Raw genomic sequence first — 57,671 nt, 5'->3', positions numbered from 1 at the left:
GTCAAACAGTGACGATGCAGCGGAAGCGCGCAACCGCAGCGATGAAATCGTTGAAATCGGAGAGCGGCCCCGAGCCTTACCGCAACGTCTGACCAATGCCGAACGGCAAGCCCATGCGGTCTTGATTGACCGAATCGGGGCAAAGGCGCTCTGGCACAAGCTTGCCGGCGGCAATTGAAGCAAAATTATACGACAGCACAGAAAAAGCCGCCCGAAAGCGGCTTTCCTGACAGGCAATGCTACTGAAGCTCGGTATCAGTTTACCTGGCCAGCGGGGCTAACCTGCGCCTTGGTGTTCTCTTCAGCCATGCGCTGCTGGAACATCTGGGCAAAGTCGATCGGGTCGACCAGCAGCGGCGGGAAGCCGCCATTGCGCGTTGCATCGGCGATGATCTGACGAGCGAACGGGAACAAGATCCGCGGGCATTCGATGAACAGCAGCGGCAGCATATGTTCCTGCGGGAAATTCGCCACGCGAAAAACGCCACCATAAGTCAATTCGACATTGAACACGACGGTCTCGCCGGTCTTGGCTTCGGCATTCATCGTAAGAACAACGTCGAATTCGGTTTCGCTCAAAGGATTGGCGTTGACGTTGACATTAATGTTGATTTGCGGCGCTTTTTCCCGAGGTCCGAGCGATTTTGGTGCACCAGGGTTTTCGAAGGAAAGATCTTTGATGTACTGAGCCAAAACATTCAATGAAGGCGCTTCGCCGTTGCCTTTGGCTTCGGTTGCTGCCGCATCACCCTTGGTGGTATCTTTTGCCATCTGGTCTTCCCTGTTTTTCATCCGCCGATGCGGCTATCCGGTAAAAAAAGTTCGGTCATGGGCTAGCATTTTGACACTGGGCTTACAACCCGTCTCCGCCGGTGCTGCCGCCTTGGCCCGGCCGGTTTAACCGGTCGCGATCATCTGACCAGGGCGATGATGGATTGGGATTGCGCTCATATTCATCGGTGTCGAGATCGACCACTCCGTCATCGGCAGCGCCGCGGCTGGACGGGTGACCGAAGCCCGCCGTTCCGGCCCCGAAACCGCCCGACATGGCCTGAACCACAACCCGGTCCTTGACACTTCGCCAGACAAGGTCCCGGACGGCCGGTACAAACAACAGGAACCCGAACGAGTCGGTGACAAAACCGGGGGTCAGCAACAACACGCCGGCGACCAGAATCATCACCCCATGCACAAGTTCGCGGCCCGGAACGCGATTGCTCCGCAATTCCCCGTTGATCCGGTTGAAAAGCCCGATCCCCTGCCGGCGGAGTAGAAAACTGCCGATGATGGCTGTAAGCAGAACCATGCCAAGCGTTGCCCAAACGCCGATTTGACCGCCGACAACCACGAAGGCAGCGATCTCTGCCAGTGGTATGACCAGCAGAATGAGAGGAACGAGGGAAAAACGCATGTCATATTATCCGCGGTCAAAGCGGCCCGATTTATACAGGCTGCAAGAAATAGAATCACACGACCCTTTGATTGATCGGTCAGAGGGCATTATATGCATCCTACTTGATGATGAAATGGAAAGAAGGCGGGAATGGGTTCCTTTGATTTTGTGACGTTCTTCTTTTTTGTGGCTGCGGTGATCATATTCATCCAACTCCGCTCTGTGCTTGGCAAGCGGACCGGGCATGAACACCCGCCTCAGGATCGGTTGGCCCGGCGTGATCAGGCGCCTGACGCTGGGGGCTTGGACGATCCGAAGGTCGTCACGCTACCGCGTCGCGGTCGTGAGCCTGCTGCCAGCGACACTTTCGCGGCCGCTGACGCCTATGCGGAACCGGGCAGCGAACTCAACAATGGGCTGCGCGAGGTGATGCAGGCTGATTCCACATTCGATCCGGCCGGATTTGTCCAGGGCGGCAGTATGGCCTATGAGATGATCGTGTCCGCCTATGCCGAAGGCGACCGCAAAACCTTGAAGGGGCTTCTCTCGCGCGAAGTTTATGACGGCTTCGTTGCCGCGATCGACGAGCGCGAGGCCCGCGGCGAGACGGTGCGGTCCAATTTTGTCGGCATCGAGAAAGCCAGCATCATCCAGGCTGACATGAAGGGCACCGAGGCGAACATCACGCTGCGGATCATCAGCCAGTTGATATCAGCGACCTTGGACAAGGACGGAGAAGTCATCGAAGGCGATCTCATCGAGGCGACCGATGTCAATGATGTCTGGACATTCGCCCGCGACACGCGATCACGCGATCCCAACTGGCGTTTGATTGCGACGGAAGCCGATCAGTAATGGATCTGTCGCTTCGGCGGGAAGACTTCGCGGCCCTCCCTGGTTGGGAGCAGGATGATCCTGCAGCCGCGTTAGCCGCTTTCCGCCGATCGGCGGTTCATGCGATGCAGTGCAAACCCTATCGCACCGGTTCACTCGGCCTCAGTCATGCCGATTTTGAACCCGCCTATGCCGCGGCTCTGAAATTTCCCGAATCCGGCTATCCATCTCGTCTCGAAGCACGCCGCTTCTTCCAAACCTGGTTCCGTCCGGTGGAAGTTTGTCCGGACCAGGGAGCAGGGCTTGTAACCGGCTATTATGAGCCGGAGGTAGAGGCTCGAGAAAAATCAGAATCCGGCTACCGGTTTGCATTTCTGCGCAAGCCCGCGAACCTGATCAAGGTGCCAGATCCTGACAACCCGCCGGATGGCATTCCGCCGGGATATGCCTTCATGCTTGACGATGCCGGCGTCATGAAAACCTGTCCCGACCGTCAGGCCATTGAAAACGGTGCATTCGATGGCCGCGATATGGAGATCGCCTGGGCGCGCAGCCGTGTTGATGTGTTTTTTGCCCATGTGCAGGGCTGTGCCAGGTTGCGCTTCGAGGACGGCCGGACGCGACGGCTCACCTATTCGGCAAAGAGCGGCCATCCCTTTACCGGGATTGGCCGGCTGCTTGTTGAACGCGGCGAGTTGACGGCGGCTTCGGTCTCGATGGCTTCGATCAGAGCCTGGCTGGCGGTGGATGCAGACCGGGCCGACCGGCTGATGCGCGAGAACAGATCCTATATCTTCTTCGCAGAGGCCGACGTCGACAATGAATATCTCGGCCCGGTTGCAGCCGCTAAGGTGCCGCTCGAGCCGGGCCGGTCCCTTGCGGTCGATCGGCATATTCATAGTTTTGCTACACCGATCTTTGTTTCGGCGCCCGCACTTTCGGATTTCGCGGCCCCGAGACCTTTCGCCCGGCTGATGATCGCTCAGGATACCGGGACAGCCATTGTTGGGCCGGCCCGCGGTGATCTGTTTGCCGGTTGCGGTGCCGAAGCTGGCAACAAGGCCGGATCCATCGTGGCGACGGCGCGGTTCATCGTGTTGGCGCCGGCGGGATCGGATCTTGCGCGGCGGGCTGGTCATGAGCGGTGATAAAAACAAACTCAGCCACGAAGACCGGATCATCTGGGCCCGGGTCGCGCGAACAGTGGATGCCTTGCCGGGAAAACAGATCCCCGAGGATGACTGGTTTGCGGTGGAAAATACGGTTTCTCCCCAGCCTCCATTGCCGCTCAAGCCGGCACAGACGCCCAAAGCGGCCTCCGATCCGAATCCGCTTCCCAAGCCAAAACTCCAATCGATCGAGAAACCTGTAACCCGCAAATTGTCGAAAGGCCGGCTGCCGATTGATGGCCGCATCGATCTGCACGGGATGACATTGAGTGAAGCCCACAATCTGCTTTTCGGTTTTCTGGCCCGCGCCCATGAGCGGGGTCTCAGGCATGTTCTGGTCATTACCGGAAAAGGGGCATCGCGCGGCAGCGATGGCGCTCTCAAGCGACAGGTTCCGATATGGCTGACCAAGCCGGAATTCCGGTTCCTCATTTCCGGCCACGAAAATGCCGCCCGTGGCCATGGCGGTGAGGGCGCGCTCTATATCCGCCTGCGTCGGGAAAAAGGAAAAATGTCATGACGCCCTTTGGCGAGGCGGTGCGCCGGCTGCGCGCCGAACGCGGCGTTACCCAACGCGAGATGGCCACGGCCATTGGTGTTTCGCCCGCCTATCTATCTGCCCTTGAACACGGAAATCGCTCCGAGCCGAGCTGGGAATTCGTTCAGCGCGTCATTGGTTATTTCAACATCATTTGGGATGAAGCAGAGGAATTGCAGATGCTGGCGGGCCTGTCCCGCCCGAAAGTAACCATCGATACCTCCGGCCTTTCACCGAAAGCAACCGAAACAGCCAACAAACTGGCGGCCGCCATCGGCAGTCTGAGTGACGACACGCTTGAGAAAATCGGCACTCTTATCGAGACAGGGGACGCGCCAGATCACCCTGAGTCCGAAAGCTAGCAACGCGCCGCCCGTTTGGAATCCGGGCGACGATGCGATGCCATCATGTCAAGCCGATACAGCGCATCACGCCAATCCGTCTGATTGCGATGCACCTTAATCCGAACAACGTGCCTCACCTGCCGCCACTCGCTTGGCTGGCAATCAACGCTTGATGATGTCACGCAATTCGTCTTCATGCTCGTTGACCAGCCAGCCATAGTAATTCTCGACTGGAAGCTTTGGCTTCTGCCCGCGCTTTTTGCGAGTTTGGTTTTCCGCTGCCAGCACTTCTGCCCGGCCCAGGGAATTGCCGACATTGTAGAGCGTCGCGGTGAGGCCGGGGTTTTTCGAGATATCGTATCCGGCAATGTCCCGGTAATCGTCGATGGCTTGGGCAATCACGGCGGCCATGTAAGCCAGAGTGGAATCCGGCTCCATGATAGCCTTGTAAACTTCCGAAGCATTGCCGGCGTTGAGCTTGCGTAGTCTTGATACCTTGTTGACACGATCGGTGTGGGTCAGCGCCGTCAGCGGGTTGAGCTGGCCCAGGCCAAAGGTTTGCCCGGCAAAAAACGGCTGGAAGAATACCGCGCCAAACCGGTTATCAGGGTAGGATGTGCCGGACACCTTTTTGTCGCGGAACGTGGTTTCCCAGATGTTCTCGCGACAGGTCCAGAGTCTGACCGAGCCTGAATCCTCGTCACAGGCAGCAAATTCGGGCCGTTTGACGAAATCGACAACGCTTTCGCCACCATGTTCAAACCGAAACCGTTCACCGGCATAGGACACTGCCTTTATGTAATAGGTTTGCAGATGGTCATAGGCGTCGACATTGTAGGTATGTTCGCCCACCAGAGCGCCGACAATATGAATCGGATCGATCTTGTATTGGTCCGAAACCGAGCGGATTTTCCCGCGCAGCTTTGAGTCCTCGACGATCAGATCGCGAATCTTTTGGTATTTTTGGACAAAGGTCGACTTGGTTGCCTGGGTGCGGCGCTTCGAGGTCCCGGGGATGTCAGGCTGCTGTGCATTGCGGTTGCCCGAAGGCACAAGGTCGGCCGAGTAGGCTTGTGGCAGCGGCGCGAGGCTCAGCATCAGCGCGACCGAGATCGCTATCACGGAACCGGGCTTGCAACTGGGCACAATCATTCTGCTCTCCAATGCGTCAAAGATGTTTGGCCTGAGGCCCGGCAAGGCCCTCAGCTAGGTCACCAAGCACACGTCATCATCGCGCGGATTAGAGAATGAATCGCGACAGGTCTGTATTCTGAGCGAGGTCGCCAACGTGCTCCCGGACATAGTCTGAATCAATGGTGATTGTCGACCCCGGCTGATCTGGCGCGGTGTAAGAAATCTCATCCAGAACGCGCTCCATGACCGTCTGCAAACGCCGCGCGCCGATGTTTTCGATGCTTGAATTGAGGTGCACGGCGACCTCCGCCAGCGCGTCGATGGCGTCATCGGTAAACACCAAAGTGACATCTTCGGTGGCCAGCAAGGCTACATATTGCTTGATCAAACTGGCTTCCGTCTCGGTCAGGATCCGGCGGAAGTCGTCTTTGCCGAGCGCTCTGAGTTCGACCCGGATCGGCAGACGGCCCTGCAATTCGGGCAGCAGGTCGGAGGGTTTGGACACATGGAATGCGCCTGAAGCGATAAACAAGATGTGATCGGTTTTGACCGGACCGTATTTTGTCGCCACCGTTGTGCCTTCGACCAGCGGCAGCAAATCTCGCTGCACGCCCTCGCGCGAAACCCCGGCGCCCATGCCGCCCTCGCGCGAAGCGATCTTGTCGATCTCGTCGATGAAAACGATGCCGTCATCCTGTGCCGAAAGCAGGGCCTCCTGATGAATCTGTTCCATGTCGAGCAGCTTGTCGGATTCATCATTGATCAGCGCATCGTAAGACTCGAGAACCGTTGTCTTGATCTTGCGTGTGCGCCCGCCCATTGCCTTGCCGAACAACTCTCCAAGATTGAGAACGCCGACATTGCCGCCCTGCATGCCCGGAAGTTCAAACTGCGGCATTCCTGACGAGTTGTCCGCAACTTCAATTTCGATTTCCTTGTCATCGAGTTGCCCGTCGCGCAGTTTCTTGCGAAACGAATCGCGGGTTGCGGGCGACGCGGTGTTGCCGACCAGGGCATCCAGGACCCGTTCCTCGGCATTGAGCTTTGCCTTGGCCTCGACTTCGCCACGCTTGCGGTCGCGGACCAGGGCGATGCCGACTTCCACCAGATCACGGATGATCTGTTCGACGTCGCGGCCGACATAGCCGACTTCGGTGAATTTGGTTGCTTCCACCTTGACGAAGGGCGCACCAGCCAGCCGCGCCAGCCGCCGCGAGATCTCGGTCTTGCCCACACCGGTCGGCCCGATCATCAGGATGTTCTTGGGCATCACTTCCTCACGCAGCAGACCCTCCAGCTTCTGCCGGCGCCAGCGGTTTCTCAGGGCAATCGCAACGGCGCGTTTGGCCTCCTTCTGGCCGATGATGAACCGGTCCAGCTCGGTCACGGTTTCGCGGGGGGAGAAATTGCTCATGTCGGAATCAAGCCTTTATCGGGGGAAGTCTGTCGAGGAATGATGTGGGAAGAAGCGGTCCGATTATCAAGCGCCGGATCCTTTGCCAGCCGGCGCCGAACAGGATGACCATGGCTCCGATGGTGATCAGGATCAGGGCGAAGGGCGGGATGCCGGTTGTATTGGCGGCGCCACTGACGAGGTAGTAGATGCCGACCGAACCGAAATAGGCCAGCGTCGGCGCCAGCAGCGAACGCCGGTCGATGGCGAGCGCCACCAGCACGAAGACCACCATCATCACGCCGAGCAGAACGCCGGCAGTCACGCCCGGCTCGATCTGGCCCGAAAACACCTCCTGACCTGTGGCCAGGATGAACAGCGGATGAACCAGCAAAGGTGCCGAGATCACATGCAGCCAGAACGCGCAATCCGACCAGACCGTCTGGCGGTCTCTGTCGCGCAGGTCGAGAAACACCGCAACGATGAAAATGATCATTCCGCACAAGAGCGGAATCGCCAGCGCGCTGGACAAAACATCGGCGAGCTGGTTGGGCCCCGGCGCGGCGATATCGCCACTGATCATCCGGTCATGATAGATCAGCACCGCGCCAAGAAAGGCCAGGCCGGTACCGGCCACAGCCACGATTGCGGCCAGAACAGGCACCTTGAAGCGAATGAAATAGACACAAGCAGCGGCGATCAGACCCAGACCCAGGATCAGCCCGATCGGAAGGGCATCACCCCGCAACGCCAGCAGGGAAAAGGCGTTGATGGCGCCGGGAAGCGCGAACCGGGTGCCAATGAAGTCAAGCAGCAAGCCAGCCATGGAGGCGCTGAACACCAGCGCCAGCAATGTGCTCGACAGCCGCATCCGCTTCTGCCGTGTGACAATCTCGGCAACGCCCCAGCTGGCTGCGGCCAGAGACGCCGCCAGCAGCATGCTGTCTGCAGGTAGCACCGCCCGCAGCGCAAACAGCACTCCGGAGAACAGCAGGACAATGCCGACGGTGACGAAAATGTCATTGCCACCGCCGACCAGCCGCATCTGGTCATCGACCGAAAGCGAGGCGATTGGTTCCGGAGGCAACCGGGGTTTGGCTGGGTCGCGAGCCAGCCTCAGCAAGGCATCGCGTTGTCCGGCGTCGAGGATGCCGGCGGAGACCGCGCGATCAAGTGTTGCTTCATCAATCATACCGCCGTCTCGCTTCTGGTTTGGGTGCTGGATGGCGCCAGTTTCATGATCAAGACAGCAGCATTCTCATGATCCGATGATTCACGTGAAACAATCAGCGGCGCGAACCCGGCTTTCTCGTAGGCGCGAATGGCGCGCGTGTTGGTGATATCGGGATCGATGAGGATGTTCTCGTGACCCTGGGCGCGAAGCCGGCCGGCAAACGCCTTCAGCACGGCTGAACCAACCCCCTTCGACAGATCCGACGCGTCGCCGATGCCCATGTCAACGCCAATGCTGTTGGGGGGAACCTGCTTCAGCCAGGGTGCCTTGCTTAGCCACGGCTCTTTGAGCTGGTCACGCACGCACCAACTCTGAATGTAACCGGTCGCACTGCCGTCGACCAGAAATACAAACGGGCGGGTGGCGTCCCGGCCTTCCACCATGGCGCGGATATAGCCCAGTTCAGTCTCCGGCTCGCCCCACCACGCACGCCAATGCGGTGCGTTCAGCCATGTTTCCAGCAAGGGAAAATCATCCGCCGTGACCGGCCGGAATTCGATCCTGGCCGGCTTACTTGAGCTCAAGGGTTTCGATCACGATATTGCTGTTGGTGTAGACGCAAATGTCGCTGGCAATTTCCATCGCCCGCCGGGCTATCTCTTCGGCGGTCCTTTCACTGTCCATCAAGGCACGGGCTGCGGCATAGGCGAAGTTGCCGCCTGAGCCGATAGCCATGGTGCCGTATTCGGGTTCCAGCACATCGCCATTGCCGGTAATCGCCAGGGTCACGGTTTGGTCGGCGACCAGCATCATCGCCTCAAGCCGTCTGAGGTAGCGGTCGGTGCGCCAGTCCTTGGCAAGCTCGACCGCGGCGCGGGTCAGCTGATCGGGGTATTGCTCGAGCTTGGCTTCAAGCCGTTCCAGCAATGTAAAGGCATCAGCCGTAGCCCCGGCAAATCCGGCAATCACATCGTTGTCCTTGCCGATGCGCCGGACCTTGCGGGCATTGCCCTTCATCACCGTCTGGCCAAGGCTGACCTGGCCATCACCAGCCATGACCACCTGCGCACCCTTGCGCACCGTGATGATTGTTGTGGCGTGCATTTCGCCAAAGGGATTATGCTCGGCCATGGGACATCCTTTATTGCAGGCGGCGCGTCGAGCCGCAGTCTGATAAATCCAATGTAAGTGTCCCGAAAGCGATTGCAAATCCGACCTGAGTTCCCCAACCGGAGTGCGGGAATGCTTGCGCTGCCAAAGCCGTTCTGGATATTTCGATTGCGGCCTGATATTGAGCGCGCAAAAGCATTGTCCGGAGACGTCAGATGGCCACCAACAAAAATGCGCGCACCGCAACTCTCTCCCGTAAAACCAACGAGACCGATATTTCCGTCTCCGTGAAAGTTGACGGCACCGGCACCGGGTCGATTTCGACCGGAGTTGGTTTTTTTGATCACATGCTTGAGCAATTGTCGCGTCATTCTCTGATCGACATGGACATCAAGACCAAGGGCGATCTGCACATCGACGATCACCACACGGTCGAGGACACCGGTATTGCGATTGGCCAGGCGCTGGCCAAGGCGCTGGGCGAGCGCAAGGGGATCAACCGCTATGCTTCGCTCGATCTCGCCATGGACGAAACCCTGACGCGGGCCGCGATCGACATTTCCGGCCGGCCGTTTCTGGTCTGGGATGTGTCCTTTTCGGCCGCCAAGATCGGTGCCTTCGACACGGAGCTGGTGCGCGAATTCTTCCAGGCGCTGGCTCAGCATGCCGGTATCACGCTGCATGTCAGCACTCTCTATGGCGCCAACAATCACCATATTGCCGAGACCTGCTTCAAGGCGGTGGCCCGCGTGTTGCGCACAGCCTGCGAAGTCGACCCTCGGCAGAAGGACCGGATTCCCTCGACCAAGGGTTCGCTGGCCTGATCCCGTCCGGGGTTGGACCGATCGGAGAAAACCGTCATGACCACCTATCTCGTCCTGGCCAGTCCCGGTGCACGGATTCCCGATCAGCATTCGGTCATGATTGCCGATCGCTTCGCGCCTCTGGCTTTTGTCGCGCCTGTCCTCTGGCTTCTGTTCAGCCGGCTGTGGCTGGAGGCCATCGGTGCGCTGCTCTTGTTGTCTGCCGCCGTGATGGCGGGCAGTTCCGGACAGCCGTTTGCCGGCTTGGCGATCAGCCTCGCCGTGTCGACAATCACCGCATTGGAAGGCCGCAACTGGCGTTCAGCCGCATTGCAGCGGCGTGGCTGGCGGCTTGTGGATGTGGTTGAGGCCGACGATCCGGAGACGGCCTATGAAATTCACGCAAGCCAGGCCGTGGAACAGGCAGGTCAGACAAGCGCCCGAGCCGGTCCCCCCGTCTTGAAACCGGGTCGGCCGACCGGCCGGGAGACCGGGTCCATCGGTCTGGTGCCGGTTGAAAGGATTTGAATCCCATGCAGGTTGTCATTGTCGATTACGGGTCGGGCAATTTGCGCTCGGCGCTCAAGGCGTTTGAACGGGCTGCCCGGGAATCGGATGTTTCCGCCCATATCGTACTCAGCGCCGACGCCGATCGGGTTGCCAGCGCGGATCGTGTGGTGTTGCCGGGCGTCGGCGCCTATGCCGATTGCCGGGCCGGACTGGACGCAATTGATGGCATGAACGCGGCCTTGCGTCATGCGGTCGAGGACAAGGCGCGGCCCTTTCTCGGCATTTGCGTTGGAATGCAGCTGATGTCGACGCGCGGCCTTGAGAAATCAGTCTCCCGGGGCTTTGACTGGATTCCCGGTGATGTGGTGGAAATCGCGCCGTCGAATCCGGCGTTGAAAATTCCCCAGATCGGCTGGAACACCCTCGACGTGAAGACCGGGCATCCCTTGTTCAACGGCATTCCGACCGGACCGGATGGGCTGCATGCCTATTTCGTTCACTCCTATCAATTGTCGGCTGATGATCCTGCCGACGTGATTGCCACGACCGATTATGGAGGGCCGGTAACTGCTGCGGTGACACGCGACAACAAGGCCGGAACCCAGTTTCACCCCGAGAAGAGCCAGACGCTGGGTCTGGCGCTGATCGCCAATTTCCTCAAATGGATGCCCTGACATGATTCTGTTTCCCGCCATCGATCTCAAGGACGGCCACTGCGTCCGGCTCAAGCTGGGTGAAATGGACACGGCCACCATCTACAATGAAGACCCGGCCGCCCAGGCCCGCGCCTTCGAGCAACAGGGCTTTGACTGGCTGCATGTGGTTGATCTCAACGGCGCGTTCGAAGGCCAGTCCGTCAATGGCGCGGCGGTTGAGGCAATCCTCAAGGCCACGACCAACCCGGTGCAGCTCGGCGGCGGCATTCGCACGCTGGCCGATATCGAAGCCTGGCTCGACAAGGGCCTTGCCCGGGTGATCCTCGGCACCATTGCCGTTCGAGATCCCGATCTGGTGCGGCAGGCCTGCAAGCTGTTTCCAGGCCGTGTTGCCGTCGGCATCGACGCCAAGGGCGGCAAAGTGGCGGTCGAGGGCTGGGCGGAAGCTTCCGAGCTGGGCGTTCTCGAACTGGCGGAGCGTTTCGAGGGCGCCGGCGTTTCAGCCATCATCTATACCGATATCGACCGCGACGGCGTGCTGACAGGCATCAACTGGGAGTCGACCATAGAATTGGCCGGTGCGGTCTCGATTCCAGTCATCGCCTCGGGAGGGCTTGCCTCCATTGCCGACATCGTTCGGATGAAAATGCCCGACGCAGCGAAGCTTGAAGGCGCAATCTCCGGCCGGGCGCTCTATGATGGCCGCATCGATCCGGCCGAAGCGCTGGCTGTCCTCAATGGCACGCTTGCAATTGACGCCGCCAAATTCGAGGACGCTGACCGTTCATGACCCCCAAATCCCGTGTCATTCCCTATCTGGATGTCAAGGAATGCCCGCGCGCCCCGCAGCGGCTTTGCCGCGAGGACGTGCAAACCAGGAAAGCGGCCGGCCGATGCTGAAATCTCGAGTCATCCCCTGTCTCGATGTCAAGGACGGTCGCGTCGTCAAGGGCGTCAATTTTGTCGACCTGATCGATGCCGGAGATCCGGTGGAAGCCGCCAGGGCCTATGATGCCGCCGGCGCCGACGAGCTCTGCTTTCTCGACATCACCGCCTCGTCCGACAATCGCGAAACCATTTTCGACGTGGTCGCACAAACCGCCGAACATTGCTTCATGCCGCTCACGGTTGGCGGTGGAGTGCGCACGGTGGCCGATATCCGCAAGCTGCTGCTGTCGGGCGCCGACAAGGTGTCGATCAACTCGGCTGCGGTGAAGAATCCGGATTTCGTGGCGGAAGCCGCCGACAAGTTCGGCAACCAGTGCATTGTGGTCTCGATCGATTCGAAAAGGGTTTCCGCGCCGGGTGCGCCCGACCGCTGGGAGATCTTCACCCATGGCGGCCGTGAGCCGACCGGGCTCGACGCGGTGGAATTCGCTGTAAGGATGGTCGAACGCGGTGCCGGCGAGTTGCTTCTGACTTCAATGGACCGGGACGGCACCAAGAGCGGATACGACATCGCGCTGACCCGCACGATCGCCGATGCGGTGCGGGTGCCGGTGATCGCTTCAGGCGGTGTCGGCACGCTCGATCATCTGGTGGAAGGGATCCGCGATGGTCACGCCACCGCCGTGCTTGCCGCCTCGATTTTCCATTTCGGAACCTATACTATCCAAGAGGCCAAGCAGCATATGGCCGATGCCGGGCTCGACATGCGCCTGATCTGATCAGGCGGCACGCAACAATGCCCCCAGGAGAAATGTCTGCAATGACCAGTTTCACCCTTGCCGACCTTGAACGCAAAGTCGCCGAGCGCGCGTCGGCCGACCCGTCGCAATCGTGGACGGCCAAGCTTGTCGGCGCCGGCATGCCCAAAGCCGCCAAGAAGCTCGGCGAGGAAGCCGTTGAAACGGTCATCGCCGCGACATCGCAGAGCCGAGGCGAGTTGATAGGCGAAACCGCTGATCTTCTGTACCACCTGATGGTCGTGCTCAGGATAGCCGACATACCGCTTGAAGAGGTGATGGCCGAGCTCGAAGGCCGGACTGCGCAATCGGGACTGGCCGAGAAATCCGGGCGCGCGGTGGAGTGAGTATGGATCTGACCAACATCCAACCAGCTGTTCTTGATCACTTCACCGGCGACGAGTTCTCGCCCTACCGTTTTTTTACCGCTGACAAATGGGCCGAATTTCGCGCCGATACACCGCTGACGCTGACCGAAGACGAGGTCCGCCGGCTGCGCTCGCTCAACGATCCGGTCGATCTGGACGAAGTGCGGCGGATTTACCTGTCGCTGTCGCGGCTGCTGTCGGCGCATGTCGAATCCTCGCAATTGCTGTTTGAACAACGCAAGCGGTTTCTCAATCTGTCAGATGTGGCAAAGACCCCGTTCATCATCGGCATCGCCGGTTCTGTGGCTGTGGGCAAGTCGACAACCGCCCGCGTTCTCGCCGAGTTGCTGGCGCGTTGGCCCTCAAGTCCAAAGGTTGATCTGGTGACCACCGATGGCTTTCTCTATCCCAATGAGGTGCTCAGGCAAGAAAACCTGATGGACCGGAAAGGATTTCCCGAAAGCTATGATGTCGGTGCGGTGCTGCGGTTTCTCTCCGAGATCAAGGCCGGCCAGAACAGTGTCCGGGCGCCGCGTTATTCCCACCTGACCTACGATGTTCTGCCGGGCGAATTCATCACCATCGACCGGCCCGACATCCTGATTTTTGAAGGTATCAATGTATTGCAGGTGCGCGATTTGCCTGCAGACGGCAAGATTGTCCCCTTTGTCTCGGATTTCTTCGATTTTTCGATCTATATCGACGCCGCGGAAGCCGACATTCACAGATGGTATGTCGACAGGTTCATGAACTTGCGGCAAACCGCCTTCCGCAACCCCGAATCCTTCTTCCATCGCTTTGCCGCGATTCGAGCCGATGCGGCACGCGCCATAGCCGAAAGCCTGTGGCAAAACATCAACCTGAAAAACCTGCACCAGAACATCCTGCCGACACGTCCGCGTGCCGATCTGATCTTGCGCAAGGCGGCAAACCATCGCATCGAGCAGGTTGCGTTGCGCAAGCTGTGATCATGCCAAGGCAGATCGGATCAATCCACCGGATCGCGCAGCCGCAAGACCGAGCTGTTAACTGGAAGTTATTGTTGGCCGGATAGGCTGCCGGGCACTTGTGTTTTCGGGACCCGGTTGATGCGGAATCAATGTTTGGACGACATCCAGAAGAGGTTTTTCCTTGCGCTCGCGGCCATGTGGATCGCGGTTCTACTGGTCCAGCCCTTCACCAAAGTGACGGTCTCCTACAATGAATTTTACGCCAGTCTGCTTGCCGGCTTTCTGGTTGCGGGCTCGGGATACCTGCTGGGCCGTATGGGATTGAACCTGTTTCGAAGCATCGCCAGCGTCATCGCCGGGCAATTTCTGATCATGCTGCCGATGGTGACCGCCAACTACATGGCGATGTCGCTGAACATGCCTTTGGCGGATGATCTGCTGATCCGGATGGACCAGGCGCTCGGCTTTGACTGGCATTCCTTCATCGCGTTTGTGGATGCGCGCCCCTTGCTTGCCGGCGCATTCGGCAAGGCGTATCAATCCTTCCTGATACAGACCGCGCTGGTGCCGGTGCTGCTGTTGTTTTTGGGCTACCACCGCCGCGCCCATGCGTTCATGATCGCCTATGGCCTGCTGACCCTGCTTGCAGCCGTCGTGGCCGTCTGGTTTCCCGCCTATGGGACCTACACCGTCTATGGCTATGCCGAAGGACAACTCGCCAACATCAATGCCTATTTCGGCTTCGAGTTCATCAATCACTTCGAAGCGGTACGCAGCAGCGAAACGTTTCAGGTCTCATCGAAAGCCATGTCGGGCATTCTGACGTTCCCGTCCGTGCATGCGGGTGTCGCCTATCTACTGATCTGGGCAACCTGGTCAAATATCTGGCTGCGCTATCCATTTCTTGTGCTCAACCTGGCTATGGCGCTGTCCGCGGTCGTGAACGCGAACCACTATTTGGTCGACATTGTGGCGAGTGTCCCGTTGGCAGCGATCTGTGTTGTTGCGGTAAACTGCCTGTTCGGACGGTCATCCAGACCGCATGACGCTTCTGCAAGCCTGCAATCGGGCATCCGGATTGGAGCGGGGTTTCCGGCCGGCACCAACACGGCCTGAAAATCAGGCCGTAACCCGCCGTAAAGTCAGATTGATCCGGCCGCCATCCCTGAGCAGGGTCGAGGTGGCGGGGTAGATCCGGTCGACGCCGTGAAACGCCAGCCGGCTTTCGCCGCCAAGGATGACGATATCCCCGCTTTCCAGCCGGAACGATCGTGTCGGCTGATCGCGCTTCGTGCCGCCGATGCGGAACAGGCAGGCGTCGCCCAGCGAAATCGACACCACCGGCGCGGAAAAATCGGCCTCGTCACGGTCCTGGTGCAGGCCCATGCGGGCGCCGCTGTCGTAAAAATTGACAAGGCAGGCCTGGGGGAAGCGGGTTTCCCCGGTCAGCCTGGTCCAGAGCTGCAGCAGCCGGTCAGGAACCGGCGGCCAGGGCGCATCGGTAACCGGATGCTGCCGCTGGTAGCGGTAGCCGGACTTGTCGGCAACCCAGCCCAGATCGCCGCAATTGGTCATCCGGACACTCAACGGTTTGCCGCTTCTCGGCATTTCCGGGCGATAAAGCGGCGCTTGCCGCACCACCGCCCGGATGTCTTCAACCAGCGAAGCCTGTTCGTCGCGGTCCAGATGGCCGGGAATGTGGCGCACTCCCTTTGGCAGAACGAGCATCTTTCGCCTTGTCGAGCTGTCGCCGGTTCAGGCGGTTTCGATATCGGGAATGCGCAACACCTGACCTGGATAGATCTTGTCGGGATGCGACAGCATCGGCGTGTTGGCCTCGAAGATCACCGTATATTTGGGACCCTTGCCCTTGCCGTAAGCGGCCTCGGCCACTTTCCACAGATTGTCGCCTTTCTTGACCGTGTGGAACCGCGGTGTCTTGGCAGGTGTTGATGCCTTGACCAGTTCGGTCATGTCGGTGTTGCCGAGCGACAGGCCGGAGTCCGGAATGACCACTGTGAGCTCCGAAGCCTCGACCTTGGAGATGCCGAGCGTATTGCCGACGGCGACGATGGCCTTTTCGAAAATCGACTGATCTTCAACCACCCCCGACAGCACGATCTTGTCACCCTGAACCGTCACATCCACCTTGTCGGTGCCCAGTCCGTGCGAATCCAGTTCCTTCTTGACAGCATCGGCTTCGGGAGCGTCATCATCGCCGCCGATGCCGAGCTTCTTGCCCGCCGATTTGATGAAATCAAAAATGCCCATGTGTGATGGTCTCCTGGTTGGATGTCGCCCAACTTAAGCATGCAGCGACCCGGTCTGCCAACAAAAAGCTGGGCCCGGTTGGTCTGACGTGGTCCGCTTTCGGTCTCGATAGAACCGGCAGGCTGTCGATCAACCGAGGTCAGCCTGCCACGGTGATTCCGATTTTGCCGATGTGGGATTTGCCGAGAAACGCTGTTTGTGCTTCCGGCAATTTCCGCAGCGGATAGGTTGCGGCCATCACCGGACGGATTTCACCGGCCTCGATATATCTGATCAGATCGGTGAAGACATGGTCGGGCTGGTGGGTGCTGCCAAGCAGGGACAGGTCGCGCAGGTAGAGCGTCCGCAGGTCCAGCTCTACAATCGGCCCGGCAATGGCGCCGGAGGTGACATAGCGTCCGCCATTGCGCAGGCTGGCGATCAGGCTGTCCCAGCGCGGCCCGCCGACAAGATCAAGAACCACACCGAAGGCATGGCCGGGTAGATCGGCGTCGCGATCAAAGGTGTCGTCGGCGCCAAGTGCCTTCAGATCCGCTGCCTTTGCGGCGGTTGTCACGGCGGTCACATGCGCGCCCCGCCGTTTGGCAAGCTGGATTGCTGCCGACCCGACACCGCCCGAGGCACCGGTGACGAGCACCGATTCAGCCATAAGCCCGGCACGCTGGATCATCCCCTCGGCGGTCGAAAAGGCACACGGGAAGCTCGCCAGCTCGACGTCGCTCAGGCTGGATGTGATCTTGATGGTGTGGTGTGAAGGGGCGACAGCATATTCGGCAAAACCGCCATCATACTCGGACCCGAAGGTAACCAGTGCCAGGTCTTCACCCGCGGCGGAACCCGATTGCATCGAGCGCACCATCACCCGTTCACCGATCCGCGCGGCATCGCCGTCAGCGCCCACCGCCACAATCTGACCACAGCAATCCGCGCCCTGGATGCGCGGGAACGATAACGGCGTGCCTGACCAGCTGCCGTCGATATCCGTCGCTGATGATCGGTACCCCTGCGATGCTCCTGCGGCCGTGCCTCCGCGCACGCTCTTGGAGTACCAGCCGGTGCGCGTGTTGATATCGGTGTTGTTTACCGCCGAAGCGCCGACCTTGATCAGCACTTCGCCGGGTTTTGGAGCCGGAACAGGCAAATCTTCCCGCCACTCCAGTTTTCCAGACCACCATGGCCGGTCAGTATGATGCCGCGCATCGATGCAGGGAGTGCCATCTCGAATATCCTTGTAGAGCGTTCCTTCTACTTGCGTAGGTAGAGGGATCGTTCTACATCGTCAAGCATGAACGCCATCGAACTCAAAATCGCCGCCGGACTGGAGCGGGCATTTGCCGAAAACGGCTTTGCCGAACCCAGTGTTGAAGATCTCAGGGATGCCGCAGGAGTCAGCCTGCGGACGCTCTACAAATATGCGCCGTCACGGGACGTGATGGTTCGCACCGCGCTGGAACACCGGCACCGGCGCTACATTGCCCATGTGTTTGATGACTTGCCTGGTGATGCGGACGCAGCGGTCTCAGCGATTCTTGACCGTGTTGCAGGATGGATGCGGCGCGAGGCCACGCACGGGTGCCTGTTTCATGCCGCTGTCGCCGCGGCTCCGCATGATCCGACACTCAGGGCCTTGTTGCAAAGCCACAAGGCCGAGGTGGCGCGCCGCGCTGCGGCAGTTACCGGCCAGGCCGGGCGTGATGTCGACATGACCCTGATCATCGAGGGGCTGACACAAAGCTGGCCGCTCTATGGGGATGCTGCTGTCGTCAGCGCCCGGCGTCTTAGCCTGGCCTTGCGGCAATGTGCCTGACCGCACCGGATCGCGGCTTGGTGGGGATGCCCAGACGGGTTGCGGCTTAGCGGCCTATTCGTCGGTGACTTTGCCGCGCGCTTTCTTGATCATGCCGCGGCCGGTTTTGGCTGCCAGACGCCGCTCCACCGATCCGCGGGTTGGCCGGGTCTTGCGCCGTGGCGGCGGCGGTGGCGCCGAAGCCTGGTCAATCAGCTCCACCAGTCTTGCCCGCGCATCCGCCCGGTTGCGCTCCTGGGTACGGAACCGGCCGGCTTCGATGATGATGACACCATCCTTGGAGACCCGGCTGCCGCCCAGCTTGATGGCATTTTCCTTGACCCGGTCTGCAAGCGACGGTGAATTGCGGATATCGAACCGCAACTGCACCGCGGTCGCCACCTTGTTGACGTTCTGACCGCCCGGACCGGAGGCGCGGATAAAGCTTTCGCTCAGTTCCCAGCCGGCTATGACAATCCCGCGCGCCGCGAACAGAGAGTCGGCGCTCATGACCTGGTTTTCCAGTACAGCACGTCACGTTCCGGCTTGCGGCTGATTGCCGGGACCCTTGCGTTGTCAGCCGGGTGGCCGACAACCAGAAGCACCAGCGGCTTCTCATTGTCGGGCCGGCCGCAGATCTGGTTGAGAAAGCCCATGGGAGACGGTGTGTGGGTCAAGGTCGCAAGGCCTGCCGCGTGCAGGCTGGCAATCAGCAGTCCGATCGCGATCGAGACGGATTCGGGGACATAATAGTGTTTGACCTTGCCGCCGTCGGCATCGGTCCCCCAGCGTTGGCCAAAGATGACGATCAGCCACGGCGCGGTCTCGAGAAAAGGCTTGTCCGCATCAGTGCCCAGAGGTGACAACGCTCCCAGCCATTCTTGGCCGGCGCGGCCCTGATAGAAGGCGCGCTCTTCCTCTTCCGCGGCCTGCCGGATTGCCCGCTTTGTCTCCGGATCGCCAATGGCTACAAAACTCCACGGCTGCTGATTGGCACCCGATGGCGCGGTCGCGGCGGCACGCACGGCAAGCCGGATGATGTCCGGATCGACCGGATCTGGGGAGAACTCCCGCACCGTCCGGCGCGCCTGCATCAGATCGAAGAACTGTTGTGCCGCGGCCAGCATTTCCGCGTCCGTTTTCCGGGCGAGCGAGTGCGCAACAGTCTTTATGGTTTTGCTCATGACACGACGCTCCTGCCGGGATGTGGACGAGCAGAAAATGCGCGACAGGCCCCGCCGGGTCAACGGGGCCTGTCAAAATCCAACCAGACAGAGCCGGCTATTCGGCTGCGGACTTGAAGCCCGGCGCCGCATCCAGCACCGCCCCATCGACGTGAGCCTCGAATTTGGCAAAATTCTCGATGAACATGCTGACGAGGCGACTGGCCGAGGCATCATAAGCCTTCTTGTCGCTCCAGGTTGAGCGCGGATCAAGGATCGTGCTCTCGACACCGTTTACGGCGACCGGGACGGCGAAACCGAAATTGGCGTCAACACGGAAATCATTGTCTTCCAGCGAACCGTCCAGGGCCGCTGTCAACAGCGTCCGGGTCGCCTTGATCGGCATGCGCTGGCCTTCACCATAGGCGCCACCGGTCCAGCCGGTGTTGACCAGCCAGCAATTGACCTGGTGATCATTGATCAACTGCCGCAGCAGATCGCCATATTCCGAGGGGTGACGCGGCATGAACGGGGCGCCGAAACAGGTTGAAAACGTGGCCTCGGGCTCCGTCACGCCCTTTTCCGTGCCGGCCACTTTGGCGGTGTAGCCCGACAGAAAATGATACATGGCCTGTTCCGGAGTAAGCCTGGCGATGGGAGGCATGACGCCGAAGGCATCTGCGGTCAGCATGATGATATTATGCGGATGCCCCGAGCGTCCGGTGGCGCTGGCATTGGGGATGAAGTGCAACGGATAGGCGCAGCGGGTGTTTTCGGTCAGCGAGCCATCATCGAAATCCGGCACCCGGTTGTGGTCCAGAACCACATTCTCGAGCACCGTGCCAAAGCGTTCGGTGGTCCCGAAAATCTCCGGCTCGGCGTCGCGCGACAGCCGAATGGTCTTGGCGTAACAGCCACCCTCGAAATTGAAGATGCCGTCCTCGCCCCAGCCATGCTCGTCGTCCCCGATCAAGGTGCGCTTCGGATCGGCAGAAAGGGTCGTCTTGCCGGTGCCGGACAGGCCGAAGAACACCGCGGTGTCGCCGTCCGGGCCTGCATTGGCCGAGCAGTGCATCGGCATCACGCCTTTGGCCGGCAGCAAATAGTTGAGCACGGTGAAGACCGACTTCTTCATCTCGCCGGCATAGGAGGTGCCGCCGATCAGCACCAGGCCGCGGCTCAGATTGACCGCGATCACCGTTTCGGAGCGGCAGCCGTGCCGCGCCGGATCCGCGCGGAAGGATGGCAGGTTGATGATGGTCAGCTTCGGCGCGTAATCGGCCAGCGCTGCCCGGTCCGGACGGATCAGCAGGTTGCGAATGAACAGGGCATGCCAGGCATATTCGGTCACGATCCGCGAATTGAGTGCGTTGGCAGCGTCCGCCCCACCGACGAGATCCTGGACAAACAGCTCTTTGTCCCGGGCGTGAGCCACCATGTCCTCATGCAGCAGGTCGAACGCCTCGGGCGTCATCGGCTTGTTGTTGTCCCACCAGATCTGACTGTCGGTGGATGCGTCTCGGACCACGAACTTGTCCTTGGCCGAACGGCCCGTGTGCTGACCCGTCAGGGCCCGAAGCGCGCCATGGGCGGTCAGCGTGGCTTCGCCGCGTGCCACGGCGAGTTCGATCAGTTCCGCCTCGATGCAATTGTAGCGGACCAGCCCGCTCGTGGTCAGGCCGCACAAATCAATTCCAGCCGATGGATTACGCACTCCCAGATCCTTGGTCACTTTGGATTCCTTTTCAGTCCGGCGCAGAGAGGTTCAATTTCGGCCGGACCATAGGGATGGGAATTTGAAAAAACAACACGTCTTTCACATATTCCTTAATGATATCAGTGTATTAATCGATTTAAATATTTTGCAGCCGTTTTAAATCGGTTCAATTGCCTCTGCAGGCTCAGCCGGGCGGACAATGAGAGAATGACACTGGCAGGGATCTGTGCCACATTTTGTTCTCACTTTATCCTCATGGACGTGGCGGCTGGTTCCGAAAAGACGCGATAATGCGGTTTGACGGAGAAATCGGGGGCACTTCCCGGAGGCGTGCAAGACATGATGGAGACGACAGACATGCAGACAATCGCGCTCGTCGACGACGACCGCAATATCCTGACCTCGGTTTCGATTGCGCTCGAGACAGAAGGATATCGTGTTGAAACCTACACCGATGGCGCGTCCGCACTGGATGGCCTGATTGCCCGGCCGCCGCAACTTGCCATTTTCGACATCAAGATGCCGCGCATGGACGGGATGGAGCTTTTGCGCCGGTTGCGCCAGAAATCCGATATCCCGGTGATCTTCCTTACCTCCAAGGATGAGGAAATCGATGAACTTTTCGGCCTCAAGATGGGCGCGGATGATTTTATCACCAAGCCATTTTCGCAGCGGCTTCTGGTCGAACGCGTCAAGGCCGTTCTGCGCCGCGCCGCCAACCGCGAAGCTGCGGCTGCGGCGCCGGGCCGTGCGGCCACGACACCGACAAAATCACTCGAGCGCGGCAACCTTGTCATGGACCAGGAGCGTCATACCTGCACGTGGAAGAATGAGCCGGTGACACTGACCGTGACCGAGTTCCTGATTCTGCAATCGCTCGCCCAGCGACCCGGTGTGGTCAAGAGCCGCGATGCATTGATGGATGCTGCCTATGACGAGCAGGTCTATGTCGACGACCGGACTATCGACAGCCACATCAAGCGCTTGCGCAAGAAGTTCAAGATGGTCGATGATGATTTCGACATGATTGAAACTCTCTACGGCGTCGGGTACCGGTTCAGGGAAGCAGCATGACCGCCAAATTGTCTTTGTCGGTTTGCTGGCTGCGGCGTAAGCGGAATGGTGACTGAAACCGAAAACAGACCGGACGAGCTGGACAACGCCGAGGCTGAGACCCACCGCCCGAAAAGCTGGGCTCATCCGGTCAAGCTGGTGCGCCGGATGTTCGGCAATCTGGTGTTTTCGAGCCTGACCCGCCGCATCCTGTTTCTCAATCTGGCGGCGTTGGTCGTGCTGGTGTCGGGCATCCTCTACCTCAATCAGTTCCGCGAGGGGCTGATCGACGCGCGCGTCGAGAGTCTTCTCACCCAGGGGGAAATCATTGCCGGCGCGGTGGCCGCATCCGCCTCGGTCGACACCAACTCGATCACCATCGATCCGGAAAAGCTTCTCGAATTGCAAGCCGGGCAGAGCATATTGCCGACCAATTCAAACGAGAATCTGGATTTCCCGATCAATCCGGAACGAATCGCACCGGTCCTGCGGCGCTTGATTTCGCCCACACGCACCCGCGCCCGCATCTATGATGACGATGCAAGCCTGATTCTCGATTCGCGCTATCTTTATACCAGCGGACAGGTGCTGCGCTACGATCTGCCCCCGGCTGAAACCGTCCCGCTCAGTCTGCGCGAAACAGTGTCGAGCTGGTTCAATCGCTTCTTCCAGCGCCGCGACCTGCCTCTCTATCGTGAGCCGCCCGGCGCCGATGGATCGATTTATCCCGAAGTCATGAATGCGCTGACCGGCGGCCGCGGGGCGGTGGTCCGGGTGACGGACAAAGGTGAATTGATCGTGTCGGTGGCGGTCCCGGTTCAGCGGTTTCGCGCGGTGTTGGGGGTTTTGCTGTTGTCAACACAGGCAGGTGACATCGACAAGATTGTCCATGCCGAACGAATGGCAATCTTCCGGGTGTTTGGTGTTGCGGCAATGGTCAACATCGTGCTGTCACTTCTGCTTGCCAGCACGATCGCCACACCACTCCGGCGTTTGTCAGCCGCCGCTGTCAGAGTGCGCCGCGGTGTCCGGGCCCGAGAAGAGATTCCCGATTTTTCCGCCCGCCAGGATGAAATCGGCAATCTGTCGGTGGCGTTGCGTGGCATGACCAATGCGCTTTATGATCGAATTGCCGCCATTGAGAGCTTTGCCGCTGATGTCAGTCATGAGCTTAAGAACCCGCTCACCTCGCTGCGCAGCGCTGTCGAGACGCTGCCGCTTGCACGCAACGAGCAGTCCCGCAAGCGGTTGATGGATGTCATCCAGCACGATGTCCGGCGCATGGATCGCCTGATCAGCGACATTTCCGACGCCTCGCGGCTGGATGCGGAACTGGCGCGCCAAGATGGCAAGAGCGTCGATATGCGAACATTGCTGACCGATATGGTCGACATTGCCCGGCAAGTCCGGTCCGGAAGCAAGGTCGCGACAATTGAGCTCAAGATTGATGAGCGCAATGCTGGCAAGTCCGGCTTCAGTGTGCTCGGTCATGATCTCAGGCTGGGGCAGGTTGTGACCAACCTGATCGAAAACGCCCGATCCTTCGTGCCGGAAACCGGCGGCTCGATCACCATCCGGCTAGGCCGCCGTCGTGGCAATGTCCATGTCGTGGTCGAGGACAACGGTCCGGGTATCCGGGCCGAGGTAATTGATCGTGTCTTCGAGAGGTTTTACACGGATCGGCCGGATGGCGAGGATTTCGGTCAGAATTCGGGTCTTGGGCTGTCGATCAGCCGCCAGATCATTGAGGCACATGGCGGCAGCCTGGCCGTCGAAAACATTCCCGACAGCGAAGCCGGCACATGGGCGGGCGCGAGGTTCATTATCGAACTACCGGCCGAAATCCAATGACCGGAGCTTCGGCCGGCGCCAGGGAAACCATTCACGCAACCGCAATCGTCGTCGGTCAGACCGGATTGCTGTTTCTGGGCCCTTCCGGCTCGGGCAAAAGCAGCGCCGCATTCGCCTGCCTGGCCGAAGCAGCGGCATGGGGGTGGAACGCCGCGCTGATTGCCGATGACCGGACAATGCTCATGGTTCAGGCCGGTCGCATCGTCGCGTCCTGTCCCAAACCCATTCGCGGCCTGATCGAAGTGCGCGGCAGCGGCATCATCACAACACGCCACGTGGATCGGGCGGTGATGCATTGTGCGGTGGCCCTGACCGAGCCATCGCCTCTCAGCCGATTGCCTGCCGAGCATGAAACCTTTTCGTGCAGCGCAGCGACGATACCCCTTTTGCGTCTGTGGCACGATGGCGCAGCCGGTCCGCTGTCAAGGCTGCTTGCGACGTCCAGGCCGCTGTTTTCCGGTTGCTGAGAGCCGTTTCGGCAGATTTTGCCACACGTGTGGCGATTTTTGGCTTGAACTTCGACCGCATCTGTCCAAGATGAAAATTCAAACAGTTCGCGGTTGCGAAGCATTTGGCGTGGCTTGGGATAAACCCAGGCTTGCCGCATGCTGCTGGAGGCAAAATGATCGGATTGGTGCTTGTCACCCATGGCAAGCTCGCTGAAGAGTTCAGGCATGCACTGGAGCATGTCGTCGGACCGCAAACCGCAATTGAAACAGTCTGCATTGGGGCCGAAGACGATATGGACCAGCGGCGGCTGGATATTGTTGGGGCCGTGTCGCGTGTTGAAAATGGTCACGGTGTGATCATACTCACCGATATGTTTGGCGGCACCCCCTCCAATCTTTCGATATCGGTGATGGATTCCGGACGTATCGAGGTCATTGCCGGGGTCAATCTGCCGATGCTGATCAAGCTGGCCGGCGTCCGCGGTGGCAATGACATGCAGAAGGCGCTTGTCGACGCGCAGGATGCGGGACGCAAATACATAAATGTTGCAAGCCGTTTGCTGACCGGAAAATGACGCCCGGTTCTTCCGCTCAGGCGCGCTCACTCAAGATCATCAACAAGCGCGGGCTGCATGCCCGTGCGTCGGCTCGTTTTGTCCAGACGGTCGAGGGTTTTGATGCCGTCGTCCGGGTGACACGCGACGGCGCCACCGTCGGTGGAACGTCGATCATGGGCTTGATGATGCTGGCCGCGAGCCCGGGTTGCTCCATTGACGTTGAAGCGGAAGGGCGTCAGGCCGGCGAGGTGCTTGCGGCGCTTGAGGCGCTGATTGCCGATCGCTTTGGCGAGGACGCCTGATCATTTTCACATAAAGACATCTTTATGTCGTGTTGCCAGCATATGTGTTTCCTGCTATGGCAGCGCGCATGCAATCCAGCCTGTCCCGTCTGGGCCTCAAAACCATTGGAAAATCAATGACCGCTACTCAAGACTATTTCGTTGCCAACATTGAATTGGCTGAGTTTGGCCGCAAAGAGCTTGATATAGCTGAAACCGAGATGCCGGGCCTGATGGCCCTGCGCGAAGAATACGGATCAGAGCAGCCTTTGAAGGGGGCCCGGATTGTCGGTTCCCTGCACATGACCATCCAGACCGCAGTGCTGATCGAGACTCTCACAGCGCTTGGCGCCGATGTCCGCTGGGCTTCCTGCAACATCTTTTCGACCCAGGACCACGCAGCGGCAGCCATCGCCAAGAGCGGTGTTCCGGTGTTCGCGGTCAAGGGCCAGACTCTGACCGAGCATTGGGACTATCTCGACCGCTCGTTCCTGTTCCCTGAAGGGGCCAACATGATCCTCGATGATGGCGGCGACGCCACGCTCTACGTGCTGCTGGGCGCACGGGTCGAGGCTGGCGAGACCAATCTGATTGAAGTTCCGACATCGGAAGAAGAAGAAGCCGTTTTCGCCCAGATCAAGAAGCGCATGAAGCAAAGCCCGGGCTGGTTCACCAGGACACGGGACGCGATCAAGGGCGTGTCGGAGGAGACCACCACCGGCGTGCATCGGCTCTATGATCTGCACAAAAAGGGTCTGCTGCCCTTCCCGGCCTTCAACGTCAATGATTCGGTCACCAAGTCGAAATTCGACAACAAATACGGTTGCAAGGAAAGCCTTGTTGACGGCATCCGTCGCGCCACCGACACGATGATGGCGGGCAAGGTTGCGGTTGTCTGTGGCTACGGTGATGTCGGCAAGGGGTCGGCCGCATCCCTGCGCGGCGCAGGCGCCCGCGTGAAAGTGACGGAAGTTGACCCGATCTGCGCTCTGCAGGCGGCGATGGACGGTTTTGAAGTCGTTCTTCTGGAAGATGTGGTCAAGTCCGCAGATATCTTCGTCACCACCACCGGCAACAAGGACGTGATCCGGCTCGAGCATATGCGCGAGATGAAGGACATGGCCATCGTCGGCAACATCGGCCATTTCGACAATGAAATTCAGGTCGCGGCGCTGAAAAACCACAAATGGACCAACATCAAGGATCAGGTGGACATGATCGAAATGCCTTCGGGCAATCGCATGATCCTGTTGAGCCAGGGCCGCTTGCTCAACCTCGGCAACGCCACCGGTCATCCGAGCTTCGTGATGTCGGCGTCCTTCACCAACCAGGTGCTGGCACAGATTGAACTCTGGACCAGGGGCGACCAGTATGAAAACCAGGTCTATGTGCTGCCCAAGCACCTTGATGAGAAGGTCGCGCGACTGCATCTCGACAAGATCGGCGCCAAATTGACCGAACTCAAGACCGAACAGGCCGACTATATCGGCGTGTCGGTTGAGGGTCCGTTCAAACCGGAACACTACCGGTACTAATTATTTAGTCTCTACCCACAAGATATTGATGCCGCATCCTTGACAACAGGGGTGCGGTTTTCTTTTTGCCGCTCTCCCCTTCACCGTGATTCGTGAAACAGGTATGTTTTACCCATTGATTCGTTTTGCGTTGTGGCGGCGCAGAGAACGGGTTGGCGATGTCTTGTCAAACAGTCGACGAGGGGACGAAGGCATGCCGGTGAAAACGGATTCACTTGGGCGCAATAGGCTATTGAGGCTTGGAAAAACCCTGGCAGGTGACCTTCATCGGGTCGGCTGCAAGGTTTCAACCGGCACAGCACTGCTTGGCGGCAGTCTTTTGGCCTCTGCAGCCCCTGTCATGGCTCAGGCTTCGGCAGGCGAGGCGCCCGGCGGCCTGCCCATCTCGTCTCTGGAAGTGGTCAATTTTGCCATGGTCATCGGCGCCATCTCGGCGGCCATGATTTCGGCTATATGGCTGATTCGCGAACGCGCCAAGATAGACCTCGAGAATGTCGGTCTGCGGGCTTCCCTGGCCGATGCCAACGCAAGAATTTCCCGTTACGAAGCCCTGATTGTCGACCGCGACCGCCAGATCGTTGTCTGGGATGGGGCCGGTTTGCCGGCCGAAGTGCTTGGATGCCTCTCCGCCGAAACCGGCGCCCCGCAAAAACCGGCCGAGTTTCTCGCCTTCGGTCGCTGGCTTGAACCGAGATCGGCGGCCAAACTCGATGATGCCATCGACAAGCTGCGGGCCCAGGCTCAACGTTTCGACATGATCGTCGAAACCAGCCGTGGGCATGTCATCGAGGCCCAGGGCCGGGTTTCCGGCGGCCGCGCCTTTGTCCGGTTCGTCACCCTGTCCAACGTCCGCGCCGAGCTGGCCGAGCTCAAGACCGAGCGGGACCGGTTGCTGGCTTCGCTGGATACATTCCAGGCGCTGCTCGATGTCATCGACATGCCTGTCTGGTTGCGCGGACCTGATGCGAAACTTCTCTGGGTCAACTCCGCCTATGCCCACGCGGTTGAGGCAGGGGATCGCCAGGATGCACTGCAGCGCGGGCTGGAGTTGCTCGGAACCGCGGCGCGGGAACGTGTGCGCGCTGTGGCGACCGCCGATCGGCCCTTCCACGACAAGGTGTCGACGGTCATTCACGGCCATCGCCGGTTCCTGGAGGTGGCTGACGTCAAGACACCGTGCGGAAATGCCGGTCTGGCCCTGGATGTGTCGGTTGAGCAGGATTTGCGCGAAGAACTCAAGCGCACCCTGCAAAGCCATGCCGAAACACTCAATCATCTGGCAACGCCGGTGGCGATTTTCGATCGCGATCAGCGTCTGCAGTTTCACAACCAGGCTTTTCAGCGGCTGTGGGAACTCGACACGCCCTATCTGGCGCGGCGGCCTGACAATGGCGAATTTCTCGAACGGTTGCGGGCCGACGGCAAATTGCCCGAGCCGCATGCCTGGCGCGATTGGAAGGACCAGATTCTGTCCGTCTACCGGTCCGTCGACACCACGCCACAGCTTTGGCATCTGCCTGACGGGCAAACCCTCAATGTCTTCGCCAATGCCCATCCGCAAGGCGGCGTGACCTGGGTGTTCGAGAATCTGACCGAAAAGGTCGACCTGGAAACCCGCTACAACACATTGCTCGAGGCGCAGGGCGAGACCATCGATCACCTGGCCGAAGGCGTCGGCGTGTTTGGGCCTGATGGCAAGATCCGTCTGTCCAATCCGTCTTTCCGCGCGCTTTGGGGTCTGACCGATCTGCAGGTCAAGCCGGGAACCCATATTCGTGACATCGCCGAGGCTTGCGAACCATCCTACCGCGAGCCCGATGGCTGGCGCCTGTTCGCCGGCGCCATCACCGGCTTCGAGGATGAACGGCGAACCCGCGAAGGCCGCATTGAGCTGGTCACCGGCCTCATCCTCGATTATGCCATCGTGCCGCTGCCCAACGGCCAGACCATGATCGCCTTCGTCAATGTCACCGACAGCGTCGGGGCCGAGCGGATGCTGACCGAGAAGAACGAAGCCTTGCGCAAGGCCGACGCGCTCAAGAACGATTTCGTGCAGCATGTGTCCTACGAGTTGCGCTCACCGCTCACCAACATCATCGGTTTCACCGAATTGCTGCAGACCCCCGGCATTGGCGAGCTCAATGACCGCCAGTCCGAGTATCTTGACCATATTTCGACCTCGTCCTCGGTGCTGCTCACCATCGTCAACGACATTCTTGATCTGGCGACGGTCGATGCCGGTATCATGAAGATCGAGGCCGGCGCGGTGAATATATCCGAGCTTTTCGGCGAAGCGGGCGATCAGATTTCCGACCGTCTGAAGGAAAACAGCCTGGTGCTCGAGATCGATACCACCGGCGCGCCGCAGGAGATGATCGGCGATCACCAACGGCTCAAGCAGATCCTGTTCAAGCTGCTGATGAATGCTGCAAATTTTGCGCCCGATGGCTCTGTGATACGGCTTGGCTGCCGTCAGGACGAGGACGCGGTGTACTTCTCGGTATCGGATTCCGGGCCCGGCATTCCTGAAAATGCCCGCCGGGATGTTTTTGCCCGCTTTGAGACCAATGGACAGTCGGGCCGCCGCAGTGGCGCCGGGCTGGGTCTGTCCATCGTTCAGAGTTTCGTCGGATTGCACAAGGGAGCTGTTTCCATCGAAGACGGCGACGAGGGCGGCGCCACCGTGGTCTGCCGCTTCCCGACACATCTGCCACTTGCCCGCGACGCGGCCGAGTAGCCTCCATGGGTCCAGCGTCCATCCGTGTTGAACTGGCTGACACGGCTGCAACCGCCCTGTTTGCTCAAGATGTATCCCTCGCCCTCAAACAGGGCGATTGCCTTTGCCTGTCGGGAGATCTCGGCGCCGGAAAGTCCACCTTTGCCCGGGCGCTGATCCGCGCCGTGGCTGACGATCCTGATCTCGAAGTGCCAAGCCCCACATTCACGCTGGTCCAGGTCTACCAGTTGCGCCTGCCGATCGCCCATCTTGATCTCTACCGCATCGGCTCGTCTGATGAGCTGTCTGAACTGGGGCTGGACGATGCGCTCGCCGAGGGAGCAGCGCTGATCGAGTGGCCGGAAAAGGCGGCTGACAGTCTGCCGGAGGATCAGGTGGTGATCCGGTTTGACGGCATTGGCGACAGTCGCACAATCACCCTGTCCGGCCCGGACTCCTTTGTTGCCCGGCTGCAGCGGTCCCGCGCGGCGCGGGCATTTCTCGACGCTGCGGGTTGGGGGTCGGCGTCGCGGCATCATCTGCAAGGTGATGCCTCCACCCGCACCTATGAGACGATCCGCGCCGAGGCACGTGAGCCGGTCATTTTGATGAATGCGCCAAGGCAGCCGGACGGTCCGCCGGTGCGCCACGGCCTGCCCTATTCGCAGATTGCCCATCTGGCCGAGGATGTTGTTCCGTTTGTGGCCATCGCTCGCTGGCTGCGTGCGCAGGGACTTGCCGCACCTGAAATCATCGCCAGTGATCTCGATCAGGGGTTCCTGCTGATCGAAAACCTCGGCAGTGACGGTATTCTGGACAGCGAAGCAAAGCCTGATCCGGAGCGCTATGGCCTGGCCATCGATTGTCTGGCCATGCTGCACGGCAAGCAACTTCCCGGTGCGTTACCGGCTGCAGACCGGTCGCATCATGTGCCGGCTTACGATGCCCGGGCGATGCAGATCGAGGTGGAACTGCTGACCGACTGGTATCTGCCTTGGCGGCGCGGCGTTGTCGTGCCCGATGAGGAGCGCGCCGCGTATCTTGACGTGTGGCGGGCTCTGTTCGCGCAGCTTGAAACCGCCGAAAGATCACTTGTGCTGCGGGATTATCACTCCCCCAATTTGATCTGGCGCCCCGGCAGGGAAGGATTGGACCGGCTCGGCATCATCGATTTCCAGGATGCGATGATCGGCCCGTCGGCCTATGATGTGGCGTCGCTGTGCCAGGATGCCCGGGTGACGGTTGAGCCGGAACTCGCTGATCGGCTGCTGGATCGCTATGTTGCTGCCCGCCGGACCGGCAACCCGGACTTTGACGAGGCCGGATTCCGTCAGGCCTACAGCATCATGGCCGCCCAGCGCGCCGCCAAGATTCTCGGTATCTTCGTCCGGCTCAAGCAGCGCGACGGAAAAGCCGGCTATATGCGCCATCTTCCCCGGATGGAGACCTATATTTCGGCTTCTCTGCAACATCCGGCGTTGCAACCCTTGCGCATCTGGTTTGCAAAGGCTGGTATCGGAGACAGCGAATCATAAACTGGAACCGCCAATCCGATGACGATCAAAACCGCCATGATTCTGGCCGCCGGGCTTGGCACCCGCATGCGTCCAATCACCAACACGCTGCCCAAGCCGCTGGTCGAGGTGGCGGGCAAGCCGTTGATTGCCTACGGGCTTGAAGCGCTTGAGCGGCTTGGTGTCAGCTCCATTGTCGTCAATGTGCATTATCTGGCGCCGTTGCTGATCGACTGGCTGCGGGCCCGGCCCGGCCCGAAAATCATCATTTCCGATGAAACCGCCGAATTGCTCGATTCGGGCGGCGGCATCGTCAAGGCGTTGCCCGATCTTGGCACCGAGCCGTTCCTGGTGCTCAATGCCGATACATTCTGGCTTGAGGACCCGCAGGCTGACATCGACAATCTTGCCAGCATGACACATCGTTTCGATGCCGAATCGATGGACATTCTGGTGATGACAGCCCGTCTCGATCAGGCCACAGGCCATACCGGAGCCGGGGATTTCACGTCGGATGAACAAGGCCGCCTGACCCGCTTCGAGGGTCACGGACAGCCTCTGATCTATGCCGGCGCACTCATTCTGAACCCGGCTGTGTTTGACGCCATATCGGTGCCGAGATTTTCCATCAACCAGTGTTTCGACCGGGCCGCCAGCGCCGGACGGCTGTTCGGCGCGCCAATGCAGGGTCATTGGCTCACGGTCGGGACCCCGGAAGCCATCGGTGAGGCAGAAGCCGCACGAACCGCCTTTCTTGCCGCCCGGTCTGCCGACGCAGGCGAGCCGGTACAGTGACGCGGGCCGCGCCCCGCATTGCAACGATCCCGCCCGGGGTGGATTTTCTCGCCACACTGGCTGACCAGATCGTCTCCGGCACATTGCTGCCGGGACTCGCCTACAGCACCGAAAATCCGCTGTCGCTGGCCGGCGCCACTGTGTTCGTGCCCACGCGCCGTGCCGCCCGGGTGCTGCGCTCCGAACTTACCGATTGCATCGGCAAGGGATCAGCGATTCTGCCTGTAATCCGCCCTCTGGGCGAAACCGATGATGATGCAGGGTTCTTCGACACCGCCGAGCCTGAAACGCTGACACTTGATCCGCCGATCCCGCAAATAGCCGCCACGTTGCGCCTGGCGGATCTCGTCCTGGCCTGGAAGCAGGCCTTGCCGCAGGCGGTCAGGGATCACCTCGAAGGCATGCCGCTGGTCGCGCCTGCCAATCCGGCCGATGCCATCTGGCTGGGCAGCGCCCTGTTTGATCTGATCCAGGCGGTGGAGACCGAAGAGGGGGATTTTGCCGGACTCGAGACGGTGATTGACGCCGATTTGCAGCAATGGTGGCAACTGACAAGCGAATTCCTCAAGATCGCGCGGCAATTCTGGCCGAGCTTGCTTGAAGAGATCCATCGCTCCAGCCCGGCCCGGCATCACAACGCGATGATTGACGTGTTCACCCGCGGCCTTGCCGTTTCGGCTGCGAATCGACCCGTCATTGTTGCCGGATCCACCGGGACACGGCCGTCAACTGCCCGGTTGATCGCCATGGTGGCGCACCTGCCGCAGGGCGCGGTGGTGCTGCCGGGACTCGACCAGGTCATGCGCCCGCAGCACTGGCAGGCGCTGGCGCGGGCGGCAGCCAATCAACAATCGGAGGATGGCCGCATACTGGTCGATGTCGCCATCCGCAGCCATCCGCAATATGGCCTGCTGCACCTGCTTCAAAGCTGTGGTCTGGAGGCCGACCGGATCGGCGACATTCCGGAAATCGGCCAGCTTTCATCCGAACTGGCGATTCGCCGCCGGATGGTGTCCAGCGCACTCCTGCCGGCGAGTTCCACCGAAGCCTGGGGAGAGCCGGGGTTTCTGCCGGCTCCCACGGTGATCGGGCCGGGCTTTGACCATGTGAGCCTGATCGAGGCGACCAATGAGCGTGAGGAAGCCTCGGCGCTGGCCGCAGCCATGCGCCGGGCGCTGGAGCCGCGTCCCGGACTTCCCGAGCCGACGGCGGCGCTGGTCACGCCGGACCGCAACCTTGCCCGCCGTGTCGTCACCGAACTGGGCCGCTACGGCATACAGGCCAATGATTCGGGCGGCGCGCCGCTGGCCGCCAGCCTGCAGGGCGGGCTGGCGCGATTGGCGGTGCAGCTTGCCTTTGCGCCGGGGGATGCGGTGGCAATCACCGCTCTCATCAAGCATCCGCTGGCGCGTTTTGGTCTCACCCGGGCCAGGGCCAGCGCCTGTGCCGGTCTTGTCGAACGCCTTGCGCTGCGGGGCGGCAGCGGCGCCGTCGATATTGGCGCGCTTGATTCCCTTGTCACCCTGCGCGAGCCCGCGCGGCACGATCGTCACGCGCCGCAATGGCGGGCGCGGATCAGCGATCGCCAGGCCGATGAGGCGCGTGAGTTCGCCCGCCGCGCCACAGAAGCGCTTGCGCCGCTGACCTCGATGGAGGCTGACAGGACCGGACAGGAGGCCAGCACCCGGTTTACAATCGGCCGTCTGGCGGCGCTGACCGCCGAAGCGCTGGAGCGGATCTGCGTCGACGAAACCGGCGCGCTGGATCTTTTGTGGGGCGATGAAGCCGGGGCCGATCTGGCCGATCTGTTGCTTGAAACCCGCGACAGCGGCTCGATGCTGGAAATGACCGGTCCGGAGTGGGTGGGCGCACTGGATGCGCTAATGGCGGGACGAATGGTCAAGCCCCGGGCCGGCGGCCATCCCCGCGCTTTTATCTGGGGTGCGCTCGAGGCCCGGCTGCAACATGTCGATACCCTGCTGATGGGCGCGCTCAACGAGGGCGTCTGGCCGCAAGCGGGGCAGGAAGACCCGTTCCTGTCGCGCGCGATGAAGGCGGCAATCGGGCTGGAACCGCCCGAGCGCCGGATCGGTCAGGCCGCCCATGATTTTCAGATGGCGATGGGCGCGCCCGAGGTGGTGCTGTCGCGGTCGTTCCGGTCCGGCAAGGCCCCGACCGTTGCCTCGCGCTGGCTTCAGCGGCTGCTGGCGGTGATCGGTCCGGCGCCGTCAGACGCGCTTCGCGCGCGCGGCCAGATGCTGTTGACGCATGCCAGGACCTTGGACCAGGGTCCGCCTGCGCCCGCCGCGCTGCGTCCCGAGCCGCATCCAGCGGCCGAACTCCAGCCGAACTCCTATTCCTTCTCGGAAGTCGGCAAGCTGCGTCGTGATCCTTACGCCATCTATGCCCGGCGCATTCTCCATCTCGATCCGCTCGAAGACCTCCGCTCTGATCCAGGTCCGCGTGAGCGGGGCACGCTGTACCATGCGATTCTTGAGGCGTTTGTTTCCAGCACCGAGCCCGATGCCCGCACCCTGGAGACCCTTAGCCGGATAACGACCGAGCATTTTGCCAAGGCGGGCCTGCCGGATGCCGCTGCGCTGGTCTGGCGGATGCGGTTCGACAAGGCGGCGCGGACAATCGTGGATTGGGAGAGCGAGAACGCCGCTGATGTGGTGCGGTCGCTGGTCGAGGCCCGCGCCGTCCTCGATATGCCGGAAGCCGGAATCCGGCTCACCGGCATGGCCGACCGCATCGACCTGCGCCGCGATGGCAGCGTCTGGATCATCGACTACAAGACCGGCGGTTCGCCGTCGCGCAAGGAGGCGCGGATCCTGCTTGATCCGCAACTGGCGCTCGAGGCCCATGCCCTGATCAATGGCGGCTTTGCAGATACAGGCAAAAGGCCGGTGTCCGGCCTTTTCTATCAGCGGCTGACCGGAAAGGAACCCTTCGCCGAACGCATCGACACTGATCCGGAAAAGCCCGGCCGCGACGAAGTTCTCAGCCCGGCTGATCTTGCCGCCAAGGCGGCTGTGGAATTCAGCCGGCTGGTGGTCATGCTGCGCAGCGGCCAGCGCGGATTCCTGTCGCGCGCGATTCCGCAAAGCGCCCGTGATTTCGGCGGCGAATATGATCATCTGGCCCGTGTCGCCGAATGGCAGACTGCGGTGGACGCGGAAGGCGGCGACAGCGATGAGTGAGACCTCCAGCGCCACCATCATATCTGACACCACCGCCCGCCAGAACCTGGCGGCAACGCCGACAGTGTCGGCCTGGGTGTCGGCCAATGCCGGCTCCGGCAAAACCCATGTGCTGGCCCGGCGGGTGATCCGGCTGCTGCTGCGTGGCGCGCGTCCCTCGGCTATTCTGTGCCTGACCTACACCAAGGCCGCCGCCGCCGAGATGTCCAACCGGGTGTTCAGGACGCTGGGTGAGTGGGTGCGGCTTGATGATGCCGAGCTTGCCGCACGCATTGCCGAACTCGAGGGCACGGCTGCCGAACCGCAGCAGCTGATTCGCGCCCGGCGGCTGTTCGCCACGGCGCTGGAGACGCCCGGCGGTCTCAAGATTCAGACCATTCACGCCTTTTGTGAAGCGGTTCTGCACCGCTTTCCGCTGGAAGCCAACATTCCAGGTCATTTCAATGTTCTTGATGACCAGAAGGCTGCCGAACTGCTGGCCGAGGCCCGCAGGCAGTTGATGTCGGCGCAGACGTTCAAGCGCGATCCGGATCTGGCTGCCGCAGTCACCCATGTGCTTGATATCGGCGGCGAGGCCGGTTTTGATAGCCTTGTCTCCGGGCTCTATGCCCGCCGCCGCGATTTTCTCGCCTTCGACGCCAGAGCCCGGGTGTCCGGCGGTGCGGAACCGTTGATCAGGACAGCGCTGGGCTTGTCGCCGCACGATGACGAAACCTCGGCCCTCGAAGCTCTCTGGCCCCTCGATCCGCTGCCGGTCGATTATGTCAGGGCCTTGTTCGACTACGCACAATCGGCGAAATCCGCAGCACGCGCCCATACCTTCGCTTATGGACTGCTGGCAGTTGGCTCGGAGGCTGATCCTGCCGGGCGTATGGCTTTGCTCAAGCAGGTGTTCTTCACCAAGTCCGGGAGCCCCGCCAAGCTTGGCAATGTTGCCTCCAAATCGGTGCTCGAGCGTTTTCCGGATCTCGGCGACCGGGTGGCGGCAGCGCAATCGCAGATCGTCGGTGTCTTCGACCGGTTGGCACGGCTCAGGATGTTGTCAGCCTCACTGACGGCATTCCGTCTGGGGCAGCACTATCTCGGCGAATTCGAGAGACTCAAGACCCGCCAGGCGCTGCTTGATTACGATGATCTGATTGCCGCCACCGAGGCGCTGTTGTCCAGAAGCGGTGCCAGCGCCTGGGTGCATTACAAGCTCGATCAGGGCATCGACCATGTTCTGGTCGATGAAGCCCAGGATACGGCGCCCCTGCAATGGAATGTCATCGGCGCCTTGTCGGATGAATTCTTTGCCGGCGAAGGCGCGCGTCCCGCGCTCAGGACCCTGTTTGCTGTCGGGGACGAGAAGCAGTCGATCTATTCGTTCCAGGGCGCCCGCCCCGAGCGCTTTGCACAGGAGCGGAGCCGCGTCGCCGGTCGTGCCCGGGCTGCCGATGTGGATTTCGCCAAGGTCTCGCTGCGGGTGTCGTTCCGCTCCGCCACTGAAGTCCTCAGGCTTGTCGACCACGTCTTTGCCGATCCGGACGCCCTGCGCGGCATGGGCTCGCTGGATGAGCCGGTGATCCACGAAACCGCCCGCCTGCAGGCGCCGGGACTGGTGGAAGTCTGGCCGATGATTGCCAGGGAACCGGCCGGCAACGACGAGGACTGGACTGCCGCCTTCGACGAAGTCCCTGAAACCGCGCCGGCGGCCCAGCTGGCGCGCCGCATTGCCGGCGTTCTCGGCCGCTGGGTCGGCCACGAGATGATTGAAGACCAGAAAACCCGGCAGCTGCGGCCGATAAAACCCGGCGATATTCTGGTTCTGGTTCGCAAGCGTGACGGTTTCGTGCCAACCCTGTTGCGCACGCTGAAGGCCTCGACCGATATACCGGTGGCCGGCGCCGACCGGTTGCGGCTGACCGACCATATCGCCGTCCAGGACCTCATGGCACTTGGCCGCTTTGTTCTTCTCACTGACGATGACCTTTCCCTGGCCGCCGTGTTCAAGAGCCCGCTGCTCGGCCTTGATGAGGATGATCTGTTCAATCTGACCGCGACCCGGCCGAAGGGCATGTCGGTGTGGCAGCATCTGCTGGAGCGTGCAGAAACCGATACGCGGTTCGCCCAGGCCGTGGACAAGCTCAAACGCTGGGTTTCCCGTGGCGCCAACCTGCCGCCGCATGATTTCTATGCCGAACTGCTTGGTCCCGATGGTGGACGCCGCGCCTATCTCGCCCGGCTCGGCCACGAGGTCAGTGATGTGCTCGACGAGTTCCTCGGTCTCACACTCGACCATGAACAGGCGGGCTTGCCAGGTCTGCAATGCTTTCTGGCCATGCTCGAGGCCGACATGCCCGAGATCAAGCGCGAGATGGAAGGCCAGTCCGATGCCGTGCGGATCATGACGGTTCATGCCGCCAAGGGACTGGAAGCGCCGATCGTGTTTCTGGTCGATTCGGGCGGCGAGGCTTTCCAGCACAGCCACCAGCCCCGGCTCTGGCTTCTGCCGCAACAGCCCGGCACGCCCGGTGCGCCGACGGTTCCCGTCTGGCTGCCTGACAAGAGCCATGACAACGAGGCCATCGCCCCGATGCGCGAGATCATGCGGGCGCAGGCGGAGGAGGAGTACCGCAGGTTGCTCTATGTCGGTTTGACCCGGGCCGCCGATCGGCTTGTGGTTTGCGGTTATCGCGGCATCAGGGAGGTCAAGACCCCGACCTGGCATTCGCTTGCCACCGCCGGTCTGGACCGTGCCGCCGGAGATACCGGTTACCTGATCCGGGATATCACCCATGATCAGGCGGGTGCTCCGTTCGAGGTGCGCCGGTACTGCCGCAGTCGGCTTGAAGCGGCACACACCGGAACTGCTGCTGGGGTGCCGGCGCAAAGCCGTCCGCCCGTCAGCGAAAGCGAAATCACCATCCCGACAAGCCCGTTGCCGGCACCAGCGCGTCTGCCGCGCCCGCTGGCGCCCTCCGGCGTCAGCGCGGTGCTCGAGGACAGTGGCGAGGTGGCGTCCCGGTCGCCGTTTGGCGAAAGTGCGGCCGGCTCGACGGCGGCGCTGCAACGCGGCAGCATGGTCCACCGGCTGCTGCAGGTGCTGCCGGGAGTTGCCGCAGCCGAGCGCCAGGCGGTTCTGGCACGCTATCTCGCCCGGGCCTTGCCGCCGGAACAGGCTGCCTTGGCTCAGAGCATAGAGACCCAGGTTCTCGGTGTTCTCCAAGACGCCCGCTTTGCACCGGTGTTTGATGCCCCGGGCGAGGCGGAGGTTTCGGTGATGGGAACCTTGCGAATAGCCGGCGAAGACCGGGCAGTCTCCGGGCGACTTGATCGCATCGCGATTGAAACCGACCGGGTGCTGATCATTGACTACAAGACCGGCCTTGCGCCCAAGCCGGGACAGGCACCGCCGGATGATCACGTTTCCCAGCTGGCGATTTACCGTGCCCTTCTGGCGCCTCTTTATCCCGAACGGCGAATTGACGCAGCCTTGATCTATGTTTCCGGCCCGTTTTTGATGGAAATCCCCGCAGCGGAGCTGGATCAGGCCATGGCCAGGATCGACCGACCACGTAACGCCGCAGATCACAGCTCGGTGAGTCCGTTCGAAAAGCCTTGAATACCCAAGACCGAATCATCACATTGGCTCCATATGAGTCATCCACCAAAGGAGTGCCCAATCATGGCAACCGTAAAAGTAGACAGCACAAATTTTCAGAGTGAAGTGCTCGATTCCAAGGTACCTGTTGTGGTCGACTTCTGGGCGGAATGGTGCGGCCCTTGCAAAATGATTGCGCCGAGTCTTGAAGAAATTTCCAAAGAGATGGAAGGCGCCGTCAAGGTCGTCAAACTCAACATTGATGAAAATCCGGAACTGGCTTCGCAGTTCGGCGTCCGCTCGATTCCGACACTGGCCATGTTCAAGAATGGGGCAGTGGCCGACATCAAGGTCGGCGCTTCGCCCAAGTCAGCGCTTTCCAGCTGGATCTCCGGCGCCGTTGCCTGAAGCGCTCATCGAGCCTTGATGCGCTGAAAACGCTACGCGAGCTACCAGATACCCGTCCGGGACACCGGGCGGGTATTATCGTTTGGCGCGGCCGCGCTCAGGTTGGTGGCGTGCCGTTGGCTTTGAGCACCTCGCCCAGAAGATAGAGCGAGCCACAGATGAGAATGCGCGGAGGCTGCTCCGATGCGGTCCAGTTCCTGCAGATGACGGAAATTGCGGTTTCGACATCTGTGGCCGGTTCGGCGCTTAATCCAGCCTCGTCGGCAGTGTCAGCGAGAAACGCCGGATCAAGCCCGGCATCAGAACCAGGCACCGGCACGGTGAAGACATGCCGGGCCATGCCGGCGTAGGCCTCGAAATAGCCGGCCGGATCCTTGGTATTGATCATGCCTGCGATCAGGAACAATGGCCGTGATTCGCGGTCATTTAGATTGGCCATGGCTTCGGCGATGACCAGGCCCGCTCCGGGATTGTGGCCGCCGTCGATCCACAGCTCAGCCCCCTCCATTGCCGCATCGACCAGTCGTCCGTGCGTGAGCCGTTCCAGCCGTCCCGGCCAGGAAACCGAGAGCAGACCGGCCGCGATGGCCGGTTCATCAAGCTTGAAGCCGGCCGCTTTCAGCGCACGGATCGCCGCGGCTGCATTGGCCTGCTGGTGTCTTCCGGCCAACTTGGGCAAGGGCAGGTCGATCAGCTCGTCCTCGTCCTGATAGGCAAGCCGCCCGTTTTCCTCGAAGGCCAGGAAATCCTGGCCGTAGATGCTGAGCGGGCAACTCAGCCTCCCAGCGGTTTCGATCAGCACCTCGCGTGCCGCACTCTGGGGCTGTGCGCCAATCACAACCGGAGATCCGGATTTGATGATACCGGCCTTTTCCATGGCGATCAGTTCGACGCGATCCCCCAGATAGGCCTGATGATCCAGCGAGATAGACATGATCACGGAAACGGCGGGGTTGGTGATGACGTTGGTCGCGTCGAACCGTCCGCCGAGTCCGACCTCGATCAGCGCCACATCGGCGGGAGATTCGGAAAACAGCAGGAACATCACTGCGGTGAGGATCTCAAAGACCGTGATCATCTCGCCCTGATTGGCGTCCGCGACCCGGCGCACGGCATCGGCCAGCACCGCGTCTCCAACCAGCTGCCCGCCGCCTTCGGCGCCAAGACGAAAACGTTCATGCCAGTTGACCAGATGCGGCGAGGTGTGGACGTGGACCGTCAGACCATGGGCTTCGAGAATGGCCCGGCAGAATGCGCTCGTCGATCCCTTGCCGTTGGTCCCGGCAATGTGAATGACCGGGGGCAGCTTCTGATGCGGATTCCCGAGCCGCTCAAGCAGACGCGCGATTCGACCCAGCGAAAGGTCGAACCCTTTCGGATGCAGCGCCATCAGCGCATTGATTTCCCGTTCGGCAGCCGACACGACCGTTCCTCCCGCCGCTATGCCGGCGTGACTTGAGACCTATTCCGCAGCTTCAGCCGGTGCAGGCTCAATCGGCGGGGCCGGAAGTGCCACCGGGGCGGGAGCATCCAGCTTGAGGAAAATCCGCAGCAACCGGGCGACGGTGCCGGGAATGTCGTGGCGGTGCACCACCATGTCGATCATGCCGTGTTCGAGCAGATATTCCGATGTCTGGAAGCCTTCGGGAAGTTTCTCCCGAATGGTCTGTTCGATCACTCGTTTGCCGGCAAAGCCGATTTCCGCACCGGGCTCTGCAATGTGAATATCTCCAAGCATGGCATAGGAGGCGGAAACGCCACCGGTGGTCGGATTGGTCAGCACGACGATATAGGGCAGGCCGGCTTCTTTGAGCATTTGCAAAGCCACGGTGGTGCGCGGCAGTTGCATCAGCGACAGGATACCTTCCTGCATGCGCGCGCCACCCGACGCCGGGAACATGACCAGGGGACAGTTCCGGGCGATGGCGGCTTCAAAGGCCTGGATGATGGCCTCACCGGCGGCGATGCCGAGCGATCCGCCCATGAAGGCAAAATCATGCACGCAGGCGACGATCTCGACGTCGCCGACTAAGCCATGCGCCGAGACGATTGAATCCTCGATCCCTGTCTTGGTGCGGTTTTCGCGCAGCCTGTCGCTGTATTTCTTGGAATCCCGGAACTTGAGCGGATCCTGAGGCACTTTGGGCGAAGGCAGCACCGTATATTTGCCCTCGTCGAACATATGTTTGAGCCGCGCCTCGGCGGTCATCTTCATGTGAAAGCCTGATGCCGGGATGACGAAGTGGTTTTCTTCCAGATCATTATGGAAAACCATCTCGCCGGTTTCCGGGCACTTGATCCAGAGGTTTTCCGGGACTTCACGGCGACCGAGTATCGAATTGATTTTCGGCCTGACGTAGTTGGTGATCCAGTTCACTTCATCTTCTCCGGTTGCTCTACCTATGTGGGGAGATTATTGCGTCGGTGCAAGGCGCGCGGCGCGAACGCCGGTGGCAAGGCCGCGCACCATGGTGGCGACACTTTCCACCGTATCGGTCGTTGCAGCGCCTTTGGCGTCAAGTGTATTGGCGATCTGGTTGACGATCGCCGTGCCGACCACCACGCCGTCGGCCGAGCGGCCAATGGCGCGGGCCTGTTCGGCGGTTTTCACCCCGAAACCGACGCAGACCGGCAGGCTGGTGTGAGCCTTGATCCGCTCCACGGCGGCGTTGACCTTTGTCGTGTCGGCAATGGCCGATCCGGTGATTCCGGTCATCGACACATAGTAGACAAAGCCCGAAGTGTTGCTCAGCACCCGCGGCAGCCGTTTGTCGTCTGTGGTCGGCGTCGCCAGGCGGATGAAATTGAGCCCTGCCTCCAGCGCCGGCAGACACAATTCCTGGTCCATTTCCGGCGGCAGGTCGACCACGATCAGACCGTCGATGCCGGCTTCCTTTGCATCGATCAGAAACCTGTCCACGCCGTAGATATAGATCGGATTGTAATAGCCCATCAGCACGATCGGGGTGTCATTGTCGCCCTTGCGGAAATCAGCCGCCAGCGACAAGGTCTTGGCCAGCGTCTGGCCGGCTTTCAGCGCCCGTTGTCCTGCCATCTGGATCGCCGGGCCATCGGCCATCGGATCGGAGAACGGCATGCCGAGCTCGATCACGTCGGAACCGGCGCCTGGCAGCGCCTGCATGATCTTCAGCGATGTGTCGTAATCCGGATCGCCGCCCATGAAATAGGTCACAAGCGCCGGCCGGCCCTCGGCCTTGAGCTTTTCAAAACGGGTATCGATACGAGTGGTCATTCAGGATTTTCCGATCTCGGGGTGGTCAAACAACGCGCCCTTGTTCCAGGCTTCAACATCATTGCCATGATTGGGAATGCCGCCTGCATCCTTGAGCATCCGCGCCAGATGCATCAGGTTCCAGGTCATGAATGTGGTGTTGCGTTTGGTGAAATCATTGTCGTAGCCGGCGCCGTCATCGCCATAGGATTTGCCCGGCCCGACTTCGCCGATCCAGCCGCAATCGGCCTGCGGCGGAACCGTGTAGCCGACATGCTGCATGGCGTAGAGGCAGGTCATCGAGGCGTGCTTGACGCCATCCTCGTTGCCGGTGATGACGCAGCCACCGACCTTTCCGTAAAAGATATACTGGCCGCGGTCGTTGCGCTGGCCCGAATGCGCGTAGAGCCGTTCGATGATCACCCGGCACAGCGAGGATTCCTCGCCCAGCCACAACGGTGTCCCGATCACCAGAATGTCGGCATCGCGGATTTTCGGCCAAAAGACTTCCGGCCAATCATCCCGGTCAGCGCCGTGTTCGCGCATGTCGGGCTGCACCCCAAAGGCAATATGATGGTCGGCGGCGCGCAGCAGATCCACCTGAACGCCATTGGTCTCCATGATTGCCATGGCATTGTGCATCAGCCGCTCGGTGTGGCTCTCGCCTTGCGCCGTGCTCTTGAGCGTCGTGTTGATGAACACTGCCTTGAGATCGGAGAAACCGGACATGATCAGAGTTCCACACCGAGAATCTTGCCGACGGTGAAGATGTCCTTGTCGCCGCGACCGCACAGGTTCATCACGATGATCTGGTCCTTGTCCATTTTCGGCGCGCGCTTGATCACTTCGGCCAGGGCGTGGGAAGGTTCCAGCGCCGGGATGATGCCTTCAAGCTTGGTCAGCAGCTGGAAAGCTTCCAAGGCTTCCGTATCCATGATCGGCACATAGTCGACCCGGTTCGATTCCTTGAGCCAGGAGTGTTCAGGTCCGATTCCGGGATAATCGAGACCGGCCGAGATCGAATGGCCTTCCTTGATCTGTCCGTCGCCGTCCTGCAGCAGATAGGTGCGGTTGCCGTGCAGCACGCCGGGCAAGCCGGCGGTCAGCGAGGCACAGTGCTCTTCGCCGTCCAGACCCTTGCCGCCGGCTTCCACACCGACGATCTGCACATTCTGGTCGTCCAGAAACGGATGGAACAGCCCAATGGCGTTGGATCCGCCGCCGACAGCGGCCACCAGCATGTCCGGCAAACGTCCTTCTTGAGCCATCATCTGCTCCCGGGTTTCCTCGCCGATCACCGACTGGAAGGTACGGACCATTTCCGGATAGGGGTGCGGACCGGCAGCGGTCCCGATCAGATAATAGGTGTCGTCAACATTGGTGACCCAGTCGCGGAGCGCCTCGTTCATGGCGTCTTTGAGCGTGCCATGCCCGGAGGACACCGGATGAACCTGAGCGCCCAGCAGTTTCATGCGGAACACGTTCGGCGCCTGACGCTGCACATCGGTGGCGCCCATATAGACTTCGCACGGATAGCCAAAGCGCGCGGCTACGGTGGCGGTGGCGACGCCGTGCTGGCCGGCGCCGGTTTCGGCGATGATCCGGGTCTTGCCCATCCGTTTGGCCAGCAGGATCTGACCGACGCAATTGTTGATCTTGTGCGATCCGGTGTGGTTGAGTTCGTCGCGCTTGAAGTAGACCTTGGCGCCGCCGAGATGCTCGGTCAGTCGCTCGGCGAAGTACAGCGGTGACGGACGGCCGATATAATGGCTGTTGAGATGCGCAAGTTCCTCCCGGAAGGCGGGATCGTTCTTGGCCTTGGTCCATTCCTCTTCCAGCTCCAGAATCAGCGGCATCAGTGTTTCGGCAACGAAGCGGCCACCGAAAATACCGAACATGCCTTGTTCATCGGGGCCGGTACGGTATGAGTTTGGTTGGGTTGTCTGGTTCAATTCATTTACTCCTGAGACCATTCCCTGCCGCTGCCGCAGCGTCCGCTTGATGAACAGCTTGAACAAACGCGGTGATCATGTCGAGGTTCTTGATGCCGGGCGCGCTTTCAACGCCTGAGGACACATCAACTGCCCGCGCCCTGCTGATACCAAGCGCTGCGCCGATATTGTCTTTCGTCAACCCACCGGAAAGCATGTAACTGGTTGCCCCGTCAAGCGTGGCAAGGAGGCGCCAGTCAAAGCTGACACCATTGCCGCCGGGCAGGTCGGAATCTTTCGGCGGCTTGGCGTCGAACAGAAACCGGTCGGCGATGCCCTGGTAGGGGGAAATCCGCGCCAGATCCGAGGCTTCGCGGATGGCAAATGCCTTCATCACCGGCAAACCGTAGCGGGCCTTGAGCCAGGCTGCGCGCTCGGGGCTTTCGCCGCCATGCAACTGCAGCCAGTCCGGCTTCATGCGGCCGACAATCTCATCAAGCCCGGCATCATCCATGTCAACAGTGACCGCCACCGTCGCCAGCCCACGCGATCGCGCACGCTCGGCCAGTGTGGCTGCGGTTCCGACGGCGACATGGCGGGGGCTTTTCTCGAAAAAGATGAACCCCACCATGTTGGCGTTCAGATCAGCCGCACGATCCACCGCTTCAGGCGTGCTCAGGCCGCAAATCTTGATCTGTAGTGTCATGCCGGCTGACGTCGCACAAAACGGCGGCTGAGTCGAGATAAGGATGGCTTCCGCTGCGTCGATTCAGCCGGTCGCGTGGGTCAGAAACTCACCGCGAACAGCCGTGACCCGTTCTGCTTGAGCCAGCGCTTGCCCTCAGCGGTTCGTGGGCAGAGCTGTTTGCAGGTCGCCCAGAAATCCGGCCCGTGGTTCATTTCTTTCAAATGCGCCACCTCGTGGGCGGCGAGATAATCGATCACGAAGTCCGGCGCCATGGCGATGCGCCAGGAAAACGACAGGTTTCCCTCGGATGTGCAGGATCCCCATCGGCTCTTGGTGTCCTTGTAGGAGATCCCCCGCACAGGCTTGCCCAGGGTCGCGGCATGTATCCTGACACGGGCTTCCAGTTCACGCTTGGCAACCCGCTTGAGGTGATCGGAAACCCGCCGGCCGATATGCTCGGGCAGACACGAAATCAGCAGGGTCGGCACTCCGTTAATCTCGGTCTCTTCGGCCAGACCGCGCAGCTTCCCGGTCATCTCGATCCGGTGCTCCACTCCGCGAATGGCGATCTTTCCATGCTGCTTGAGGGTTTCGCCGTCCTCTACGCGCGCCAGCCGGGTCATCAGCCAGCCATGATGACGGAGGAGAAAGGCTTCCACTTCATGACCGGGGAGACCACGGGGAATGGTCAGTTTCAGCGCCTGGCCGCCGGGCTCGATCCGTAACGTCATCCGCGTCGCACGCGGGTTCTCGCGGATGGCCAGCGGCAAGTCACGGCCATTGACCGAGATGGTCTCGGGCCGCGGTGCTGAAGTCTTCTTGGTGGGGGATATATGGCCAAATCCGAACATGGCGGTGATTTTATCCGATTCGCCGACGGGAAAGGCCGGAAAATACAGTGCCGGGTGCTAAAAAAGCGGCGCCCCGCAAAGAGCGCCGCCCGCATCTGCTTGTTTGCCAGTCAGCCATCGATTTCAGGAACCGAGCCGCCTTTTCTGGCTTTGTCCTGGCTGGCCTGACGATCGGCCATGAAGCGGTCAAACTCCTCACGGTCCCGCGCCATGCGCAGATCGCGCATATGCTGGTCGAACTCGCGGCGCATTTCATCAAGCTTCTTGCGCTCTTCGTCGAGCCGCGCCAGTTCGGTGTCGCGCCAGTCATCAAAGGCTGCGTTGCCGCTGCCTGTGCGCATGCCGTGACGGGTCTTGCGAAACGCGCCGGTGAAATCATCCGTCGCACGGTTTACATCTGCCTTGAACGCGTCAAGCCGGTCGCCCCAGATGATATAGGCAAGCATGGCAAGCCCGAGCGGCCAGAATACCATGAAGCCCAGTACCATCAAGGCGATCGTCGCCGGCGTCCATGCAGGGCGGATCAATGCGGTTTGTGTCATCAGCTGAAACCTCATCTGGTGAAGGGAAGCGGGGATCGTTCCCTTGAGAATTTGATGTGGTAAATGCCAGACAGCTATTCAAGAATATGGTCGCAGGAAACCGCTATTCGTCTGTTTTAATAGATGAATTTTGGTTGACTAAAATACCTGGCAAATGAAGAATCAGTTGCTCAGGCCACCTTTGACGAGCCTTGGCGCCGCTGGTTTGGCGCGATTGTCGAGCGCGTGTGTGCGGACAAAATCAAGGATTCGCGGCGCGATCTCCGAGCGGAAGCGCGAGCCGTTGAAGACACCGTAATGGCCGACTTTCGGCTGAACATAGTGGTGCCGCATGGCATCGGGAATATTGGGGCAAATGGTCTGCGCCGCCTTGGTCTGGCCCAGACCCGAGATGTCGTCATTCTCGCCTTCCACCGTCAACAGGGCGACATTGCGGATGGCAGCGGTGTCGACCTTGCGGTCCCGGTGCATCATTTCGCCCTTTGGCAGCGAATGTTTGATGAACACCGTATCGACGGTCTGCAGATAGAATTCGGCGGTCATATCCATGACCGCAAGATACTCATCGTAGAATTCACGGTGCCGTTCCGCCGAATCGCCATCATCCTTGACCAGATGCACGAAGAAATCCTTCTGCGCGATCATGTGCCGGTCGAGATTCATGGTCATGAAGCCCGACAATTGCAGAAAGCCAGGATAGACCTGGCGGGAAAAGCCCGGCAACGGCCAGGGCACCTGCATGGTGACATTGTCTTCGAACCACTCGATCGGTTTTGCCTGTGCCAGTTCGTTGACACCGGTGGGGCTGATGCGGGTGTCGATCGGGCCTCCCATCAGCGTCATGGTCGACGGGACAAATTTGTCGCCATTCTCTTCCATCACCGCCACCGCCGCCAGAACCGGCACGGAGGGCTGGCAAACAGCGATCACGTGCGTGTCGGGCCCGAGCGCGTGCAGCATGGAAATGATGTAGTCGATGTAGTCGTCCAGATCGAAGCGGCCTTCGCTTACCGGCACGATCCGGGCATCTGTCCAGTCGGTGACGTAGACCTCGGCGCTGGGCAGCAGGGTTTCGACGGTGCCGCGCAGCAGCGTGGCGTAATGGCCCGACATCGGGGCCACAAGCAGGATCTTGGGGTCGGGGCGATGATTGGCCGGCAAGGCGCGTTCAAAATGGACCAGGTTGCAAAAGGGCCGCGACCAGACCGTTTTTTCGCGAACCGACACCGGACCGGTAACGAGCTTGGTCTGGTCAAGTCCGAATTCGGGCTTGGCGTAGCGGCGCGTTGTGCGTTCAAACACTTCAAGCCCGGCGGCGAGCGATCGGCCAAGGTGCGTGTGGGACAATGGATTGACCGGGTTCTCGAAAGTCATACGCATGGCATCGGCGTAAACACGCATCGGCGCAATGGCCGCATGGTTGAGTTCGTACATCTGGTAGAACATGGTGATATGCCTCTTGTTATGACAGACAAGCTGCCCGGTTTCCGCCATCATGCATGTCATTTCCTTACCGGAGTCTGACTTGTTGCAGCGCGTAAACGGTGGGAGACCCTATCACGGTTTTATTGCATTGCAACAATGGACACCCGTGATTTTGGAGGGCTTTCGAGCAGGTGATAAGGCTCGGGAAAGGTTGGAAGAGAGTGTCAGCAGAGCCGGCCGTTGCTGGTTTCAAGGTCTGTCACGCCGTGCAATGGGTTGAGAAGGCAGATATTTGAGACGGGTGGTCTTGGTGCTTGAGCCTGTCGAGGGCGTGACACGGAGCCGGCATTGGCGGCGCGACTGCGACGCCGACGATTTCACCCTGCTTCGTCGCCCCGGCTTCTCACCGCCGCACGGCATTGATGGTCTCCGAATGGCCGAGGCTGCAATCAAGCCGGTGATTGGGCTGGGCAACAGCAGCGCGCAGTCTATCATGCTCGCAGAGACCGTGGCGGGGGGAGCGGAGGCAAGGCGCGGATGGGGGCACAAATCAACCAGGCGGCGGAGACAGGCGGCTGTGTTTCCGGGCGATTTCCATGACGATTGACCGCAGCCTCGCCGGAAAAGCCGCTGTTCATCCGATCTGGCTCTGCAAAGCCGTCAAACTGGCACTACAGAGGTTCGGGCCAGTTGTGGTTTCTAACCCTCAACAAGGAGGAGTATCCCATGCCTAAAATGACAACCGAGGAAGCTTTCATCAAAGTTCTTCAGATGCATGGAATCGAGCATGCATTCGGCATTATCGGATCGGCGATGATGCCGGTCTCCGATCTTTTCCCTCAGGCCGGTATCACCTTCTGGGACTGCGCCCACGAAACCAATGCCGGGCTGATGTGCGATGGCTTCATCCGCACCACCGGCAAGATGGCGATGGCGATCGCCCAGAACGGACCCGGCGTCACCGGTTTCGTCACACCGGTCAAGACCGCGTACTGGAACCACACACCGATGCTGTTGATTACGCCGCAGGCGGCCAACAAGACCATCGGTCAGGGCGGCTTTCAGGAAATGGAGCAGATGCGGCTGTTTGCCGATTGCGTCTGCTACCAGGAAGAAGTGCGTGACGCCTCCCGCATACCCGAAGTGCTCAACCGCGTGATCATGAAGGCCTGGCGCGGTTCGGCCCCGGCGCAGATGAACATTCCGCGCGATATGTGGACGCAGATCATTGATGTCGAGTTGCCGCAAATGGTTCGCTTTGAACGTCCTGCCGGTGGAAAGGAAGCCATCGCCAAGGCCGCTGAACTCCTCTCCAATGCAAAATTTCCGGTCATTCTTTCGGGTGCCGGTGTGGTGCTTTCGGGCGCCATAGCTGATTTGGCCCGGCTGGCAGAACGGCTAGATGCGCCGGTCTGTTCGAATTACCAGCACAATGACAGTTTCCCCGGATCGCATCCCCTCGCGGTTGGCCCGCTTGGCTACAATGGCTCCAAGGCGGCGATGGAACTGATCGCCAGGGCCGATGTGGTGCTGGCGCTCGGCACCCGCCTCAATCCGTTTTCGACCCTTCCCGGCTACGGCATCGATTACTGGCCGAAGAACGCCGATGTGATCCAGGTTGATATCAACGCCGACCGCATTGGCCTGACCAAGAAGGTCACCGTCGGAATTGAGGGCGATGCAACCATGGTGGCACGCTCCCTTCTGGCCCGGCTTGCGGATGGTGCCGGCGATGCCGGGCGCGAAGACCGGCGCAATCTGGTGTCGCTGACGAAATCCCGCTGGGCCCAGGAACTGTCCTCGCTCGATCATGAGGAGGATGATCCGGGTACGGTCTGGAACGCGGAATCACGCAAGCGCGATGCCGATCTGATGTCGCCGCGCCAGGCCTGGCGCGCCATTCAATCGGCACTTCCCAAGGACGCCATCATCTCGTCCGACATTGGCAACAACTGCGCCATTGGCAACGCCTATCCGACCTTCGAACAGGGCCGCAAATACCTCGCGCCCGGTCTGTTCGGCCCCTGCGGCTACGGGTTTCCGTCAATTCTCGGTGCCAAGATCGGACACCCTGACACTCCCGTGGTCGGATTTGCCGGCGATGGCGCCTTCGGCATTTCCATGAACGAGATGACCGCCTGCGGACGTGAAGGCTGGCCGGCAATCACCATGGTGATTTTCCGCAACTACCAATGGGGCGCGGAAAAGCGCAACACCACGCTGTGGTATGACAATAATTTTGTCGGAACCGAACTTGATCGCGATACATCCTATGCCAGGATCGCCGAGGCTTGTGGCGCCAGGGGGGTCGTGGTCAAGGATCAGCAAAGCCTCAGCGAGGAACTCGCCAAAGCCATCGAGCGGCAGATGAAGGCCGGCGAGACCACCTTCATCGAAGTTGTGCTCAATCAGGAACTGGGCGAGCCGTTCCGCCGCGACGCCATGAAGAAGCCGGTCGTTGTCGCTGGCGTCAGCCGCGATGACATGCGCCCGCAAAAGGGCGCTGTCTGACAATCCCGGGTTCGCAGCTCTGAGCCAACCGCGCTTGACGACCGACCCCCGAAAGCTGGACGCCAGCCTTCGGGGGTCTTGCTGTCTGAAACTGACATGAAGCCGGACCTGGGCACGGGGCCGCGTATCTCCGGCATCGTCAGCGCCGGCAGATAGCCGCCAGGGTCTGGGCAATCAGCTCGATTCCCGATGCTATCTTGGAGCTTTCAATCGACGAATAGGCGATGCGGTAGTACCGGGCGCCGTCTTCGGGTCGCTCGAAGAACACATCTCCCGGTTCGATCAGAACCCCGCGCTCCTTGAGGTCGCGTGCCAGATCGCGGGCATCAATGCCCTCCGGGGTCTTCATCCAGAAGCTTGATCCGCCGGCGACAGAAAGGCCGGGTGAAGGCAGCCCACATCGGGTTAGGGCTTCCTGCATGATCTCCCGGCGTTTGCGGTAGACCTGGCCCATCCGCGCCACCAGTGCATCATAATGTCCGAGCGAGAGGAAATTGGCCGCTGTCCGCTGCAAATGCCCAGGAGGATGTCTGAGGATCGCCGCGCGCAGCGCCCGCGCCTCCCGGATGAAGATCTCGGAGCCAACGACATAACCGAGCCGCAAGCCGGGAAACAGAGATTTGGAGAATGAGCCGATATAGATCACCCGGCCCTCCTCATCGAGGGATTTGAGCGCCGGCTCCGGAGGATTGAGAAACGACATCTCGAACTCGTAATCGTCTTCGACAATCAGGAAGTCGTGTTCCGAAGCCATCTCCAGCAGTCCGTGCCGCCGCTCGAGCGGCATCGTCACATTGGTCGGGCAATGGTGGCTCGGCGTGGTGAACACGACATCGGTCTCGCGCGGCAAGGCGTTCAGTTGCAGACCGGAATCATCTACCGGAATTGAGGCAACTGTGCACCGCGCCAGATTGAGCACGCCTCGGAGGCCAGGATAGCCCGGGTTTTCCATTGCGGCGACGCGCCGTTGATTGAGCAGCACCTCGGCGCACAGCCACAATGCGTTCTGGGCGCCCATGGTGATCAGGATCTGTTCCGGCTTGGCGTGTATTCCACGGCGCGGCAGGGTGTTGAGCGCAATATATTTGACCAGCTCGGGGTCATCGCGCTCATAACTGTCGGCCGTGACGGTCGAGAACGCCCGCTTGCCCAGCGCCTGCAGGGCGCATTGCCGCCAGTTGCTGTGATCGAAGATGTTTTCGTCAGCCTGCCCGTAGATGAAGGGGTACGGGTAGCTTCGCCAGTCAATCGGCTTTTCCGGCATCACCTGACTGGAAAAGCGTTGGCCGATGGCCCGGCCCCAGTCCACCTGATCCGACACGACACCGCGTGGTGCGTCAAAACGGGTTCGCTGCGGCGCGGTTGGTGAAACGTAATAGCCCGAGCGGCCCTTTGCGATCAGATAGTCGTCTGAAACGAGCTCGCTATAGGCCAGGGTCACGGTGATGCGGCTGATCCCCAGATGCGTCGCCAGTTTGCGGCTGGAGGGCATTTTCACACCCGGAATGAAGCGTCCGGACAAAACACCTTCGCTGATCATCCTCTGGATTTTCTGCTGTAGAGTTCCCTCGAATTTGGGATCGAGAAAAAACGTGTCTATCGGAATCGTCATACGATCGCCTGGCCGGTTTTTGCCAGCATATCGCCAGACTTAGCCGAGCGGAAGGGGCAGCGGAATGATTGTCCCGGCTGGTGTCTGATCGCCCATTGGGACTTGCTGGAAACTCAGCCGAATACCCTGGTCAGCGCCTTGTCGACAGTTTCGGTGATCTGGTCAATGTCGGACGCGGTGGCGATCAGCGCCGGGCTGAAGCACAGCGTGTTGTTGAAGCCCGGCAGCGACCGATTGGTGGCGCCGATGATCACGCCTTGCGCCATGCAGTCGGCCACCACTGCCTGGACTTTCTTCTCGTCCATCGGCTCCCGTGTGCGTCGGTCGCTGACCAGCTCGGCGCCGATGAACAGACCCTTGCCGCGAACATCGCCAATCACCGCGTGCCTGTCCTGCAGCACCTGCAGATTGTCCATCATGCGGGCCCCCATGGCCTGGGTATTCTCGATGAGGTTCTCGTCTTCAACGATCCGCATGTTTTCCAGCGCCGCCGCCGGACCTGCGGCACAGCCGCCAAAGGTCGAGATGTCACGGAAATAGGACATCGGATCGGATGGATCGTCCTTGAACTGCTCAAACACCGCTTCTGTTGTCACGGTACAGGAGATCGCTGCATAGCCTGACGCAACGCCTTTCGCCATGGTCACGAAGTCGGGCTTGATCCCATAATGCTGGTAGCCAAACCAGGTGCCGGTGCGGCCGACGCCGCAGACCACTTCATCAATATGCAGCAGGATGTTGTACTTGGCGCAGATTTCCTGAACCCGTTCCCAATAGCCTGGTGGAGGCGTGATCACACCACCGCCTGCGGTGATTGGCTCGAGGCAGAGCCCGCCGACGCTGTCGGGCCCTTCGCGCAGGATCACCTCCTCGATCGCGTTCGCTGCCGCCATGCCGTAGCTTTCCGCATCCGGATACTGGCTGCGATACTCCAGACAGTGCGGCACCATGACGAATCCTGGAGCCATCGGCCCGTACTGCTCCGAGCGCTGCGGCTGGCCGCCGGCCGACAGTGTCGCCAATGTCGTGCCGTGATAGTCGCGGTCCCGATAGAGAATCTTGTATTTTCTGCCGCCATGATGCCGGTGTGAGATCTGCCGGATCATCTTGAAGGCCTTCTCGTTGGCCTCCGACCCGGAATTCGAATAATAGACCCGGCTAAGGCCCGGCATCTTCTCGATCAGTTGCCTGGCGAACAGGGCGCCGGGGATCGATCCGGCGCTGTTGGCGAAATAATTCATTTTGACCAGTTGGTCGCGCACCGCGTTTGCAATGCTCTCCCGGCCATAGCCGACATTGACCGTCCAGACCCCGCCCGACACCGCGTCGAGATGTTCCCGGCCGGTCGCGTCCCACACCCGCATACCGCGGCCCTCGACCATGATCCGCGGATCGATGGTTTCAAACGGCTTGTGCTGGATCAGGTGATGCCAGACATGGGCGCGATCAGCCTCGATAACCGCCTGAATATCGTTGGCTTGGATGGGCAAATTCATGATCGGAGCCTCCCGTGCAGGTGGTGAGTGCCGGTCCTTCGGCATCAGAGCATCGCCGAAGACGTCGCTATCGGGATAGAGCCAGTGGGTGGCAAGTCATAGGACCAGAAAAACCCGAATAAAACCAATGTTCTGAGACCAGGGTAGCGAGTCCGTGCCGCCCTTGGTAATGACTGATCTGACCTGCCAGGCGCGCAAACGAAAACACCGCCGCTTCCGGTCCGGAGCGGCGGTGTCCTTCTCTGCGAGCCAGAGCTGTCAGATATCGAGGTTGGCGACCGACAATGCGTTATCCTGAATGAACTCGCGCCGCGGTTCGACCTCGTCGCCCATCAGCCGCGAGAACAGGCTGTCGGCGTCGACCGCGTCATTGACCCGGACCTGCAGCAGCGAGCGGGCATTGGGGTCCAGCGTGGTTTCCCACAATTGTTCGGCGTTCATCTCGCCAAGGCCCTTGTAGCGTTGCAATGTCAGGCCCTTGCGGCCGACCGAGAACACCGCCTGAAGCAGCTCGCGCGGCCCCGAGATCTGGGTGCCGCCTTCCTTGCGCCGCAGCACCGGCGGCTCGGCGTAGACATCGCGCAGCTTGGCGTTCATCTGATCGATCATTCGGGCGTCCTGGCTGCCGATCAGCCCGGAGTCGAGATAGACGGCCTCCCTGACGCCGCGCACCACCCGTTCAAACCGGTACCCGTTCTCGCTGGTGACGCCAGTCCATCCGCGCTCGGATTCCTCGGAGATCATGTCAAGCCGCCGGGCGACTTCCGCCACCATGGCTTCCGAGGAAGCAGAATCGGTAATCCGCTCCGGGTTGAAGGCACCGGCAATCGCCGCCTGCTCGATAACGGAGTGATCGTAGCGCGAATGCAGGCCATCCAGCAGCGCCCGCATTCTCAGGGCATCGGTGATGGTGTCCTTCAGGTCTGCCCCGGTTCGCACTTCACCCGTCGACAGTTCCAGTGTGGCCTCATCAAGTCCGGTCGTGACCAGATATTCTTCCATCGCCTTCTCGTCCTTGAGATACTGGCTGGACTTGCCGCGCGACACTTTATACAGCGGCGGCTGGGCGATATAGAGGTGACCGCGTTCGATCAGTTCCGGCATCTGCCGGAAGAAGAAGGTCAGCAGCAGGGTCCGGATGTGGGCGCCGTCGACATCGGCGTCCGTCATGATGATGATCTTGTGATAGCGCAGCTTGTCGGCGTTGAACTCGTCCTTGCCGATGCCGGTGCCGAGCGCCATGATCAGCGTGCCGATTTCCTGGCTCGAGAGCATCTTGTCGAACCGGGCCCGCTCGACATTGAGGATCTTGCCTCGGAGCGGCAGAATTGCCTGGGTTTCCCGCGACCGGCCCTGTTTGGCCGATCCGCCCGCCGAATCGCCCTCGACCAGAAACAGTTCCGACTTGGCCGGATCCTTCTCCGAACAATCCGCAAGCTTGCCGGGCAGCGAGGAGATGTCGAGCGCGCCCTTGCGCCGCGTCAACTCGCGCGCCTTGCGCGCAGCCTCGCGCGCGGCAGCCGCTTCAATCACCTTGCCGACAAGAATCTTGGATTCAGCCGGATGCTCTTCAAGCCAGGCGCTGAGCGTCGAATTGACCAGGTTCTCGACAGCCGGCCGAACCTCCGAGGATACCAGCTTGTCCTTGGTCTGCGACGAGAATTTCGGATCAGGCACTTTTACCGACAGGACCGCGGTCAGCCCCTCGCGGCAATCATCGCCGGTGAGCGAGACCTTTTCCTTCTTGGTCATGCCGGAGCTGTCGGCGTAGGCAACCATCTGCCGGGTCAGCGCCGCACGGAAGCCGGCCATGTGGGTGCCGCCGTCGCGCTGGGGAATGTTGTTGGTGAAGCACAGCACATTCTCGTGGTAGCTGTCATTCCACCACATGGCGAGCTCGACAATGATGCCGTCCTTTTCGCCAAGAAGGGTCACCGGGTCGGCGACAAGCGGCTTCTTTACGCGGTCGAGATAGCGCACATAGGCTTCCAGTCCACCCTCATAGAACAGTTCCAGCTCTTTGACGTCGGAATGGCGTCGGTCGGCCAACAGAATGCGGACGCCAGAATTGAGAAATGCCAGTTCGCGCAGCCTGTGTTCAAGCGTACCGAAGTCAAAATCGGTCATCGTGAACGTTTCGCTGCTCGGCATGAAAGTGACTTCGGTACCGGTCTCGCCGCCGCTATCCCCGATCACCGCCAGCGGCGCATCGGCGATGCCGTGCGAAAACCGGAGCTCGTGAATCTTGCCCTGGCGCCGGATGACCAGTTTCAACCAGACCGAAAGCGCGTTGACCACGGAAACGCCGACGCCATGCAGGCCGCCGGACACTTTGTAGGAGTTTTGGTCGAACTTGCCGCCTGCGTGCAGTTGCGTCATGATCACTTCGGCGGCCGAAATACCTTCGCCCTGGTGAATATCGGTCGGAATGCCGCGGCCATTGTCGGTGACGGTCACTGATCCGTCCGGATTGAGCGTCACGGTGACGCGGTCCGCATGACCGGCAAGAGCCTCGTCGACGGCGTTGTCGACGACTTCGTAGACCATGTGATGCAAGCCGGAGCCGTCATCGGTATCACCGATATACATGCCCGGCCGCTTGCGTACCGCATCCAGGCCCTTGAGAACCTTAATCGATTCGGCGCCGTAATCGGCGTCCACGCTCGGGTTTGTCTCAGGCGAATCATTCATCATGCGGGTCTTTCGGTCCAAGGTGGCTGTGTCGGGCGGAAGAGTCAGGAAACGCGGCTTCGAATCACCGCGCGGACGTGGATCCACTATAGGGGCGCGCGAGATGAAATCCAAATCCGCCAAGCCATGGAATTGTGGGTTTCACAATGCATATATGGGGTCTGGCCCTGTTGTGCCAGAGCAGATGATGAAGGAAGTCGAATGACACGCCCCCATGCTCCGTTTGTGCCTCCGGCACCGGTCCCCAGAACCGTCCCGCCATCGCGGCTTCAGATCATCCGCACGGTCATGCGCAACCCGCTGGAATTGTGGGGCGAACCTTCCTTCCGGCTTGAATGGCTGAATGCAAAGTTTTTCAACGAACGGACACTGATCGTCAATCACCCCGGTCTCGTGCGCCATGTTCTGGTCGACAATGCACAAAACTACCGGATGGCGGTTATCCGCCAACTGATTCTGCGACCGATCCTGCGCGACGGCTTGCTGACGGCGGAAGGCGAGACCTGGCGGCGGTCACGCAAGGCGATGGCACCGGTGTTCACGCCACGCCATGCAGGCGGCTTTGCCCGGCAGATGCTCGAGCAATCCCGCGCCTTCACCGCTCGTTACGACATCGCGGCTGCCAGGGGGGAGGTCCGCGATATCGCCGTCGACATGACGGAACTGACGTTCGACATTCTCGCGGCCACACTGTTTTCCGGCCAGGTTGCCGGTACGGAGGCCGAGTTCGCCGGCGATATTGAAAGGCTGCTTTCGACCATGGGCCGGGTTGATCCGATGGATCTGCTCAAGGCCCCGTCCTGGGTGCCGCGCGTCCGCCGGATGTTCGGTCGCCCCGTGCTGGCCAAGTTTCGCCGGATCGTCGAAGACACGATGGCAAACCGGCAGCAATTGATGCAGTCCGATCCGGCCAAGGTTCCGGAGGATTTTCTGACACTGCTGATCCGGCTTCATGGTCCTGAGGGCCTGACGCTTGACGAGATCGAGGACAATATCATCACTTTCATTGGCGCCGGCCATGAAACCACGGCGCGGGCACTGGGCTGGACGCTCTATTGTCTGGCCAACTCGCCATCGGACCGGGAAAAGGTCGAAGCCGAGATCGACCAGGTTCTGGCGCTTGGTCTGGAGCCGGTCAAATGGCTCGATGCCATGCCGTGGACGCGCGCCGCCTTCGAGGAGGCGATGCGGCTCTATCCGCCTGCCCCGTCGATCAACCGCGCTGCGATCGCCGACGACCAGTGGGACAACGGCAAGGGCGAGACCGTCACCATCGCCGCGGGCACCACGGTGCTGGTGATGCCCTGGACCTTGCACCGGCACACCAAGCTGTGGGATCAGCCGGCGGCCTATATTCCCTCGCGTTTTCTGCCCGAAAACCGCGGCAGGATAGATCGCTTCCAGTATCTGCCGTTTGGTGTCGGTCCGCGCATCTGTATCGGAGCCACCTTCGCATTGCAGGAAGCGGTGATCGCGTTGGGTGTGCTGCTTTCAAGCTACCGCTTTGACTGCACTGAGGACACGAAACCCTGGCCCGTGCAGAAGCTCACCACCCAGCCTGAAGGCGGATTGCCGATGCGGGTCAGCCGGCGCTAATCCATGGCGCTGCCGTCTTCCGGCCGGTCAGGTGGCGTCCTTGACTGATAGCGACCCGTCCTGGCGTGGGAAGAGGTGGCATCCTGGGGAATTTCATCATAAGTGAGATGGTGGCTCCCAATCGGGGCGCTGCGCTTTGAATGGACGGCAAGA

General features: G+C 60.7%; 53 protein-coding genes (1 of these 53 only partly in view). 28 read left to right on the top strand and 25 right to left on the bottom strand.

Annotated features, from left to right (window positions below; genetic code table 11):
• Positions 1–178 carry the final stretch of a DNA polymerase III subunit epsilon gene (gene dnaQ / locus PZ897_RS20140; protein ID WP_275754544.1) on the top strand. 527 nt of this gene lie to the left of the window's left edge, so the window shows 178 of its 705 coding nt (coding positions 528–705); the start codon falls outside the window, past its left edge; its stop codon occupies positions 176–178.
• Positions 179–255: 77 nt separating this feature from the next.
• Here dnaQ and secB read toward each other — a convergent pair whose 3' ends face one another.
• Positions 256–771: a protein-export chaperone SecB gene (gene secB, locus PZ897_RS20135; protein ID WP_275754543.1), complete on the bottom strand. Its 516-nt coding sequence runs from the start codon at positions 769–771 to the stop codon at positions 256–258.
• An 82-nt stretch (positions 772–853) separates the two neighbouring features.
• A complete protein-coding gene (locus PZ897_RS20130; RefSeq protein ID WP_275754542.1) occupies positions 854–1,411 on the bottom strand; it encodes an FxsA family protein in 558 nt (185 codons plus the stop codon).
• A gap of 132 nt (positions 1,412–1,543) precedes the next feature.
• Between PZ897_RS20130 and PZ897_RS20125 the strand changes: the two genes are divergently transcribed.
• From PZ897_RS20125 to PZ897_RS20110, 4 genes are read left to right on the top strand one after another with little or no spacing between them, the layout of a single operon-like run.
• Entirely contained in the window at positions 1,544–2,248 is a 705-nt protein-coding gene (locus tag PZ897_RS20125) for a Tim44/TimA family putative adaptor protein (RefSeq protein WP_275754541.1), read from the top strand.
• Positions 2,248–3,375, top strand: coding sequence for an MltA domain-containing protein (locus tag PZ897_RS20120; protein ID WP_275754540.1), 1,128 nt, complete (start codon positions 2,248–2,250; stop codon positions 3,373–3,375). Before PZ897_RS20125 ends, PZ897_RS20120 begins: the two co-directional genes overlap by 1 nt.
• A complete protein-coding gene (locus tag PZ897_RS20115; protein ID WP_275754539.1) occupies positions 3,365–3,916 on the top strand; it encodes a Smr/MutS family protein in 552 nt (183 codons plus the stop codon). Before PZ897_RS20120 ends, PZ897_RS20115 begins: the two co-directional genes overlap by 11 nt.
• Complete coding sequence (locus PZ897_RS20110; protein ID WP_275754538.1) at positions 3,913–4,296, top strand: helix-turn-helix transcriptional regulator; 384 nt, start codon at positions 3,913–3,915, stop codon at positions 4,294–4,296. Before PZ897_RS20115 ends, PZ897_RS20110 begins: the two co-directional genes overlap by 4 nt.
• A 144-nt stretch (positions 4,297–4,440) precedes the next feature.
• On the opposite strand, the gene PZ897_RS20105 is transcribed toward PZ897_RS20110, so the two are convergent.
• From PZ897_RS20105 to hslV, 5 genes are all read right to left on the bottom strand, one after another.
• Positions 4,441–5,430, bottom strand: coding sequence for a DUF1402 family protein (locus PZ897_RS20105; protein ID WP_275754537.1), 990 nt, complete (start codon positions 5,428–5,430; stop codon positions 4,441–4,443).
• Between the two features lie 88 nt (positions 5,431–5,518).
• A complete protein-coding gene (hslU, locus tag PZ897_RS20100; RefSeq protein ID WP_275754536.1) occupies positions 5,519–6,826 on the bottom strand; it encodes an ATP-dependent protease ATPase subunit HslU in 1,308 nt (435 codons plus the stop codon).
• Positions 6,827–6,833: 7 nt separating this feature from the next.
• Positions 6,834–7,997, bottom strand: a complete 1,164-nt coding sequence (locus PZ897_RS20095; RefSeq protein ID WP_275754535.1) for a hypothetical protein — start codon at positions 7,995–7,997, stop codon at positions 6,834–6,836.
• Positions 7,994–8,563: a GNAT family N-acetyltransferase gene (locus PZ897_RS20090; RefSeq protein ID WP_275754534.1), complete on the bottom strand. Its 570-nt coding sequence runs from the start codon at positions 8,561–8,563 to the stop codon at positions 7,994–7,996. The genes PZ897_RS20095 and PZ897_RS20090 overlap by 4 nt, the downstream gene beginning before the upstream one ends.
• Complete coding sequence (hslV, locus tag PZ897_RS20085) at positions 8,550–9,110, bottom strand: ATP-dependent protease subunit HslV (RefSeq protein WP_275754533.1); 561 nt, start codon at positions 9,108–9,110, stop codon at positions 8,550–8,552. Before hslV ends, PZ897_RS20090 begins: the two co-directional genes overlap by 14 nt.
• A gap of 194 nt (positions 9,111–9,304) precedes the next feature.
• Here hslV and hisB point away from each other — a divergent pair, with 194 nt between their 5' ends.
• The 8 genes from hisB (at position 9,305) to PZ897_RS20045 (ending at position 15,177) form a co-directional block, all read left to right on the top strand.
• Positions 9,305–9,913, top strand: coding sequence for an imidazoleglycerol-phosphate dehydratase HisB (gene hisB / locus PZ897_RS20080; RefSeq protein ID WP_275754532.1), 609 nt, complete (start codon positions 9,305–9,307; stop codon positions 9,911–9,913).
• Between the two features lie 36 nt (positions 9,914–9,949).
• Complete coding sequence (locus PZ897_RS20075; protein WP_275754531.1) at positions 9,950–10,420, top strand: DUF2628 domain-containing protein; 471 nt, start codon at positions 9,950–9,952, stop codon at positions 10,418–10,420.
• Positions 10,421–10,425: 5 nt separating this feature from the next.
• Positions 10,426–11,076 (top strand): imidazole glycerol phosphate synthase subunit HisH, encoded by a 651-nt coding sequence (gene hisH, locus PZ897_RS20070; RefSeq protein ID WP_275754530.1) that lies wholly within the window; start codon positions 10,426–10,428, stop codon positions 11,074–11,076.
• Between the two features lies 1 nt (position 11,077).
• Positions 11,078–11,848 (top strand): 1-(5-phosphoribosyl)-5-[(5-phosphoribosylamino)methylideneamino]imidazole-4-carboxamide isomerase, encoded by a 771-nt coding sequence (gene hisA, locus PZ897_RS20065; RefSeq protein ID WP_275754529.1) that lies wholly within the window; start codon positions 11,078–11,080, stop codon positions 11,846–11,848.
• A 103-nt stretch (positions 11,849–11,951) separates the two neighbouring features.
• A complete protein-coding gene (hisF, locus tag PZ897_RS20060; protein ID WP_275754528.1) occupies positions 11,952–12,725 on the top strand; it encodes an imidazole glycerol phosphate synthase subunit HisF in 774 nt (257 codons plus the stop codon).
• 41 nt (positions 12,726–12,766) lie between these two features.
• A complete protein-coding gene (locus PZ897_RS20055; protein WP_275754526.1) occupies positions 12,767–13,090 on the top strand; it encodes a phosphoribosyl-ATP diphosphatase in 324 nt (107 codons plus the stop codon).
• Positions 13,087–14,079, top strand: a complete 993-nt coding sequence (gene coaA / locus PZ897_RS20050) for a type I pantothenate kinase (protein ID WP_275754525.1) — start codon at positions 13,087–13,089, stop codon at positions 14,077–14,079. Before PZ897_RS20055 ends, coaA begins: the two co-directional genes overlap by 4 nt.
• A 135-nt stretch (positions 14,080–14,214) precedes the next feature.
• Positions 14,215–15,177 (top strand): phosphatase PAP2 family protein, encoded by a 963-nt coding sequence (locus PZ897_RS20045; RefSeq protein WP_275754524.1) that lies wholly within the window; start codon positions 14,215–14,217, stop codon positions 15,175–15,177.
• A 3-nt stretch (positions 15,178–15,180) separates the two neighbouring features.
• Here PZ897_RS20045 and PZ897_RS20040 read toward each other — a convergent pair whose 3' ends face one another.
• From PZ897_RS20040 to PZ897_RS20030, 3 genes are all read right to left on the bottom strand, one after another.
• Positions 15,181–15,789, bottom strand: a complete 609-nt coding sequence (locus PZ897_RS20040; protein WP_275754523.1) for an alpha-ketoglutarate-dependent dioxygenase AlkB — start codon at positions 15,787–15,789, stop codon at positions 15,181–15,183.
• A gap of 27 nt (positions 15,790–15,816) precedes the next feature.
• Positions 15,817–16,332: a peptidoglycan-binding protein LysM gene (lysM, locus tag PZ897_RS20035; protein ID WP_275754522.1), complete on the bottom strand. Its 516-nt coding sequence runs from the start codon at positions 16,330–16,332 to the stop codon at positions 15,817–15,819.
• Positions 16,333–16,471: 139 nt separating this feature from the next.
• Positions 16,472–17,473, bottom strand: coding sequence for a zinc-binding dehydrogenase (locus PZ897_RS20030; protein WP_343217476.1), 1,002 nt, complete (start codon positions 17,471–17,473; stop codon positions 16,472–16,474).
• A gap of 144 nt (positions 17,474–17,617) precedes the next feature.
• Between PZ897_RS20030 and PZ897_RS20025 the strand changes: the two genes are divergently transcribed.
• A complete protein-coding gene (locus tag PZ897_RS20025) occupies positions 17,618–18,139 on the top strand; it encodes a TetR/AcrR family transcriptional regulator (protein ID WP_275754521.1) in 522 nt (173 codons plus the stop codon).
• Positions 18,140–18,193: 54 nt separating this feature from the next.
• Here the strand turns inward: PZ897_RS20025 and arfB are convergent, their stop codons facing one another.
• From arfB to PZ897_RS20010, 3 genes are all read right to left on the bottom strand, one after another.
• Entirely contained in the window at positions 18,194–18,628 is a 435-nt protein-coding gene (gene arfB, locus PZ897_RS20020; protein ID WP_275754520.1) for an alternative ribosome rescue aminoacyl-tRNA hydrolase ArfB, read from the bottom strand.
• Positions 18,625–19,302, bottom strand: a complete 678-nt coding sequence (locus PZ897_RS20015) for a nitroreductase family protein (protein ID WP_275754519.1) — start codon at positions 19,300–19,302, stop codon at positions 18,625–18,627. Before PZ897_RS20015 ends, arfB begins: the two co-directional genes overlap by 4 nt.
• Positions 19,303–19,399: 97 nt before the next feature.
• Positions 19,400–21,001, bottom strand: coding sequence for a phosphoenolpyruvate carboxykinase (locus PZ897_RS20010; RefSeq protein ID WP_275754598.1), 1,602 nt, complete (start codon positions 20,999–21,001; stop codon positions 19,400–19,402).
• Between the two features lie 354 nt (positions 21,002–21,355).
• On the opposite strand from PZ897_RS20010, the gene PZ897_RS20005 reads away from it, so the two are divergent.
• From PZ897_RS20005 to trxA, 12 genes are all read left to right on the top strand, one after another.
• Positions 21,356–22,072, top strand: a complete 717-nt coding sequence (locus PZ897_RS20005) for a response regulator transcription factor (protein ID WP_275754597.1) — start codon at positions 21,356–21,358, stop codon at positions 22,070–22,072.
• Positions 22,073–22,219: 147 nt separating this feature from the next.
• A complete protein-coding gene (locus PZ897_RS20000) occupies positions 22,220–23,902 on the top strand; it encodes a sensor histidine kinase (RefSeq protein ID WP_275754596.1) in 1,683 nt (560 codons plus the stop codon).
• Complete coding sequence (locus tag PZ897_RS19995; protein WP_275754518.1) at positions 23,899–24,369, top strand: HPr kinase/phosphatase C-terminal domain-containing protein; 471 nt, start codon at positions 23,899–23,901, stop codon at positions 24,367–24,369. Before PZ897_RS20000 ends, PZ897_RS19995 begins: the two co-directional genes overlap by 4 nt.
• Positions 24,370–24,524: 155 nt before the next feature.
• Positions 24,525–24,926 carry a PTS sugar transporter subunit IIA gene (locus PZ897_RS19990; RefSeq protein ID WP_275754516.1) on the top strand — a complete coding sequence of 134 codons (402 nt, stop codon included), beginning with the start codon at positions 24,525–24,527 and terminating at the stop codon, positions 24,924–24,926.
• A complete protein-coding gene (locus PZ897_RS19985) occupies positions 24,923–25,210 on the top strand; it encodes an HPr family phosphocarrier protein (protein ID WP_275754514.1) in 288 nt (95 codons plus the stop codon). The genes PZ897_RS19990 and PZ897_RS19985 overlap by 4 nt, the downstream gene beginning before the upstream one ends.
• Positions 25,211–25,326: 116 nt before the next feature.
• Positions 25,327–26,724 carry an adenosylhomocysteinase gene (ahcY, locus tag PZ897_RS19980; RefSeq protein WP_275754513.1) on the top strand — a complete coding sequence of 466 codons (1,398 nt, stop codon included), beginning with the start codon at positions 25,327–25,329 and terminating at the stop codon, positions 26,722–26,724.
• Positions 26,725–27,064: 340 nt separating this feature from the next.
• Complete coding sequence (locus PZ897_RS19975; protein ID WP_275754512.1) at positions 27,065–29,461, top strand: PAS domain-containing sensor histidine kinase; 2,397 nt, start codon at positions 27,065–27,067, stop codon at positions 29,459–29,461.
• Positions 29,462–29,466: 5 nt separating this feature from the next.
• Positions 29,467–30,975: a tRNA (adenosine(37)-N6)-threonylcarbamoyltransferase complex ATPase subunit type 1 TsaE gene (gene tsaE / locus PZ897_RS19970; protein WP_275754511.1), complete on the top strand. Its 1,509-nt coding sequence runs from the start codon at positions 29,467–29,469 to the stop codon at positions 30,973–30,975.
• A gap of 18 nt (positions 30,976–30,993) precedes the next feature.
• Positions 30,994–31,749: a nucleotidyltransferase family protein gene (locus PZ897_RS19965; protein WP_275754510.1), complete on the top strand. Its 756-nt coding sequence runs from the start codon at positions 30,994–30,996 to the stop codon at positions 31,747–31,749.
• A complete protein-coding gene (gene addB / locus PZ897_RS19960; RefSeq protein WP_275754509.1) occupies positions 31,746–34,952 on the top strand; it encodes a double-strand break repair protein AddB in 3,207 nt (1,068 codons plus the stop codon). Before PZ897_RS19965 ends, addB begins: the two co-directional genes overlap by 4 nt.
• Complete coding sequence (gene addA, locus PZ897_RS19955; RefSeq protein ID WP_275754508.1) at positions 34,945–38,556, top strand: double-strand break repair helicase AddA; 3,612 nt, start codon at positions 34,945–34,947, stop codon at positions 38,554–38,556. The genes addB and addA overlap by 8 nt, the downstream gene beginning before the upstream one ends.
• Before the next feature lie 63 nt (positions 38,557–38,619).
• Positions 38,620–38,943 (top strand): thioredoxin, encoded by a 324-nt coding sequence (gene trxA, locus PZ897_RS19950; RefSeq protein WP_275754507.1) that lies wholly within the window; start codon positions 38,620–38,622, stop codon positions 38,941–38,943.
• A gap of 97 nt (positions 38,944–39,040) precedes the next feature.
• Here the strand turns inward: trxA and PZ897_RS19945 are convergent, their stop codons facing one another.
• From PZ897_RS19945 to PZ897_RS19905, 9 genes are all read right to left on the bottom strand, one after another.
• Positions 39,041–40,333: a folylpolyglutamate synthase/dihydrofolate synthase family protein gene (locus PZ897_RS19945; protein WP_275754595.1), complete on the bottom strand. Its 1,293-nt coding sequence runs from the start codon at positions 40,331–40,333 to the stop codon at positions 39,041–39,043.
• A gap of 72 nt (positions 40,334–40,405) precedes the next feature.
• The gene (gene accD, locus PZ897_RS19940) at positions 40,406–41,320 is read right to left on the bottom strand and encodes an acetyl-CoA carboxylase, carboxyltransferase subunit beta (RefSeq protein WP_275754506.1); all 915 of its coding nucleotides are present in this window, start codon (positions 41,318–41,320) and stop codon (positions 40,406–40,408) included.
• A gap of 36 nt (positions 41,321–41,356) precedes the next feature.
• Entirely contained in the window at positions 41,357–42,196 is an 840-nt protein-coding gene (gene trpA / locus PZ897_RS19935) for a tryptophan synthase subunit alpha (RefSeq protein WP_275754505.1), read from the bottom strand.
• Positions 42,197–42,904 carry a flavodoxin family protein gene (locus tag PZ897_RS19930; protein WP_275754504.1) on the bottom strand — a complete coding sequence of 236 codons (708 nt, stop codon included), beginning with the start codon at positions 42,902–42,904 and terminating at the stop codon, positions 42,197–42,199.
• Positions 42,905–42,906: 2 nt separating this feature from the next.
• Positions 42,907–44,127: a tryptophan synthase subunit beta gene (gene trpB / locus PZ897_RS19925; protein ID WP_275754503.1), complete on the bottom strand. Its 1,221-nt coding sequence runs from the start codon at positions 44,125–44,127 to the stop codon at positions 42,907–42,909.
• 1 nt (position 44,128) lies between these two features.
• Entirely contained in the window at positions 44,129–44,812 is a 684-nt protein-coding gene (locus PZ897_RS19920; RefSeq protein WP_275754502.1) for a phosphoribosylanthranilate isomerase, read from the bottom strand.
• A gap of 80 nt (positions 44,813–44,892) precedes the next feature.
• On the bottom strand, positions 44,893–45,645 hold the full coding sequence (locus PZ897_RS19915; RefSeq protein ID WP_275754501.1) for a M48 family metallopeptidase: 753 nt from the start codon (positions 45,643–45,645) through the stop codon (positions 44,893–44,895).
• A gap of 110 nt (positions 45,646–45,755) precedes the next feature.
• A complete protein-coding gene (locus PZ897_RS19910; RefSeq protein ID WP_275754499.1) occupies positions 45,756–46,187 on the bottom strand; it encodes a DUF2852 domain-containing protein in 432 nt (143 codons plus the stop codon).
• 162 nt (positions 46,188–46,349) lie between these two features.
• The gene (locus PZ897_RS19905) at positions 46,350–47,633 is read right to left on the bottom strand and encodes a polyhydroxyalkanoate depolymerase (protein ID WP_275754497.1); all 1,284 of its coding nucleotides are present in this window, start codon (positions 47,631–47,633) and stop codon (positions 46,350–46,352) included.
• Positions 47,634–48,338: 705 nt separating this feature from the next.
• Between PZ897_RS19905 and xsc the strand changes: the two genes are divergently transcribed.
• The gene (xsc, locus tag PZ897_RS19900) at positions 48,339–50,123 is read left to right on the top strand and encodes a sulfoacetaldehyde acetyltransferase (RefSeq protein WP_275754496.1); all 1,785 of its coding nucleotides are present in this window, start codon (positions 48,339–48,341) and stop codon (positions 50,121–50,123) included.
• A gap of 139 nt (positions 50,124–50,262) precedes the next feature.
• Here xsc and PZ897_RS19895 read toward each other — a convergent pair whose 3' ends face one another.
• The 3 genes from PZ897_RS19895 to gyrB all read right to left on the bottom strand — a co-directional run bounded on the left by PZ897_RS19895 (position 50,263) and on the right by gyrB (position 55,922).
• Entirely contained in the window at positions 50,263–51,735 is a 1,473-nt protein-coding gene (locus PZ897_RS19895) for a PLP-dependent aminotransferase family protein (RefSeq protein ID WP_275754495.1), read from the bottom strand.
• 113 nt (positions 51,736–51,848) lie between these two features.
• Positions 51,849–53,231 (bottom strand): aminotransferase class III-fold pyridoxal phosphate-dependent enzyme, encoded by a 1,383-nt coding sequence (locus PZ897_RS19890; RefSeq protein ID WP_275754494.1) that lies wholly within the window; start codon positions 53,229–53,231, stop codon positions 51,849–51,851.
• Positions 53,232–53,489: 258 nt separating this feature from the next.
• Entirely contained in the window at positions 53,490–55,922 is a 2,433-nt protein-coding gene (gyrB, locus tag PZ897_RS19885; protein ID WP_275754594.1) for a DNA topoisomerase (ATP-hydrolyzing) subunit B, read from the bottom strand.
• Positions 55,923–56,123: 201 nt separating this feature from the next.
• On the opposite strand from gyrB, the gene PZ897_RS19880 reads away from it, so the two are divergent.
• Complete coding sequence (locus PZ897_RS19880; protein WP_275754493.1) at positions 56,124–57,518, top strand: cytochrome P450; 1,395 nt, start codon at positions 56,124–56,126, stop codon at positions 57,516–57,518.
• Positions 57,519–57,671: the final 153 nt, after the last annotated feature.

This window comes from Hoeflea sp. YIM 152468, assembly GCF_029210485.1.
GTDB lineage: Bacteria > Pseudomonadota > Alphaproteobacteria > Rhizobiales > Rhizobiaceae > Hoeflea.
Note: the sequence above shows the minus strand (reverse complement) of the source record. Positions and strands in the feature narration are given on the sequence as shown.

Coding starts and splice junctions, on each gene's coding strand:
- PZ897_RS20115 (WP_275754539.1), top strand. CDS start 3,365: ATGAGCGGTGATAAAAACAAACTCAGCCACGAAGACCGGATCATCTGG.
- PZ897_RS19915 (WP_275754501.1), bottom strand. CDS start 45,645: ATGTTCGGATTTGGCCATATATCCCCCACCAAGAAGACTTCAGCACCG.
- secB (WP_275754543.1), bottom strand. CDS start 771: ATGGCAAAAGATACCACCAAGGGTGATGCGGCAGCAACCGAAGCCAAA.
- PZ897_RS19905 (WP_275754497.1), bottom strand. CDS start 47,633: ATGTTCTACCAGATGTACGAACTCAACCATGCGGCCATTGCGCCGATG.
- PZ897_RS19890 (WP_275754494.1), bottom strand. CDS start 53,231: ATGAATTTGCCCATCCAAGCCAACGATATTCAGGCGGTTATCGAGGCT.
- PZ897_RS20055 (WP_275754526.1), top strand. CDS start 12,767: ATGACCAGTTTCACCCTTGCCGACCTTGAACGCAAAGTCGCCGAGCGC.
- addA (WP_275754508.1), top strand. CDS start 34,945: ATGAGTGAGACCTCCAGCGCCACCATCATATCTGACACCACCGCCCGC.
- PZ897_RS19910 (WP_275754499.1), bottom strand. CDS start 46,187: ATGACACAAACCGCATTGATCCGCCCTGCATGGACGCCGGCGACGATC.
- PZ897_RS20130 (WP_275754542.1), bottom strand. CDS start 1,411: ATGCGTTTTTCCCTCGTTCCTCTCATTCTGCTGGTCATACCACTGGCA.
- tsaE (WP_275754511.1), top strand. CDS start 29,467: ATGGGTCCAGCGTCCATCCGTGTTGAACTGGCTGACACGGCTGCAACC.
- gyrB (WP_275754594.1), bottom strand. CDS start 55,922: ATGAATGATTCGCCTGAGACAAACCCGAGCGTGGACGCCGATTACGGC.
- PZ897_RS20095 (WP_275754535.1), bottom strand. CDS start 7,997: ATGATTGATGAAGCAACACTTGATCGCGCGGTCTCCGCCGGCATCCTC.
- hisH (WP_275754530.1), top strand. CDS start 10,426: ATGCAGGTTGTCATTGTCGATTACGGGTCGGGCAATTTGCGCTCGGCG.
- hslV (WP_275754533.1), bottom strand. CDS start 9,110: ATGGCCGAGCATAATCCCTTTGGCGAAATGCACGCCACAACAATCATC.
- PZ897_RS20120 (WP_275754540.1), top strand. CDS start 2,248: ATGGATCTGTCGCTTCGGCGGGAAGACTTCGCGGCCCTCCCTGGTTGG.
- PZ897_RS20110 (WP_275754538.1), top strand. CDS start 3,913: ATGACGCCCTTTGGCGAGGCGGTGCGCCGGCTGCGCGCCGAACGCGGC.
- arfB (WP_275754520.1), bottom strand. CDS start 18,628: ATGAGCGCCGACTCTCTGTTCGCGGCGCGCGGGATTGTCATAGCCGGC.
- PZ897_RS19945 (WP_275754595.1), bottom strand. CDS start 40,333: ATGGCGCTGCATCCGAAAGGGTTCGACCTTTCGCTGGGTCGAATCGCG.
- trxA (WP_275754507.1), top strand. CDS start 38,620: ATGGCAACCGTAAAAGTAGACAGCACAAATTTTCAGAGTGAAGTGCTC.
- hslU (WP_275754536.1), bottom strand. CDS start 6,826: ATGAGCAATTTCTCCCCCCGCGAAACCGTGACCGAGCTGGACCGGTTC.
- PZ897_RS19995 (WP_275754518.1), top strand. CDS start 23,899: ATGACCGGAGCTTCGGCCGGCGCCAGGGAAACCATTCACGCAACCGCA.
- hisF (WP_275754528.1), top strand. CDS start 11,952: ATGCTGAAATCTCGAGTCATCCCCTGTCTCGATGTCAAGGACGGTCGC.
- hisA (WP_275754529.1), top strand. CDS start 11,078: ATGATTCTGTTTCCCGCCATCGATCTCAAGGACGGCCACTGCGTCCGG.
- PZ897_RS19965 (WP_275754510.1), top strand. CDS start 30,994: ATGACGATCAAAACCGCCATGATTCTGGCCGCCGGGCTTGGCACCCGC.
- trpA (WP_275754505.1), bottom strand. CDS start 42,196: ATGACCACTCGTATCGATACCCGTTTTGAAAAGCTCAAGGCCGAGGGC.
- PZ897_RS19880 (WP_275754493.1), top strand. CDS start 56,124: ATGACACGCCCCCATGCTCCGTTTGTGCCTCCGGCACCGGTCCCCAGA.
- PZ897_RS19895 (WP_275754495.1), bottom strand. CDS start 51,735: ATGACGATTCCGATAGACACGTTTTTTCTCGATCCCAAATTCGAGGGA.
- PZ897_RS19975 (WP_275754512.1), top strand. CDS start 27,065: ATGGCTCAGGCTTCGGCAGGCGAGGCGCCCGGCGGCCTGCCCATCTCG.
- PZ897_RS19990 (WP_275754516.1), top strand. CDS start 24,525: ATGATCGGATTGGTGCTTGTCACCCATGGCAAGCTCGCTGAAGAGTTC.
- hisB (WP_275754532.1), top strand. CDS start 9,305: ATGGCCACCAACAAAAATGCGCGCACCGCAACTCTCTCCCGTAAAACC.
- PZ897_RS19920 (WP_275754502.1), bottom strand. CDS start 44,812: ATGACACTACAGATCAAGATTTGCGGCCTGAGCACGCCTGAAGCGGTG.
- lysM (WP_275754522.1), bottom strand. CDS start 16,332: ATGGGCATTTTTGATTTCATCAAATCGGCGGGCAAGAAGCTCGGCATC.
- PZ897_RS19930 (WP_275754504.1), bottom strand. CDS start 42,904: ATGTCCGGTTTCTCCGATCTCAAGGCAGTGTTCATCAACACGACGCTC.
- PZ897_RS20015 (WP_275754519.1), bottom strand. CDS start 19,302: ATGAGCAAAACCATAAAGACTGTTGCGCACTCGCTCGCCCGGAAAACG.
- ahcY (WP_275754513.1), top strand. CDS start 25,327: ATGACCGCTACTCAAGACTATTTCGTTGCCAACATTGAATTGGCTGAG.
- PZ897_RS20040 (WP_275754523.1), bottom strand. CDS start 15,789: ATGCTCGTTCTGCCAAAGGGAGTGCGCCACATTCCCGGCCATCTGGAC.
- xsc (WP_275754496.1), top strand. CDS start 48,339: ATGCCTAAAATGACAACCGAGGAAGCTTTCATCAAAGTTCTTCAGATG.
- PZ897_RS19985 (WP_275754514.1), top strand. CDS start 24,923: ATGACGCCCGGTTCTTCCGCTCAGGCGCGCTCACTCAAGATCATCAAC.
- PZ897_RS20075 (WP_275754531.1), top strand. CDS start 9,950: ATGACCACCTATCTCGTCCTGGCCAGTCCCGGTGCACGGATTCCCGAT.
- PZ897_RS20000 (WP_275754596.1), top strand. CDS start 22,220: ATGTTCGGCAATCTGGTGTTTTCGAGCCTGACCCGCCGCATCCTGTTT.
- PZ897_RS20105 (WP_275754537.1), bottom strand. CDS start 5,430: ATGATTGTGCCCAGTTGCAAGCCCGGTTCCGTGATAGCGATCTCGGTC.
- PZ897_RS20005 (WP_275754597.1), top strand. CDS start 21,356: ATGCAGACAATCGCGCTCGTCGACGACGACCGCAATATCCTGACCTCG.
- PZ897_RS20125 (WP_275754541.1), top strand. CDS start 1,544: ATGGGTTCCTTTGATTTTGTGACGTTCTTCTTTTTTGTGGCTGCGGTG.
- PZ897_RS20025 (WP_275754521.1), top strand. CDS start 17,618: ATGAACGCCATCGAACTCAAAATCGCCGCCGGACTGGAGCGGGCATTT.